Origin of the sequence: Bradyrhizobium neotropicale (genome assembly GCF_001641695.1) — a bacterium.
GTDB lineage: Bacteria > Pseudomonadota > Alphaproteobacteria > Rhizobiales > Xanthobacteraceae > Bradyrhizobium > Bradyrhizobium neotropicale.
The window spans coordinates 115344-172840 of sequence record NZ_LSEF01000090.1; the positions used below are offsets into that span (position 1 = coordinate 115344).

At 64.2% G+C, this 57497-nt stretch carries 47 protein-coding genes and 2 pseudogenes (2 of these 49 cut by a window edge); 23 read left to right on the forward strand and 26 right to left on the reverse strand.

Annotation, left to right across the window (positions count from 1 at the left end; genetic code table 11):
• From AXW67_RS29645 to AXW67_RS29655, 3 genes are all read right to left on the reverse strand, one after another.
• Window positions 1–955, reverse strand: the 5' portion of a protein-coding gene (locus tag AXW67_RS29645) for an efflux RND transporter permease subunit (protein ID WP_027550436.1). Its footprint begins 2162 nt before the window's first position; 955 of the gene's 3117 nt are visible here — the first part of the coding sequence; it begins with the start codon at window positions 953–955; its stop codon lies off the left edge, out of view.
• Window positions 956–985: 30 nt separating this feature from the next.
• Window positions 986–2230 carry an efflux RND transporter periplasmic adaptor subunit gene (locus tag AXW67_RS29650; protein ID WP_027550435.1) on the reverse strand — a complete coding sequence of 415 codons (1245 nt, stop codon included), beginning with the start codon at window positions 2228–2230 and terminating at the stop codon, window positions 986–988.
• Window positions 2231–2373: 143 nt separating this feature from the next.
• Window positions 2374–3786 carry a CoA transferase gene (locus AXW67_RS29655; protein ID WP_063680740.1) on the reverse strand — a complete coding sequence of 471 codons (1413 nt, stop codon included), beginning with the start codon at window positions 3784–3786 and terminating at the stop codon, window positions 2374–2376.
• A 56-nt stretch (window positions 3787–3842) separates the two neighbouring features.
• On the opposite strand from AXW67_RS29655, the gene AXW67_RS29660 reads away from it, so the two are divergent.
• Both AXW67_RS29660 and AXW67_RS29665 read left to right on the forward strand, forming a co-directional pair.
• Entirely contained in the window at window positions 3843–4130 is a 288-nt protein-coding gene (locus AXW67_RS29660) for a hypothetical protein (protein ID WP_027550433.1), read from the forward strand.
• A 279-nt stretch (window positions 4131–4409) separates the two neighbouring features.
• Window positions 4410–5180 (forward strand): SDR family NAD(P)-dependent oxidoreductase, encoded by a 771-nt coding sequence (locus AXW67_RS29665; protein ID WP_063680741.1) that lies wholly within the window; start codon window positions 4410–4412, stop codon window positions 5178–5180.
• A gap of 258 nt (window positions 5181–5438) precedes the next feature.
• Here AXW67_RS29665 and AXW67_RS29670 read toward each other — a convergent pair whose 3' ends face one another.
• Genes AXW67_RS29670 through AXW67_RS29680 form a run of 3 tightly spaced genes read right to left on the reverse strand, consistent with a single transcriptional unit; the run spans window position 5439 to window position 11264 of the window.
• Window positions 5439–8963, reverse strand: a complete 3525-nt coding sequence (locus AXW67_RS29670; protein WP_063680742.1) for an error-prone DNA polymerase — start codon at window positions 8961–8963, stop codon at window positions 5439–5441.
• The gene (locus AXW67_RS29675) at window positions 8960–10540 is read right to left on the reverse strand and encodes a Y-family DNA polymerase (protein ID WP_063680743.1); all 1581 of its coding nucleotides are present in this window, start codon (window positions 10538–10540) and stop codon (window positions 8960–8962) included. The genes AXW67_RS29670 and AXW67_RS29675 overlap by 4 nt, the downstream gene beginning before the upstream one ends.
• Window positions 10440–11264, reverse strand: a complete 825-nt coding sequence (locus tag AXW67_RS29680) for an ImuA family protein (RefSeq protein WP_051310488.1) — start codon at window positions 11262–11264, stop codon at window positions 10440–10442. Before AXW67_RS29680 ends, AXW67_RS29675 begins: the two co-directional genes overlap by 101 nt.
• A 237-nt stretch (window positions 11265–11501) precedes the next feature.
• On the opposite strand from AXW67_RS29680, the gene AXW67_RS29685 reads away from it, so the two are divergent.
• Window positions 11502–12899: a UdgX family uracil-DNA binding protein gene (locus AXW67_RS29685; RefSeq protein WP_063680744.1), complete on the forward strand. Its 1398-nt coding sequence runs from the start codon at window positions 11502–11504 to the stop codon at window positions 12897–12899.
• Between the two features lie 121 nt (window positions 12900–13020).
• Complete coding sequence (locus AXW67_RS29690) at window positions 13021–14643, forward strand: inorganic phosphate transporter (RefSeq protein WP_063680745.1); 1623 nt, start codon at window positions 13021–13023, stop codon at window positions 14641–14643.
• Window positions 14644–14717: 74 nt separating this feature from the next.
• Here AXW67_RS29690 and AXW67_RS29695 read toward each other — a convergent pair whose 3' ends face one another.
• Window positions 14718–15890, reverse strand: a complete 1173-nt coding sequence (locus tag AXW67_RS29695; RefSeq protein WP_063680746.1) for a M20 aminoacylase family protein — start codon at window positions 15888–15890, stop codon at window positions 14718–14720.
• Window positions 15891–16074: 184 nt separating this feature from the next.
• Between AXW67_RS29695 and AXW67_RS29700 the strand changes: the two genes are divergently transcribed.
• Together AXW67_RS29700 and AXW67_RS29705 are read left to right on the forward strand one after the other, a co-directional pair.
• Window positions 16075–17694: a GMC family oxidoreductase gene (locus AXW67_RS29700; protein WP_063680747.1), complete on the forward strand. Its 1620-nt coding sequence runs from the start codon at window positions 16075–16077 to the stop codon at window positions 17692–17694.
• Window positions 17695–17738: 44 nt separating this feature from the next.
• Complete coding sequence (locus tag AXW67_RS29705) at window positions 17739–18632, forward strand: alpha/beta fold hydrolase (RefSeq protein ID WP_201723737.1); 894 nt, start codon at window positions 17739–17741, stop codon at window positions 18630–18632.
• 2 nt (window positions 18633–18634) lie between these two features.
• Here the strand turns inward: AXW67_RS29705 and AXW67_RS29710 are convergent, their stop codons facing one another.
• Complete coding sequence (locus AXW67_RS29710; RefSeq protein ID WP_063680749.1) at window positions 18635–19111, reverse strand: L-2-amino-thiazoline-4-carboxylic acid hydrolase; 477 nt, start codon at window positions 19109–19111, stop codon at window positions 18635–18637.
• Window positions 19112–19243: 132 nt separating this feature from the next.
• On the opposite strand from AXW67_RS29710, the gene AXW67_RS44800 reads away from it, so the two are divergent.
• From AXW67_RS44800 to AXW67_RS29735, 5 genes are all read left to right on the forward strand, one after another.
• Window positions 19244–19831 (forward strand): LysR family transcriptional regulator, encoded by a 588-nt coding sequence (locus AXW67_RS44800; RefSeq protein WP_063680750.1) that lies wholly within the window; start codon window positions 19244–19246, stop codon window positions 19829–19831.
• Window positions 19832–19940: 109 nt separating this feature from the next.
• Window positions 19941–20879 (forward strand): metallophosphoesterase family protein, encoded by a 939-nt coding sequence (locus AXW67_RS29720; RefSeq protein ID WP_063680751.1) that lies wholly within the window; start codon window positions 19941–19943, stop codon window positions 20877–20879.
• 13 nt (window positions 20880–20892) lie between these two features.
• Window positions 20893–21216 carry a cupredoxin domain-containing protein gene (locus AXW67_RS29725; RefSeq protein WP_063680752.1) on the forward strand — a complete coding sequence of 108 codons (324 nt, stop codon included), beginning with the start codon at window positions 20893–20895 and terminating at the stop codon, window positions 21214–21216.
• A 127-nt stretch (window positions 21217–21343) separates the two neighbouring features.
• Window positions 21344–21892: a sigma-70 family RNA polymerase sigma factor gene (locus tag AXW67_RS29730; RefSeq protein ID WP_027550421.1), complete on the forward strand. Its 549-nt coding sequence runs from the start codon at window positions 21344–21346 to the stop codon at window positions 21890–21892.
• A complete protein-coding gene (locus AXW67_RS29735) occupies window positions 21889–22656 on the forward strand; it encodes an anti-sigma factor family protein (protein ID WP_063680753.1) in 768 nt (255 codons plus the stop codon). The genes AXW67_RS29730 and AXW67_RS29735 overlap by 4 nt, the downstream gene beginning before the upstream one ends.
• A 24-nt stretch (window positions 22657–22680) precedes the next feature.
• Here AXW67_RS29735 and AXW67_RS29740 read toward each other — a convergent pair whose 3' ends face one another.
• Both AXW67_RS29740 and hpnO read right to left on the reverse strand, forming a co-directional pair.
• Window positions 22681–23085: a GFA family protein gene (locus tag AXW67_RS29740; protein WP_063680754.1), complete on the reverse strand. Its 405-nt coding sequence runs from the start codon at window positions 23083–23085 to the stop codon at window positions 22681–22683.
• Between the two features lie 115 nt (window positions 23086–23200).
• Window positions 23201–24592: an aminobacteriohopanetriol synthase HpnO gene (hpnO, locus tag AXW67_RS29745; RefSeq protein ID WP_063680755.1), complete on the reverse strand. Its 1392-nt coding sequence runs from the start codon at window positions 24590–24592 to the stop codon at window positions 23201–23203.
• 141 nt (window positions 24593–24733) lie between these two features.
• Here hpnO and AXW67_RS29750 point away from each other — a divergent pair, with 141 nt between their 5' ends.
• Window positions 24734–25360 (forward strand): DUF2147 domain-containing protein, encoded by a 627-nt coding sequence (locus AXW67_RS29750; protein ID WP_027550417.1) that lies wholly within the window; start codon window positions 24734–24736, stop codon window positions 25358–25360.
• Here the strand turns inward: AXW67_RS29750 and hpnN are convergent.
• Entirely contained in the window at window positions 25328–27916 is a 2589-nt protein-coding gene (gene hpnN / locus AXW67_RS29755) for a hopanoid transporter HpnN (protein WP_063680756.1), read from the reverse strand. The two genes, AXW67_RS29750 and hpnN, sit on opposite strands and share 33 nt — an antisense overlap.
• A gap of 464 nt (window positions 27917–28380) precedes the next feature.
• On the opposite strand from hpnN, the gene ispH reads away from it, so the two are divergent.
• Window positions 28381–29307, forward strand: a complete 927-nt coding sequence (ispH, locus tag AXW67_RS29760) for a 4-hydroxy-3-methylbut-2-enyl diphosphate reductase (RefSeq protein WP_063680757.1) — start codon at window positions 28381–28383, stop codon at window positions 29305–29307.
• Window positions 29308–29342: 35 nt separating this feature from the next.
• Window positions 29343–30503 carry an adenosyl-hopene transferase HpnH gene (hpnH, locus tag AXW67_RS29765; protein WP_027550414.1) on the forward strand — a complete coding sequence of 387 codons (1161 nt, stop codon included), beginning with the start codon at window positions 29343–29345 and terminating at the stop codon, window positions 30501–30503.
• A gap of 93 nt (window positions 30504–30596) precedes the next feature.
• Here the strand turns inward: hpnH and AXW67_RS29770 are convergent, their stop codons facing one another.
• From AXW67_RS29770 to AXW67_RS29795, 6 genes are all read right to left on the reverse strand, one after another.
• Window positions 30597–31409: a phosphorylase gene (locus tag AXW67_RS29770; RefSeq protein WP_145927960.1), complete on the reverse strand. Its 813-nt coding sequence runs from the start codon at window positions 31407–31409 to the stop codon at window positions 30597–30599.
• On the reverse strand, window positions 31343–33295 hold the full coding sequence (gene shc, locus AXW67_RS29775; RefSeq protein ID WP_063680759.1) for a squalene--hopene cyclase: 1953 nt from the start codon (window positions 33293–33295) through the stop codon (window positions 31343–31345). The genes AXW67_RS29770 and shc overlap by 67 nt, the downstream gene beginning before the upstream one ends.
• A gap of 53 nt (window positions 33296–33348) precedes the next feature.
• Entirely contained in the window at window positions 33349–34605 is a 1257-nt protein-coding gene (hpnE, locus tag AXW67_RS29780; protein WP_027550411.1) for a hydroxysqualene dehydroxylase HpnE, read from the reverse strand.
• A complete protein-coding gene (gene hpnD / locus AXW67_RS29785) occupies window positions 34605–35444 on the reverse strand; it encodes a presqualene diphosphate synthase HpnD (protein ID WP_063680760.1) in 840 nt (279 codons plus the stop codon). The genes hpnE and hpnD overlap by 1 nt, the downstream gene beginning before the upstream one ends.
• Window positions 35434–36318, reverse strand: a complete 885-nt coding sequence (gene hpnC / locus AXW67_RS29790) for a squalene synthase HpnC (RefSeq protein WP_027550409.1) — start codon at window positions 36316–36318, stop codon at window positions 35434–35436. The genes hpnD and hpnC overlap by 11 nt, the downstream gene beginning before the upstream one ends.
• A gap of 191 nt (window positions 36319–36509) precedes the next feature.
• A complete protein-coding gene (locus AXW67_RS29795) occupies window positions 36510–36746 on the reverse strand; it encodes a hypothetical protein (protein WP_027550408.1) in 237 nt (78 codons plus the stop codon).
• Between the two features lie 456 nt (window positions 36747–37202).
• Here AXW67_RS29795 and AXW67_RS29800 point away from each other — a divergent pair, with 456 nt between their 5' ends.
• Both AXW67_RS29800 and AXW67_RS29805 read left to right on the forward strand, forming a co-directional pair.
• Window positions 37203–37700, forward strand: coding sequence for a hypothetical protein (locus tag AXW67_RS29800; protein WP_027550407.1), 498 nt, complete (start codon window positions 37203–37205; stop codon window positions 37698–37700).
• Window positions 37701–37880: 180 nt separating this feature from the next.
• Window positions 37881–38267: a hypothetical protein gene (locus AXW67_RS29805; protein WP_245315774.1), complete on the forward strand. Its 387-nt coding sequence runs from the start codon at window positions 37881–37883 to the stop codon at window positions 38265–38267.
• Window positions 38268–38285: 18 nt separating this feature from the next.
• Here the strand turns inward: AXW67_RS29805 and AXW67_RS29810 are convergent, their stop codons facing one another.
• The 5 genes from AXW67_RS29810 to AXW67_RS29830 form a co-directional block, all read right to left on the reverse strand.
• Window positions 38286–39077 carry a class I SAM-dependent methyltransferase gene (locus AXW67_RS29810; protein WP_063680762.1) on the reverse strand — a complete coding sequence of 264 codons (792 nt, stop codon included), beginning with the start codon at window positions 39075–39077 and terminating at the stop codon, window positions 38286–38288.
• 75 nt (window positions 39078–39152) lie between these two features.
• On the reverse strand, window positions 39153–41519 hold the full coding sequence (locus AXW67_RS29815) for an efflux RND transporter permease subunit (RefSeq protein WP_063680763.1): 2367 nt from the start codon (window positions 41517–41519) through the stop codon (window positions 39153–39155).
• 169 nt (window positions 41520–41688) lie between these two features.
• Complete coding sequence (gene eutC, locus AXW67_RS29820) at window positions 41689–42507, reverse strand: ethanolamine ammonia-lyase subunit EutC (protein WP_063680968.1); 819 nt, start codon at window positions 42505–42507, stop codon at window positions 41689–41691.
• Between the two features lie 5 nt (window positions 42508–42512).
• On the reverse strand, window positions 42513–44099 hold the full coding sequence (locus AXW67_RS29825; protein ID WP_063680764.1) for a B12-binding domain-containing radical SAM protein: 1587 nt from the start codon (window positions 44097–44099) through the stop codon (window positions 42513–42515).
• Window positions 44100–44273: 174 nt separating this feature from the next.
• Window positions 44274–45656, reverse strand: coding sequence for an ethanolamine ammonia-lyase subunit EutB (locus tag AXW67_RS29830; protein ID WP_063680765.1), 1383 nt, complete (start codon window positions 45654–45656; stop codon window positions 44274–44276).
• Between the two features lie 308 nt (window positions 45657–45964).
• Between AXW67_RS29830 and AXW67_RS29835 the strand changes: the two genes are divergently transcribed.
• Window positions 45965–47704 carry a methyl-accepting chemotaxis protein gene (locus AXW67_RS29835; RefSeq protein ID WP_063680766.1) on the forward strand — a complete coding sequence of 580 codons (1740 nt, stop codon included), beginning with the start codon at window positions 45965–45967 and terminating at the stop codon, window positions 47702–47704.
• 441 nt (window positions 47705–48145) lie between these two features.
• Here AXW67_RS29835 and AXW67_RS29840 read toward each other — a convergent pair whose 3' ends face one another.
• A complete protein-coding gene (locus AXW67_RS29840; RefSeq protein ID WP_063680767.1) occupies window positions 48146–49039 on the reverse strand; it encodes a LysR family transcriptional regulator in 894 nt (297 codons plus the stop codon).
• 134 nt (window positions 49040–49173) lie between these two features.
• On the opposite strand from AXW67_RS29840, the gene AXW67_RS29845 reads away from it, so the two are divergent.
• The 4 genes and pseudogenes from AXW67_RS29845 (at window position 49174) to AXW67_RS29855 (ending at window position 52116) form a co-directional block, all read left to right on the forward strand.
• Entirely contained in the window at window positions 49174–50337 is a 1164-nt protein-coding gene (locus AXW67_RS29845) for a mandelate racemase/muconate lactonizing enzyme family protein (RefSeq protein ID WP_063680768.1), read from the forward strand.
• Window positions 50338–50566: 229 nt separating this feature from the next.
• Window positions 50567–50724: pseudogene (locus AXW67_RS41045) on the forward strand (helix-turn-helix domain-containing protein); the annotation flags it as partial.
• 201 nt (window positions 50725–50925) lie between these two features.
• A pseudogene (locus AXW67_RS41050) lies at window positions 50926–51108 on the forward strand (NAD(P)/FAD-dependent oxidoreductase); the annotation flags it as partial.
• Window positions 51109–51198: 90 nt separating this feature from the next.
• A complete protein-coding gene (locus AXW67_RS29855; RefSeq protein WP_063680969.1) occupies window positions 51199–52116 on the forward strand; it encodes an MBL fold metallo-hydrolase in 918 nt (305 codons plus the stop codon).
• A gap of 142 nt (window positions 52117–52258) precedes the next feature.
• On the opposite strand, the gene AXW67_RS29860 is transcribed toward AXW67_RS29855, so the two are convergent.
• Entirely contained in the window at window positions 52259–52750 is a 492-nt protein-coding gene (locus tag AXW67_RS29860) for a septal ring lytic transglycosylase RlpA family protein (RefSeq protein ID WP_145927961.1), read from the reverse strand.
• Between the two features lie 244 nt (window positions 52751–52994).
• On the reverse strand, window positions 52995–53861 hold the full coding sequence (locus AXW67_RS29865) for a bestrophin-like domain (protein ID WP_161491309.1): 867 nt from the start codon (window positions 53859–53861) through the stop codon (window positions 52995–52997).
• A gap of 78 nt (window positions 53862–53939) precedes the next feature.
• Here AXW67_RS29865 and AXW67_RS29870 point away from each other — a divergent pair, with 78 nt between their 5' ends.
• Both AXW67_RS29870 and AXW67_RS29875 read left to right on the forward strand, forming a co-directional pair.
• Entirely contained in the window at window positions 53940–54353 is a 414-nt protein-coding gene (locus AXW67_RS29870; RefSeq protein ID WP_063680771.1) for a hypothetical protein, read from the forward strand.
• Between the two features lie 149 nt (window positions 54354–54502).
• The gene (locus AXW67_RS29875; RefSeq protein WP_063680772.1) at window positions 54503–56191 is read left to right on the forward strand and encodes a SulP family inorganic anion transporter; all 1689 of its coding nucleotides are present in this window, start codon (window positions 54503–54505) and stop codon (window positions 56189–56191) included.
• A gap of 328 nt (window positions 56192–56519) precedes the next feature.
• On the opposite strand, the gene AXW67_RS29880 is transcribed toward AXW67_RS29875, so the two are convergent.
• Window positions 56520–57497: the 3' portion of an adenylate/guanylate cyclase domain-containing protein gene (locus AXW67_RS29880; RefSeq protein ID WP_063680773.1), read on the reverse strand. Its footprint extends 2382 nt past the window's final position; only the last 978 of its 3360 coding nucleotides appear in the window; the start codon falls outside the window, past its right edge; its stop codon occupies window positions 56520–56522.

The following is a 57497-nucleotide window of genomic DNA, read 5'->3' on the forward strand; positions in this document are numbered from 1 at the left end:
CGATGCGCACGCCGGGCGGCAGGATGGACGAATTGTTGATCTGGTTGACGAGCTGCTCCACGCGCTTGATGGTCGGCGTGCTCTGCTCGCCGCGGCGCATCAGGACGATGCCCTGCACGATGTCGTCGGCATCGTCGAGGCCGGCGATGCCGAGCCTGGGCTTTTCGCCGACCGTCACGGTCGCAACGTCCTTGACCAGCACCGGATTGCCCGAGGTCTGCGCGATCATGGTGTTGGCGAGATCGTCGATCGAGCGGATCAGGCCGACGCCGCGCACCACCGCCGACTGCGAGCCGATGTTGACGGTGTTGCCGCCGACATTGACGTTGGAGTTGCTGACCGCCTGGAGCACCTGCGGCAGCGTCAGCCCGTTGGCCATCAGCTTGTTGAAGTCGACCTGCATTTCGTAGGTCTTGGTCTTGCCGCCCCACCCGGTGACGTCGATCACGCCGGGCACGGCGCGGAAGCGGCGCTGCAGGATCCAGTCCTGGATGGTCTTGAGGTCGAGCACGCTGTAGTTCGGCGGGCCGACGAGGCGATAGCGGAAGATTTCGCCGATCGGGCTCAAGGGCGAGATTTGCGGCTGCACGTTGCCGGGCAAGGGCGCGAGTTGCGCCAGCCGGTTCAGGACCTGCTGCAACGCCTCGTCATAAGTGTAGGCGAAGGAAAATTGCAGTTTGACGTCGGAGAGGCCGTAGAGCGAGATGGTGCGGATGGTCGTGAGGTTCTTCAGCCCCGCGACCTGGGTCTCGATCGGGATCGTGATGTAGCGCTCGATCTCTTCGGCCGACAGCCCCGGACTCTGCGTCACGATGTCGACCATCGGCGGGGTCGGATCGGGATAGGCCTCGATGTTGAGCTGGTTGAACGCGATCAGGCCCCCGATCAGCACGGCGACGAACATGCCGACCATCAGGTAACGCCGATTGACGGCAAGGGCGACGAGGCGATCCATTCAGGTCTTCGTTATGCTTGGGGTCGTCGATCAGCTACCGGACGCCGCGCGGTCGATGAACAGGCTGCCCTTGGTGATGATCTGCTCGCCGGGCTTCAGGTTGCTGGTGACCTCGACGAGGTCGCCATTGACGAGGCCGATCTTGATCTGGCGCAGCTCGACCGACTTGTCCTCGCGGGCGACCCAGATGCGCACCTGGTCACCCTCGTAGATCAGCGCCTGCTTCGGCACTGCGGGCGCGGCGCGGTCGCCAGCCGAGTAGATCGTGACATTGGCGAACATCTCCGGCTTGAGCATGCCGTCCTTGTTGTCGATGGTGGCGCGCACCAGCAGCCGGCGGGTGTTGGGGTCGATCGCGGCGGCGACGTAGTTGATCTTGGCGGTCAGCGGACGGCCCGGCAGCGCCATCACGTTGACGGTGATGTCCTGCCCGATGCACACCGATGCCGCGTCGCTCTCGCGCACGAAGGCAGTGAGCCAGACGGTGGAGAGATCGCCGATCACGAAGACCGGATCGCTGGCGCCGGAATTGACGTACTGGCCGGGACCGATCTTGCGTTGCACGACCGTACCGGCGATCGGCGAATAGATCGTGATCTCCGGATTGATGCTGCCCTTGTCCTGGAACGCCTTGATGGCCTCGTCGGTGAAGCCGAGGATGCGCAGCTTGTTGCGCGCGGCTTCCAGCGCCGTCACCGAGGAACGCATGTCGTTCTGCGCCTGGACCTGAGTCGCTTCCGCCTGCTGATAGTCCTTCAGCGGGATGGCGTGGCCCTCATAAAGATCCTTGGCGCGCTTGAACTGGATGTCGGAAAGCTCGAGCGAGGACTTCGCCTTGTTCTGCGAGGTCATCGCCGCGATGAAATCGTTCTGGGCCTGCACGGTATCGGCGGCCTCGATCGTGAACAGCGGTTGACCTTGCTTGACGCTCTCGCCCGGCTTCACCAGCAGCTTGGTCACCCGGCCCGCATAGGGCGAGAACACGGGGGTCGAGCGGTCTTCATCGACCGCGACCTTGCCTTCGGTGACATATTCGGCCCGGAAGGATTTGGCCTTGACCGGCTCGATCGTCAGCGTCGCCCATTCGGACGGCGTCGGCGTGAAATTCTGCGCATTCCTGCGCGACTGGCTGGAGATTTCGGAGTGGCTCTTCTCCTTGCCCCCCACAGCGACGAAGCCATAGGCGCCGGCCCCGGCAAGTAGCAGTAAAACTACGGATGTGATCATCCGTTGCTTTGTAAGCACCTGCAATCGCTTGGTATTTTCAACTACCATGGGGCCCGGTCATGTCTGCGATGATATCGGCAACTGACCGCGTCATCGGTTGCGCTAATAGTGCCGAATTGGGATTTCAGACAACCTAAAAACGCAGGTCGCCCTTCGGTTTACTGTTAAAATTTTGCGATGTCAGCTTCGTGTCAGCTACCGGCCGGCCACTGTGCCCGATGGCTGCCGAGCGGCATCGCCGGGCGGCTCCATTGCGCCGGCGTGTTCGACAGCAGCGCCGAATGCCTCACCGCTTTCAACGTGCCGAAGCCAGATGGCATGGCATCGATGAACGCCAGATGTACGGCGTCCCCCGTAATATCCGGGGCCTTCAGCCCGTCCTCGAGCCGGCCGAGATTCCACAGCCAGCGCCCGGTCTGCGCCAGCGACACGCGCACGTGCCAGCTCCCGCCTTCGCGCGCCTGGCGGGCCTTGGCCATCATCGCGCCGAACGCCATCAGATAGCCGGTGGCATGGTCGAGCATCTGCGCCGGCAATTCCTTCGGCCCTTCGAGGCCAGCGGCCTGTCCCTCGGCATGGTTGAAGCCGGTCGTGGTCTGCACCAGCGAATCGAAGCCGCGCCGCTCGGCCCAGGGGCCGGCATGGCCATAGGCCGACAGCGTCACGTAGACGATGCCAGGATTGATCTCTGCTGCATCCTGCGGCGAAAAGCCGAGAGCGGCGAGCGCGCGCGGACGATAGCCTTGCGAGAATATGTCGGCCTCTTTCAAGAGCTCGCGCAATTGCGCCCGCCCCGCTTCGCTCTTCAGCTCGACGAACGTAGTGAGCTTGCCGCGGCCGGTGTCGATGGTGAGCCATGGAATTGCCGGCAGCTCGGGCCCCGACACCAGCAGCACATCCGCGCCGTGCGCAGCGAGGGTGCGGCCTGCGACGGGACCTGCGATGACGCGGGAGAGATCGAGCACACGAAGGCCGGCGAGCGGACGATCGCCCTTGGATGATCCCTTGGGCCAAGGCCTCGGCGGGGCCTCGCCGATCTTCTCGATCGAGACCAGCGGCAGTTCGGCGAGCGCACGCGCCTGCGGCAGTGCCGACCACTCCTCGTAGGAGCGCATCAGGGCGACGACGCCGCCGGCGGCATAGGCCGCGGTCTCGAAATCGGCGCCCTTCCATTGCATCAGCGCGGCCTGCACCTTCTCGCGCTCCGGCTCGCAGGCCAGCACCGTGCAGACGGCGTCGCGATGATGCGGGAAGTTGGTGTGGCAGCGGACGAAGCGGTTGTCGCCGGTCTTGTAGACGCCGGCGATGGCGTCCCAGGCTGGTGGCGGCGGCTGGTCATCGACGCGCAAATAGCGTTCGGAACGGCATTCGACGACGGCATGGCGCATGTCGACGGAGACGTCCTGCGCCTCGCCGCTGCGCAGCCGCCAGATCTCGGCGGCTGCGAGGCCCGCGGCCGCAACGCTGGCCTGGCCTGCGGCGGCGACACGAAACGAGGACGGGATTTGCGGCTCCTCGCCGGTGAGCCGCACTCGCGCGAGTGCGGCCATTTCGCCGCCAGCGGAGGTCCAGATGTCGCGGAGAATGCCGGCAGGGCTTTGCATGGCTGCTTCTCTCCCTTAGTTTTCACGACCATCCCACGATCGCAGAAAGGACTGCAATGGCCGCCATCGATCCCCTCACCGCGGGCGCCGTGTTCGTTGCGACGGCAGCGACCGACGCGGTCTACGTGATGTTCACATCCGCCATCGTCGCGCGCAAGCGCGTGCCCGCCGCGACCTGGAGCGCGATCTGGTACCTGCTCTCGTCCTACGCCGTGATCAGCTACACCGAAAACGCCCTCTATGTCGCTTTCGCGGCGGCCGGCTCCTGGGTCGGCGCCTACGCCTCGCTGACCTTCCTGCACCGCCCGCCCGGCGGCCCGCCGGTGGGCGCCGCGCCGGAGTAAGTGGTGGTCGATTTGAGAACTCGTAGGGTGGGCAAAGCGAAGCGTGCCCGCCGCTTTCGTGCTCATTGAAGAATGGTGGGCACGGCGCTGACGCGCTTTTGCCCACCCTACAACTGCTTCAACTTCGTCATTGCGAGCGCAGCGAAGCAATCCAGAGTCCTTCCGCGGCGGCAGTCTGGATTGCTTCGTCGCCTCGCTCCTCGCAATGACGGCGTGGAGGCTTCTGCGCATCTCCTGAAACGGCTACACTCCCTGCGACTAACAAAAAGGAGCCCAACAATGGATCTCGGTCTCAAAGGAAAAACTGCCATCGTGCTGGGCGGCACGCGCGGCATCGGGCGGGCGATTGCGACAACGCTGGCCGGTGAAGGCGCTGATGTCGCGGTGTGCGCGCGCAACGCCGATCAGGTTGCGGCAACCGTCGCCGAGTTGAAGGCGAGCGGGATTCGCACGACCGGCGGCCCGGTCGACGTCACCGACGGCGCGGCCCTGAAAGCCTGGATCGAGGGCGTCGCAAAGGAGCTCGGCGGCATCGACATGCTGTTCTCCAATGCCGGTGCAATGGCGCAAGGCGCGGATGCCGCATCGTGGGAGCAGAATTTCCGGCTCGACGTGCTCGGCGCTGTGCATGCATTCGACGCCGCGCGGCCGTTCCTCGAGGCAAGCGGCGAGAAAAGCGGCGATGCCGCCTTCGTCATCATCTCCTCGGTCTCGGCGGCGCAGGCCGACCAGGCAAGCTCCTACGGCCCGGTCAAGGCGGCGCTGATCCACATGGCCAAGGGGCTGGCGCGGCAATACGCAAAGAAGAGGGTCCGCGTCAACGTGGTGTCGCCGGGCACCGTCTATTTCAAGGGCGGCGTCTGGAACACGGTCGAGCAGAACATGCCGAAGCGCTACGAGGATGCGCTCGCCCGCAATCCGACCGGACGCATGGCCACGCCGCAGGAAATCGCCAGCGCAGCGGTGTTTCTCGCAAGCCCGGTGTCGTCGTTCACCACGGGGTCCAATCTCGTCGTCGACGGCGGGATCTCGAACCGGGTGAATTTTTAGAGGCGGGCATCATCGCGCCGCTCGCTCCGACGTCATGGCCGGGCTTGACCCGGCCATCCACGCACTGCTGCGCACGCTGAAAGCCGTGGATGCCCGGGACAAGCCCGGGCATGACGACTGAGGATGTGGCGCACAATCGTTGCAGCGAACTCGTCATTGCGAGCGCAGCGAAGCAATCCAGATTGTCGCCGCGGAAAGATTCTGGATTGCTTCGCTGCGCTCGCAATGACGGTGTGGCGATATTCTGCGTGACGTCCCTCAATGAAAATCCCGCGACGGCGGCAGGATGCGGACATCGCGCGGGTGGCGGATTTTCTGTGCGGGCGTATCGACGTGGTCGCGGCGGTCGTCGTTGAGGGGCTCGATCAGGGCGGCGCCGGCCGGCACCGGACGCTTGCGGCTCAAGGCATCATTGGTGAGCCCGATCAGATCGTGCGAGCGGTCGATCATGCGCTGCGCGATGAGATGCGTCACCTTTTCGGGGCTGCTCTGGATATAACCCTCGACCAGGATGAGGCGCGCGCCCATCACTTCCTTGCGGTAACGCTCCATGATCTTGGGCCACACCACGACATTGGCGATGCCGGTTTCGTCCTCCAGCGTCATGAACACGACGCCGCTGGCGCTGCCCGGCCGCTGCCGCACCAGCACCACACCGGCACAGCGGACCCGGCGCCGCTCGTTCTCATGACTGACGTCCTTGCAGGCGACGACGCGCTCCCGCATGAACATCTCGCGCAAGAATTCCATCGGATGGCCCTTCAGCGACAGGCGGATGGTCTGGTAGTCCGCGACCACCTGCTCGGCGCGCGGCATCACCGGCAAAGGTCTTGCGCCCTCATCCGGCTGCTCGCGCGCGACGGCGGCCTCGAACAGCGGCAGCGGCACGTCGTCAGGCAGGCGCCGCACCTGCCACAGCGCCTCGCGGCGGTCGAGCCCGAGCGAGCGGAACGCATCGGCATCGGCGAGCAGGATCAGCGCGCGCTTGGGCAGCCCCGTGTCGCGGGCGAAGTCTTCCAGTGAGGTGAAGGGGCGGCGTTTGCGAGCGGCGACGATGCGGTCGGCCCAGTCCTGGGGGGTCTCCGCATTGTTCTGAGCTGTCTCCACCCTGTCATTCCACATTGCGCAAGTGCGCAATGGGGGCGCGCGAAGCGCGAACCCGGAATCCATCGAGCCGCATACGCCTGGCGGAATGGATTCCGGGCTCGCGCCTTTCGGCGCGCCCCCATTGCGCACTTGCGCAATGTGGAATGACAGCTGAGAGCGTTTCAGCCTCTCCTCATCCTCGTCCAGCCAGTGAAACCCATCGATCTGGCGGAAGCCCAACCGCACGGCGCAATATTTGCCGTCGGTGTTCTCCAGCGTGTTCTGCGCGAAGCTGTAGGAGACGTCGATGTCGCGTACCTCGACGCCGTTCTTGCGGGCATCACTGACGATCTGTGCCGGGGCATAAAAGCCCATCGGCTGCGAGTTCAGCAAGCCGCAACAGAACGCGTCGGGGTGATAATGCTTCAGCCATGAGGAAATGTAGACGAGCTGCGCGAAGCTCGCGGCATGGCTCTCCGGAAAGCCGTAGCTACCAAAACCCTTGATCTGGTCAAAACAGCTCCTGGCGAAGTCGGGATCGTAGCCGCGCGCGACCATGTTGCCGATCAGCTTGTCCTCGTATTTGCCGATGGTGCCGACATTGCGGAACGTCGCCATCGAGCGGCGCAGGCCGTTGGCTTCCTCGGATGTAAAATGTGCGGCCTCGATCGCGATGCGCATCGCCTGCTCCTGAAACAGCGGGACGCCAAGCGTCTTGTGCAGCACCTTGTAGAGCTCGTCCTTGTCGCCATGCTCCGGTGACGGCGATGGATAGCTTACTTTTTCCTGACCGTTCCGCCGCCGAAGATAAGGATGCACCATATCGCCCTGGATCGGACCGGGCCGCACGATCGCGACCTCGATGACGAGATCGTAGAACGTCCGCGGCTTCAGGCGCGGCAGCATGTTCATCTGCGCGCGGCTCTCGACCTGGAACACACCGAGCGATTCCCCGAGGCACAGCATGTCGTAGACCTTGGGATCGTCCTGCTTGACGGTTGCCAGCTCCAAACGCTCGCCCTTGTGCTCGTCGATCAGGTCGAAGCATTTGCGGATGCAGGTCAGCATGCCCAGCGCCAGCACGTCGACCTTCATCATGTTGAGCGCGTCGACGTCGTCCTTGTCCCATTCGATGAAGGTGCGGTCGTCCATCGCGGCATTGCCGATCGGCACATAGGTGTCGAGCCGGTCCTGCGTGAGCACATAACCGCCAACATGCTGGGAGAGATGGCGCGGGAATTCGATCAGCTCGGTCGCAAGCTCGACCGCGAGGCTGATCATGGGATTGTGGGGATCGAGCCCGGCCTGCTTGACCTGCATGTCGTTGAGGCCCTTGCCCCAGCTTCCCCAGACGGTGTCGGCGAGCGCGGCGGTGACATCCTCGGTCAGGCCCAGCGCCTTGCCGACGTCGCGAATGGCGCTGCGCGGGCGGTAATGGATGATCGTCGCGATGATCGCGGCACGGTGGCGGCCGTAGCGACGGTAGACATATTGCATCACCTCCTCGCGCCGCGAATGCTCGAAATCGACGTCGATGTCCGGCGGCTCCAGCCGCTCCTTGGAGATGAAGCGCTCGAACAACAGATCGACCTTGGTCGGGTCGACCGAGGTGATGCCGAGCACGTAGCACACAGCCGAGTTTGCCGCCGAGCCGCGGCCCTGGCACAGAATGTTCTGGCTGCGCGCATAGTGCACGATGTCGTGCACGGTGAGGAAATAATGTGCGTATTTCAGCTCGGCGATCAGCGCGAGCTCTTTCTTCAGGGTAGCCCGCAGCTTGTCGTCGATGTTGCCGCCGAAATATTTCTGCACGCCCGCCCAGGTCAGGTCTTCCAGATGCCCTTGCGCCGTCTTGCTCGGCGGCACCGGCTCGTCCGGATACTGGTATTTGAGCTGGTCGAGCGAGAAATCGATCTTGTCCGCAAAGCGCATGGTCTCCACGATCGCGTCGGGGAAATCGCGGAACAGCCGCGACATTTCTCTGGGAGTCTTCAGAAACCGCTCGGCATTGGCTTCGAGCTTCCTGCCGACCGCCTCGATCGTGGTCTTTTCCCGGATGCAGGTCAGCACGTCCTGCAAGGGGCGGCGCGCGGGATGGTGATAGAGCACCTCGTTGGTCGCAAGCAGCGGCACCTTTGCCGTCGTTGCGAGATCGTCGAGCCGCGCGAGGCGACGCCGGTCGTCGCCGCGATAAAGCAGGCTCGCCGCCAGCCATACGCCCTCGGCGAGGCTCGCCTTGAGCTTGGCAAGGACATCCAGCGCCTTCGCCGGCTCGAAACGATGCGGCAGCGTCAGGACCAGAAGCTGGCCTTCCGAGAATTCAAGGAGATCGTCGAAGGCGAGATGGCACTCGCCCTTCTCGATCCGCGTGATGTCGTTGCCGCGCTTGCCCCTGGTGAGGAGCTGGCACAGCCGGCCATAGGCGGCGCGGTCGCGCGGATAGACCAGGATGTCGGGCGTGCCGTCGATGAAGACGATGCGCGCCCCGATCAGCAGCTTCGGCTTGTGCATCACCTCGGCATTGTCGAGCTCCTTGTAGGCGCGCACCACGCCGGCGAGCGTGTTGTGATCGGCAATGCCGATCGCGGGAATCCCCAGAATGCTTGCCTGATGCACATAGGCGCGCGGATCCGAGCCGCCGCGTAGGAAGGAGAAATTGGTGGTGATGCCGATCTCGGCATAGGCGGGCGTGTTCATGCGAAGAGACCGTGCACATACCAGTTGGCGGGAACAGGCTTGCCCTCCTCGTCCATGAGCTCGCTGTCGTAGAGGCCGTCGCGAAAGATCCAGAAGCGCAGGCCTTCGGCATCCTCGACGCGAAAATAATCCCGCGTGAGCTGCTTGCCGTCCTGCCGCCACCATTCCATGGCGATGCGCTCGGGCCCCTCCACCCGCACCACCGCATGCAGCGCGCGCCGCCAGGTGAATTGATGCGGCGCGCCGTCGGGCACGGTCGCGAACGGCACCTTGATCGGCTCCGGCCTGTCGAACAGCCGCAAGGGGCGCAGCGGCGGTTCGCTCTCGATGCGCGCCGGCCATTCGGCCTGCATGGCCGTGGCGAGATGGTGCTGCGCGGGTGCGGCCAGCACCGCGCGCTCCGGAATATGGGTGTCCTGCGGCAGGTGCACGACGACGCGCTTTCCCCCGATGCGCGCGGCGATGCGGTCGATCAGCGCGGCGAGTTCGTCATTGTCGTGGACATGGGCGTCGAGATCGCGCTGCTCCTGCACCACGATCTCGGTGCGGCTCGCCGACAGCCGCACCATGTCGAAGCCGAAGCCGGGGTCGAGGGGATCGGCGAGCGCATCGAGCCGCTCACGGAACAGCCGGTCGATGACGGCGCTTCGCGTCACCGGCCGCCCGGTCTCGACCATGATCGTGCGCACCACGCCATCGGTGCGGAAGAAGGCGGCTTCCAGCCGCCGCGCGCCCTTGCCCTGCTTCTCCATGGAGGTAACAAGCGTATCGGCGAGCCGCGACAGCGTCATCGCGATCATGGTGTCGGTCGCGATCGGCTCGGCAAAGCGCTTCTCCACGATGTAGTCGGGCAGCGGTTTGCGCGGATTGATCGGCGCATCGCCCTGCCCCAGCGCATGCGCGAGCAGCGTGGAGAACCGCGCGCCGAACCGCGCGGTGATCTCATGCGGCTCGCGCGAGGCGACATCGCCGATGGTTTTGAGCCCCGCACGGCGCAGGCCGGTGGTAATGGCATCAACCGCGCCGAGCGCGGACACCGGCAGCCGGCTGACCGCTTCCGCCTCCCCGCCATCGGCGACGATGGTGCCAGGTACCTGCCGCGTCAGCGTGCGCGCGCAGACCGAGGTGGCGGCGATCGCCGCGCTGACAGCAAAGCCTTGGCGCGCGAGCGCACGAACGAGCGTCTGCAACAGCGCGGCCTCGCCGCCGAACAGATGTGCGCAGCCGGTGATGTCCAGGAACAGCCCGTGCGGCGGATCGAGCGCCACCAGCGGCGTGAAGCGGTCGCACCAGTCGGCGATGTCGCTGAGCGTCTTTGTATCGGCCGCGATGTCCGCGTCGAACACCTTCAGATCCGGGCACATCGCCCGCGCATTCGCCAAGGGCAGGCCGATGTGCAGGCCGAGGCGCTCGGCGGCCTCGTCGAGCGCATGGATCACCAGCGCGTTGTTGTCCTTGGTGACGACGATGCTGGGATCACCCAGCCCGCCGTCGAAGAACCGCTTGATCCGGTCGATGGGCAGGCGCGGCAGCCACAGGCTGAGAATACGCCGACGGTTCACTGAACAGGCACTCATCACATTTCCATTCCATGATCCACCGGCCACACGGGCCATGACGATTGCGCAAGAGCTCGGCATCGAAGCGTGGTGCGCCCCAGGCATTCCACACCGAGCCCGGCGGCGAATGTGCCGCGCGCAACATCCATCGTGTCTCCGCAGTCGAGGGCAGCGGCTGCGCAGCCATCCGCAACAGGAGCCCGGTCACGCCCGAGGCCTGCGCGGCGAGCGTCAGCTTGCGGCTCGCCACGAGATCGAACTGCTTTGTCTCGCCCCAAAGCTCGAGCACGACGGCGCCGAGCGCATCGCAGGCGAGCGCGTCGGCCGACGTGCGCAGCGCGGTCTCGACATCGGCAGCGCGCACCATCACCACGCGGCGCGGGTCGAGGCCGAGCTCGGCCAGTCCGCTCATCGACAGCGCGCCCGTTTCAACTTCCGAAAAATCCTGCCGCACCCACAGCAGTGGCCGGCGCGCCGACACGCGTCCTGCGAGACCCATGACGAAGCCCGTCGCGGCGGTACCCTGCCGCCCCTCGCAAAACACCTCGTGGATCGCTGCGCGCGCGAGCCCGCCCTGCAAGGCCCGATCTGCTTCCGGGTGGCCGAGTGCCACGCAATCGCGATGATGCGCGGCCTCCGCCGTCTCGATGCGCTCGATCTGGCCGCGCAAGGTCGCAAGCGCGCTTGTACGTGCGGTGGCGCATGATCCGCCAAAATGAGAGCGGTTTGGCGACAAGATCATGCGCCCTCCCTAAAAAGAGGAGCGCGATCGGACGCAAAACCGGCGACCACTTTTGCTGATCGCGCTCCGCATGCTCGCCGCTCCTTCAGAGGTGATTGCCGTGGCTCTCAAAAAGAAAACCAGCGGCCGGCTCATTTGTTCATGATATGTTCTAATATAAAGCTAACGGCGCCCCTGGAGTCAATCGAATTGGTGCGTCCACGGATTCATGAGCAGAATCAATAGGATTCAGGTGCCATGTACCTCATCACTCTCGACAGCGAGACCGATTTCGACGGCTGGCGCAAAACCGCACGCGCGCTCGCACTGCATCACGTCGCGCCGGCGGACGTGACGTGGAGCGTGCAAGGCCCCATGAAGAGCGAGATGCCGCCCGGCCTGTGCGAGGCGCCAGGCCTTCCACCGATCGAGGCCGACAGCACCTTCAGCGTGCCCGCCGATTTCATCGAGCTCGCACGCGTCGCGATCCTGCATCGCGACGCTGAGCGCTTTGCGCTGCTCTATCGCCTGCTGTCGCGGCTGCGGAGCGATCACGATCTGCTCGGGACCAGAACCGATCCCGACGTCGCGCTGGCGACGGCAATGGCCGGCAGCGTGCATCGCGACGTGCAGCGGATGCGCGACGTCGTCCGCTTCCGCGAGATCGGACGCGAGCACAAGGCGCATTACGCCGCCTGGTTCATACCGGAGCATCACATCGTCGAATTTGCTGCCCCCTTCTTCGCGCGCCGCTATGCCGACATGCCATGGTCGATCCTCACGCCCGACATTTGCGCCCATTGGGACGGCCACGCGATCTCGTTCACGCCGGGGATCAGCCAGGCGGAGATGCCTGCCCCAAACCGGTTGGAGGATACCTGGCGCCGTCACTTCCGGCCGGACCAACCGATCGCACCGGAAGCGCCGAACAAGCGCCGGAGGAACCTGTCGGAAGCCTCGATACTTGAACCTCTGCTCTCTGATGCCGAACGCTGGACCGGCGGACGGATCAAACCGTCTCCGGAGCCGCCCATGAAGCGCAAATCCGCCGCCGACGATCTCGAAACGCTTCGCGAGGAAGCCGCCCACTGCCGTGCCTGCCCTCTCTACAGGGATGCGACGCAGACCGTGTTCGGCGAGGGTCCGAAGTCCGCCAATATCATGCTGGTCGGTGAGCAGCCCGGCGACAAGGAAGACCTCGCCGGCCATCCCTTCGTCGGCCCGGCCGGCCAGATGCTCGACCGCGCGCTGGACGAGGCCGGCGTCGACCGCAGGAAGGTCTACGTCACCAATGCGGTGAAGCACTTCAAATTTGTGCCGCGCGGAAAAATCCGCCTGCACCAGAAGCCGAACACACCGGAGATCCGGGCGTGCCGGCAGTGGTACGAGCGGGAACTGGCGGCAATCCAGCCCGATCTCGTCGTGGCCATGGGCGCCACCGCCGCCCAAAGCGTGTTCGGCAAGATCACGCCGGTCGGCAAGAACCGCGGCCGGCTGATCGACCTTGCCGACGGCCGCAAGGCCCTGGTGACGGTGCACCCGTCCTATCTGCTACGGCTGCCGGATCCCGAAGCCAAAGTGCTGGAATATCAACGTTTTGTCGAAGACCTGAAGATCGCTGCCGGCTTGCAGAAAAAAGCCGCCCGCGCCGCCTGACGGCTACCTGCACGCAATCGGCGGTGGAGAAGCCCCCGTCATTTCAATCGTTCGTCAACCATTTCAACTGGCTGTCACATGCCGCGAGCAAAATCGGGGCCTTGGGACAGGAGAATTTCCAATGAGTGACGTTGCTTTGCCCGGCTCCATCGAGCCAGCCTTGCGTAGGGGGCCCGACCTCGACCGCGGATTTCATCCGCTCACTGGCGTGATCTACATGGGGGTCATCGGCGCTGCGCTGCTCTTCGTCGCCTACAGCATCTGGACCGACGTCGATGCCACCGGCACGCAGGTCAAGAGCATTGCGCCCTTCCTGATGCTCTTCGTCGCGCTTCTGATCGCGCTCGGCTTCGAGTTCGTGAACGGCTTCCACGACACCGCCAATGCGGTCGCAACCGTCATCTACACCCGCTCGCTCCCCGCCCACGTCGCCGTGGTGTGGTCCGGCATGTTCAACCTGTTCGGCGTGCTGCTGTCCTCGGGAGCGGTCGCTTTCGGCATCGTCTCGCTGCTGCCGGTCGAGCTGATCCTCCAGGTCGGCTCCAGTGCCGGTTTCGCCATGGTGTTCGCGCTGCTGATCGCCGCGATCATCTGGAACGTCGGCACCTGGTATTTCGGCCTGCCGGCCTCGAGCTCGCACACGCTGATCGGCTCGATCATGGGCGTGGGCATCATGAACGCGGTCCTGCATGGCCGCAGCGGCACCTCGGGCGTCGACTGGACCCAGGCAACCAACATCGGCAAGGCATTGCTGCTGTCGCCGCTGTTCGGCTTCGCGCTCGCCGCCGGCCTGCTCCTGATCCTGCGCACCGTGCTGCTGCGCGCCACGCCCGCCTTGTTCGGCGAGCCGAAGGGCGACCAGCCGCCGCCGTGGTGGATCCGCGGCATCCTGATCCTCACCTGCACGCTGGTGAGCTTCTTCCACGGCTCCAATGACGGCCAGAAGGGCATGGGCTTGATCATGCTGATCCTGATCGGCACCGTGCCGACCGCCTACGCGCTCAACCGCGCGCTGCCGGAGGCCCAGATCGAGCAGTTCATCAAGAACTCGGACGCCGCGAGCAGGATCATCGAGGGCAAGGCCGCCGGCTATAACGTGATCGGCAACCCGCGCCCTGCCGTCACCAACTATGTCGCACAGCACGAGGTCACCGGCGGAACGTTCCCGTCGCTCGCCGTGCTCGTGCGCGATATCGCCAAGCAGGTCACCACCTACGGCTCGCTTGCCAAGGTGCCGGCGGAAGTCGTCGGCAACACCCGCAACGACATGTACCTCGTCTCGGAAGCGCTCCGCTTTTTGATGAAGGACAAGGAAGCCGAGCTCAGCGCCGACGATGTCGCCGTGCTCACCTCCTACAAGGGCTCGCTCGACAGCGCCACGAAGTTCATCCCCGGCTGGGTGAAGATCGCGGTCGCCATCGCGCTCGGCCTCGGCACCATGGTCGGGTGGAAGCGCATCGTCGTCACCGTCGGCGAGAAGATCGGCAAGACGCACCTCACCTACGCGCAAGGTGCCTGCGCCGAGATCACGGCGGCCGCCACCATCGCCGCCGCCGACGTCTACGGCCTGCCGGTCTCGACCACACACGTGCTGTCGTCAGGTATCGCCGGCACCATGGCCGCCAACGGCTCGGGCCTGCAATGGGCCACGATCCGCAACATTGCCATGGCCTGGGTGCTGACCCTGCCGGCCGCGATGATCATCTCGGGCGTGCTCTACTACGTCTTCTCGCGCGTGTTCTGAGCAATCACAGAGCTCAAAGAAAAGGGCCCGTGCGATGCGCGGGCCCTTTTCCATTTCCGCTTCGGTATTGAGGCTCACGCCGCCGCGAGCGACTCCTCGACCAGCTTGATCCAGTACGACGTGCCGTAGACGATCGCCTCGTCGTTGAAATTGTAGGCGGGGTGATGCAGGCCGGCACTGTCGCCGTTGCCGCAGAAGATGAAGGCGCCGGGACGCGCTTCCAGCATATAGGCAAAATCCTCGCCGCCCATCAGCGGCGGCATCTCGAGCACGTTGGCTTCACCCGCGACCTGCTTTGCGATGCGCGTCGCCACCTCGGTCTGCGCCGCATGATTGTTCACCACGGGATAATTGCGCTTGTAGTGCAGATCGATCTTCGCACCCGTGATCTGCGCCACGCCCGCCACCACCTCGCGCACGCGTTTCTCGACGAGCTTGGGCACCTCCGGCGTGAGCGTGCGGATGGTGCCCCGCAGCTCCGCGGTCTGCGGAATGACGTTGCGGGCGTTACCGGCGTGGAACTCGCAGATCGAGATCACGGCAGATTCCAGCGGATCGACGCTGCGCGCGACGATCGACTGCAACGCCGTGATCAGCTGGGCGCCGACCAGAACGGAATCGACGCATTTGTGCGGGCGCGCGGCATGGCCGCCGAGGCCCTCGATCTTGATGTCGACCTCGTCGGTCGCCGCCATGATCGGGCCCGGCCGGATCGCGAACGAGCCGATCGGGATGCCCGGGCCATTGTGCATGCCGTAGACCTGCTCGATGCCGAACCGCTCCATCAGCCCGTCCTTGACCATGGCCGCGCCGCCGGCACCGCCCTCCTCGGCCGGCTGGAAGATCACCACCGCGTCGCCGGCGAAATTGCGGGTCTCGGCGAGGTAGCGCGCAGCGCCGAGCAGCATCGCAGTGTGGCCATCATGGCCACAGGCATGCATCTTGCCGGGGGTCTTGGAGGCGTAGGGCAGATTGGTCTGTTCCTCGACCGGCAGCGCGTCCATGTCGGCGCGCAGGCCGATCGCCTTGAGGCCTTCACCGGCCGGCTTCTTGCCCTTGATCACCCCCACCACGCCGGTCTGGCCGAGACCGGTCACGACCTCATCGCAGCCGAACTCGCGCAGCCGGTCCGCGACGAATGCGGCAGTGCGGTGGACGTCGTACAGCAGCTCGGGGTGCTGGTGGATGTCCCGCCGCCAGGCCTGGATGTCCGGCTGGAGGTCAGCGACACGGTTCACGATGGGCATGGAGGATCTCAAGCTCTCAAATTGGGAATTGGGAATACAGGAGTGTCTACCATGCAAGCGGCGGTCCGCCTAACTCCTTGGGACCGGGGGTTGCCCTGCCCTATCGTCATGGCCGGGCTTGTCCCGGTCCTCCTCATCCGACTATTAGGACGTCAAGCCAAGTGACCATCCGGGTGGAAGCAGAATGCCAAGACGGCTCGAAGGTGAGTTTGACTACATCGTCGTCGGGGCCGGCACGGCCGGCTGTATCATCGCCAACCGGCTCTCGGCCGATCCGAACAACCGCGTGCTGATCCTGGAAGCCGGCGGTGACGACAACTGGATCTGGTTCCACATTCCGGTCGGCTATCTCTTCGCGATCGGCAATCCGCGCTCGGACTGGATGTTCAAGACCGAAGCCGAGCCGGGCCTCAACGGCCGTTCGCTGGCCTATCCCCGCGGCAAGGTCATCGGCGGATCTTCGGCCATCAACGCCATGATCTCGATGCGCGGCCAGGCTGCCGACTACGACCATTGGCGCCAGCTCGGCATGACCGGCTGGGGCTATGATGACGTGCTGCCGCTGTTCAAGCGGCTGGAGGACCACTTTCTCGGCGCGAGCGAGCATCACGGAGCGGGCGGCGGCTGGCGCATCGAGGCGCCGCGGCTGTCATGGGCTGTTCTGGATGCCGTGGGCGACGCCGCCGAAGAGATGGGGATCAAGCGCATCCCGGATTTCAACACCGGCGACAACGAAGGCTCGAGCTATTTCCACGTCAACCAGAAGCGCGGCCGGCGCTGGTCGTCGGCGCGCGGCTTCCTCAAGCCGGCGCTGAACCGCCCCAATTTGCGGCTCGAGAAGCATGTACTCGTCGACCGCCTGATCATCGAACAGGGCCGCGCGGTCGGCGTGCGCTTCATCCAGAATGGCGAGGCCATCGAGGCGCGTGCGAAGCGGGACGTGGTCCTCTCGGCAGGCGCGATCGGCTCGGTCCAGGTGCTGCATCGCTCCGGCATCGGGCCCGCCGACTGGCTCTCGCCGCTCGGCATCGACATCGTGATGGACAAGCCCGGTGTCGGCCGCAACTTGCAGGACCACCTCCAGCAGCGCGCAATCTACAAGGTCGAGGGCGTGCGTACCCTGAACGAGACCTATTACAATTTGTTCCGCCGCGGGCTGATGGGGCTCGACTACGCCTTCCGCCGCCGCGGGCCGCTGACCATGGCGCCGTCGCAGCTCGGCATCTTCACGCGCTCCGATGCGACGCGCGCGCGCGCCAACATCCAGTTCCATGTGCAGCCGCTGTCGCTCGACAAGTTCGGCGACCCCCTGCACCGCTTCCCAGCAATCACGGTCAGCGCCTGCAATCTGCAGCCGACCTCGCGCGGCACCGTGCGGCTGCGCGCCGCGACACCGGACGAGAAGCCGATCATTGCGCCGAATTACCTGTCGACCGACGACGACCGCCAGGTTGCCGCCGACGCGATCCGCGCCACGCGCCGCCTGATGCGGCAGAAGGCGCTCGCCAGATATCACCCGAGCGAGTATCTGCCCGGGCCCTCTGTCGGCGATGACGACGCCTCGCTCGCGAAGGCCGCCGGCGACATCGGCACCACCATCTTCCATCCCGTCGGCACCGCGAAGATGGGTGCGGCGAGCGATCCGATGGCCGTGGTCGACGAGCGCCTGCGCTTCTACGGCCTCAGCGGCTTGCGCGTCGTCGACGCCTCGATCATGCCTACGATCACGTCAGGCAATACCAACACGCCGACCGCGATGATCGCCGAGAAAGGCGCCACGATGATTTTGCAAGACGCGAAGTGAATGCGTAATCCGAGCTACGACGCATCACCGCTCACCTCATGCCCATGATCAATCAGCATCGTCATTCGATCGGACCCGCCGGCGCGGAGATTGCGCTTGTGCGATGGAGCGAGGGAGAGCAGCGCAAGCCGCCCGCGCTTCTGCTCCACGGCACCGGTTTCGTCGCCGACGTCTGGGACGAGGTCGCACGCGAGCTGGCGTCAAGCTACACCGTCTATGCACTCGACCGCCGCGGCCATGGCGCGAGCCACAAGCCCGGCGCCTATCATTTCCTCGATTTCGCCGACGACGTCTGCCGCGTGATCGAGGCGCTCGATCTGCACGGCATCTACGGGATCGGCCACAGCGCCGGCGCGACGGATCTGCTGCTCGCGGCGAAACTTCGGCGTGGCCGCTTCATGCGCCTGTTCGTGATGGAGCCGACCGTGATGGATCCGCGCAAGGTGCGCGATGCATCGGCCGGATTGAGCGAATGGGCCACCGCCAGCGTGCAAGGCGTGTTGCGGCGCCAGGCCGAGTTCGACAGTCTTGAGGCCGTCTTCAAGCGCTACCGCGCCGCACCGGCCTTCGCGGATTGGACCGAGGCTTCGCTCTGGGCCTATGTGAGGCACGGCTTCGCGCCGCTGGAGAATGGCCGAGTGCGGCTGTGCTGCACGCCCGAGATCGAGCAGGCGATCCTCCGGCCGATCTTCGAGGCGATGGACCAGATCTACACCGGCGATGTCCGCGGCAACCCGTTCGCGGGGCTCGCTGAGATCGATTGCCCCGTGCGGGTGACGACCGCCGAGAAGTCGGGCGAGATCTACAAGGAGATGGCCTCACGCGCCGTGTCGCTCGTTCCGCGCGTCAGCACGCACGCCTTCGCCGGTATCGGCCACTGTGTTGCGCAGGAAGCGCCTGGCCTTGTGGCAGAGGCCGTGCGGGAATTTTCGGCCTAGCTCTACGGCCGCTTGCGAAACCTGAAATCGCAGCAGGCTCCGCCCTCCATGATCGTCTGGCTTCGGGACAGTTCGAGCTCGTTGTTGAAACCGGCCACCATGGCGTGGTCACGATTGCAGTGAACGCGAACGCCGAGATCAGCGAGACCCAGCTCCTGGTAGAACGCAGCGTATTGACAGCGCGTGACGTTGAAATCGAGATGATCGTCGGACTCTCCGACCACCTCGACATCCATGCCGCCGCCGCCCGCCCAGAGTTCTTGTGCCACGGTTCGCAGCGATGCGGTGGTCTTTCCGTAGGTCGCCGCCCATCTTGCGCCCTCCTCGGCCGCGAGCCTGCGTATCGTTTCGTCAACGACCTCGCGCATCGCGCTTTGACCGAACCGGTCGCGCAACACCTGGATGAATGGGATCAGCACGCGCCCTTCGATCTTCCGGCGCTGCAGGTGACTGATGGCAACTTCGTTCGTATCAACCATTGTTGGGCACCTCATGGGGTCGACCGATTGTTTCGCGCCGCCGCCAACGGAACAAACCAGATCTTCTGACGTGTTGACTTAGATTTTCTAAGCCATGAAGATTGGCACTCCCCAGAGCAAAGGGCGTTCTCGATGAGCTATCGGCTTCCTCCCCTGAACAGTCTGCGCGCGTTCGAAGCATCGGCGCGTCACCTGAGCTTCAAGCGGGCATCCGACGAGCTCTGCGTCACACCAGGAGCCGTCAGCCAGCAGGTCAAGAGCCTTGAAGCGAGCCTCGGCGTGCAGCTGTTTCGACGCCTCCCTCGCGGTCTGCTGCTCACCGCCAAGGGCGAAAGCTATCTGCCGCTGATCAGCAACGCCTTTCGAGCAATCTCCGACGCGACGGAGCACGTCGCGCCCACCCTCAAAGGAAGACTCCTGCGCGTGGGTATCTCACGCCCCCTGTCGGGGCGACGCCATCCCGCGATCGAGCGCTTGCGACGAGGCGGGGATTGGCCCCGTACCAAGCTCACCACCACAGATGACTTGAGCAAGCTGATCGACGGAAAGCTCGACGTCTTGCTGCGAACATCCCCGCAATCGCCGCCGGGCCTGCATGCCGACCGGATCGCATTGCCGGTCCCGTCCGGCGCCGCTCTGCCTGCCACGCTCGTGACGCTGCCGGGACTGGCCGGATGCCGTGAGGTCCGGGCACTCCTCAGGCTTCTTACGCGCGCCTGAAGCCCAGAGCCGTCCGCCGCTCACGAAATCGTCATCGCGTCCGGGAATAAGGCCACCCCTCCCCCAATCATCTCCCCGAAGCCCAATTCCGGGCGAGAGGAGACGTGCGATGAGCGGACACGATCACGGGGAAGACGGCGTCAGCCGCCGCAAGGTCCTTGAATGCATGACGTGGGCCGGTACCGGGGTGCTCTGGACCATCACCGGCGGCGTACCGCGCTCGCTCGGCATCATCGATTCCGCAGAGGCCGCGACGGCGCCCGGCATGACCTTCCTGCAGATCAGCGACAGCCATGTCGGCTTCGACAAGCCGGCCAATCCCAACGCACTCGGCACGCTGGAGGAAGCCGTCAACAAGATCAACGCAATGCAGGAAAAGCCCTCCTTCATGATTCACACCGGCGACATCACCCATCTGTCCAAGGCCGCCGAGTTCGACAATGCCGAGCGCATCATCTCGCAGACCAAGCTGGATGTGCACTACGTGCCCGGCGAGCATGACTTCCTCGACGAGGAGGTGAAGTTCTATCGCGACCGTTATGGTCGCGGCACCAAGGGCCAGGGCTGGTACTCCTTCGACGCCGGCGGCGTGCACTTCATCGGCCTCGTCAACGTCGTCGACCTTAAGGCCGGCGGGCTCGGCAATCTCGGCGCCGAGCAGCTCGCCTGGCTCGCTGACGATCTCCGCGGCAAATCGAAATCGACGCCCGTCGTTCTGTTCGCGCACATCCCGCTCTGGACCGTCTATCCGGAATGGGGCTGGGGTACCGAAGACGGCGGCCGCGCCCTGGAGCTCGTGAAAGGCTTCGGCTCCGTCACCGTGCTCAACGGCCACATCCACCAGGTGATGCAGAAGGTCGAGGGCAACGTCACCTTCCACACCGCGCGCTCGACCGCCTTCCCACAACCGGCGCCGGGGGCCGCCTCCTCGCCCGGACCGATGAAGGTCGAGGACGCAAGGCTCCGCTCCATGCTCGGCGTTGCCAGCATCAACTTCAAGCAAGGCGACCAGCGCCTCGCGATCATCGACACCCCGCTGCAGGGCTGAACGGAAGCCGACAATGAAGACGCTCAATCGCCGCGACTTCGGTGTCGCCGTGGCTGCGGCCATCCTGCTGCCTGCCACAAACGCCCGCGCCGACGACATGGAGGTGCATATCGACAACTTCGTCTTTCAGCCGGCCGAGCTCAAGATCAAGGTCGGGTCGACCGTGACCTGGACCAACCGGGACGATATCCCCCACACCGTGGTGTCGGCGGGCAAGTTCAGGTCCAAGACCCTGGACACCGACGACAAGTTCTCGTTCACCTTCACCAATGCGGGCGACTACAAATATTTTTGTTCGCTGCACCCGCACATGACGGGGATGATCAAGGTTGAGTAACATCTCGAACCAAGGCATCAACGTCTTGCCCGGCCGGTGGTCCCACGCCGGCCGGGCTCATACCTCTTCGATCGGGTCCAAGGACGAAACGAAGCAACACGCGAAGCAAGAGGCAAAGCGAGAGGCGATGCCCGGCACCGACGATTTGCAGAAGGCACAGCGCTTCCGCGAGGCGGCGCTGCCCTATCTCGACGACGTCTACACGCTCGCGCGCTATCTGCTGCGCGACGCCTCCGACGCCGAGGATGCGGTGCAGGAGTGCTATCTGCGCGCGCTGAAGCATTTTGACAGCTATCGCGGGCCGGCGATGAAGCCATGGCTGTTCGCGATCCTGCGCAACGTCTGCAACGCCGAATATGCAAGGCGCGCGCATTCGCATGCCGCGATCGAGGATACACCCGGCGCCGCCGAGCAGACGCCGATGTGGCAAGAGACCGAGGCGAGCCCGGAGACGGAAGTGCTGCGCAGCCGCGACGCCGGCGCGATCCGCAAGCTGATCGACGCGCTCGCCGAACCGTTCAAGGAAACCTTCGTGCTGCGGGAGATCAACAACCTGTCCTATCGTGAAATCGCCGAGGCCGTCGGCGCACCCGTCGGTACCGTGATGTCCCGCCTCGCGCGGGCCCGCGCCATGCTGCGCGCGGCCTGGATGGCGGAAGAGGAGCATTCGAGATGACCTGCGACGAAGCAAAGATCCTGCTTCACGCGCTGCTCGACAACGAGCTCGACGCCGGCCATGCGCGCGAGGTCGAGGCGCATATCGCGGGCTGCCCGGCCTGCGCCGCCGAACTTGCGGCACAGCGCGACATGAAGCGTGTGCTCTCCGACGCGAACCTGCGCTACACCGCCCCGGACCGCCTGCGCGCGCGCATCGAGGCGTCGTTGCCGCAGCCGCAGCGCCAGTCCCTGAGCCGCCGCTCCGTGCTGCGCGGCTTCGCGATGGGCTCGGCGGTCTCCGCGCTTGCCGCCAGTGGTGTCGTTGCCGTGGTGCTGCGCCAGGACGACCAGCAGCGCGTCCTCTCGGAGGTCGTCTCCGCGCATCTGCGCTCGCTCCAGGCCGGCCACCTCACCGACGTGATCTCGACCGACCAGCACACGGTCAAGCCGTGGTTCAACGGCAAGCTCGATGTCGCCCCGCCCGTGATCGATCTCACCGCACAGGGCTTCACGCTCGTCGGCGGCCGGCTCGACTATATCGATGCCCGCGCGATCGGCGCGGTGGTCTACCGGCGCCGCCAGCACGTCATCAACCTGTTCGTGTCGCAGACCTCGAACACCGAGTATCGCGCGCCGAAGACCGAGACCATGCAGGGCTTCAACTGCCGCCGCTGGGGCAATCGCGGCCTGAACTTCTGGGCCGTCAGCGACATCGGCGCCGACGAGCTCGCCGAATTCGTCGACAAGTTCGAGACAGCAATGAAGGCGAATGTGGAGGGGTAGTTGTGCGGCGCCTGCGCAACGCCGTCATTCGAGCGGAGGAAATCGTTCGAAGATCGGCAGTTCGTGGGCCCGCTCCATCCAGCGAATCCGCTCGGCGACCTGGATGTGCATCATGGCAGGAACGGCATCGGGGTCATCATAGGTGCCGCTCTGGACGTCGATGATGCCGGGCATCAGGTTTTCGTTGATGTAGAAGAGTCCCGTGCCGCAATCGGCGCAGAAGTGGCGCCGTCCGTGCTCGGACGATTGATAGATCTTCGGTTGGCCGCACACCACTCTGACCGCTTCGAGCGGATACATCGCCCAACCGACCATCGGTGCGCCGGAATGGCGACGGCAATCCGCGCAATGGCAGAGCGCGTGCACCATCATGTCGCCGTTCACCTCATAGCGGATCGCGCCGCAATGACAGCCGCCAGTAACAGGCATCGCCCACTCCTCTCCCGGTCACGTCAATGCAGGGAAAGTAAGTGGCGCTTCGAAGGTTCCGCAGGCAGACTGCTTCAGCAGGTCGCACGTCGCGGCACCAGGCCGCGGCGCTCGCCTACGCCGACCGCCGCACCGCGTTGTCCACCAGGGTCTTGCCGAGCGACCAGATCGCGCCGGGGACCTTGTGGCTGCCAGCGATGACGTCGTCGAAGGCGCGCTCGATCCAGTTGCAGTCTTCTTCGGTGATGGTGAGCGGCGGCAGCAGCTTGATGGTGTGGCTGCCGTGACCTGCGACCTGGGTCAGGATCTTGTGATCCTTGAACAGCGGCACGGTGATGAGCTGGCAGAACAGGCCCTTGTTGGCGGCCTCCAGCACGTTCCAGGAGGCGCGCAGACGCAGCGATTTAGGCGGACCGAACTCGACGCCGATCATCAGGCCCTTGCCGCGCACCTCTTTCATCAGCTCGTAGCCGGGCACCATGCGCGTCAGCGCGAGGCGAAGCTCGGCGCCGCGCTTGGCGGCGGCCTCGATCAGCTTCTCCGATTCCATCACGTCCAGCGTGGCGATGCCCGCGGCCATGGCGAGATCGTTCTTGGAGAAGGTCGAGCCGTGCACGACCGCACGGTCCATCTGGTTGAAGATCTTGTCGAAGATGTTCTTGCGCGTCAGCACGGCGCCGACCGGCACGTGGCCGCCGGAGAGCGACTTCGACAACAGCACCATGTCGGGCTCGACGTTCCAGTGCTCGACCGCGAGGAAGCGGCCGGTGCGGCCCATGCCGGTCTGGATCTCGTCGGCGACCAACAGCGTGCCGTATTTCTTGCAGAGCGCGGCGGCACCCGGAAGGAACTCGTCCGAGGGCATGTTGACGCCCTTGCCCTGGATCGGCTCGACGATGAAGGCCGCGACTTCGCGAGACGACAGCGCCTTTTCCAGTGCGGCGAGATCATTGAACGGAACCGAGGTGCAGCCCGGCAGCAGCGGCTCGAAGCCGCTGCGGAAGTTCGGATCGCCGGTCAGCGACAGCGCACCATAGGTCAGGCCGTGATAGCCGTGGGCGCAATAGACGATGCCCGGGCGGCCGGTGGCGCCGCGCGCGAACTTGATCGCCGCCTCGACGCATTCCGCACCGGAATTGGCGAAAAACGCCTTGTCGAGATAGGGAACGTATTTCAAAAGCCGCTCGGCGAGGACGCCGGCGAGCGTTGAGACGTCGAATTGGACGAGATTGGGCAGGTCGGCATCGAGCACGCTCTTGAGCGCCTCCCGCATCACCGGGTGATTGCGGCCGATTGCGAACACGCCGAATCCGGACAGAAGGTCGAGATAGCGAGCGCCGTCCCGATCGTAGAGATACTGTCCCTGCCCCTTCTGGAAGCCGACATCGTAGCCAATGGTCTTGAGAACCCGAACGAACTGCTCGTTCAGGTACCTATTATGCAGGGTGCTACGCTGGGCCTGACGGTCCGCGAAAAGCTGGGACATGTCTGGATTTGGAGTGTGCATCCGCTACATACTTCGATTGAGGGCCGCTTCGTCAACAGAAAACGGGTCGCAACTGAATACGATCTGTGCGGCCTTTTGCCCTTTTTCGGACCATCTTCGCAAGCACAGCTTTAGACCATGTTGCACTGCCGAGGGAATATCATGCGTTTGGCCATTTACACCGGAATATTACTGGCTGGTGGTTACACCTACCTGACTCCTGCGCTCGCCGCCGATCCGACCGGCGACTGGCGGGTCGCCGACGGCGTCGCCAACATCCGTGTCGCGCAATGCAATGGCAGCATGTGGGGCGCGGTGTCCTGGGAAAAGCAGCCCGGTGGCCACGACGAGAATAACCCGGATGTCTCAAAAAAGAACAGGCCCACGTTGGGCATGCCGACCCTGATCGACATGAAGAAGAAGTCCGGCGCCGACCAGTGGGAAGGTCAGGTCTATAACGCCAAGGACGGTCAGCTCTACAGCGCGACCATCACTCCGGTCGGCTCCGATCAGCTTGAGATCAAGGGCTGCGTGCTGGGCTTCCTGTGCGGCGGAGAGACCTGGACGCGAGTCGGCCCGCCGATTCCCGCCAGCCCCGCCAACGCTATGGCCAAGGGCGCGCCGAAAACCACCGGCGCGGCGCCCAAAGCCGCGGGAACGGCGGGTGCCGCAGCGCCTGCGCCCGGCGCAGCAAAGAGCGCCGGCGCGGCCAAGCCCGGTCAGAAGGGTGCCGCCGACCCCGTCGGCGACATCTGCCTACTCCCTGAGATTGCGGGGTTTACCCATTAGGGCCGGCTGAAACAGCAGCACTGCGGCCAGCGTCGTCACCAGCGAGAGCGCCAGCAGCTTGCCCATGCTGGACGTGCCGGGATGGCTCGACAGCCACAGGCTGCCGAACGCGGTCGCAGTCGTCAGCGCGCTGAAGAAGATCGCGCGAGTCAGGCTGGTCTGCAGCAGATTCGTTCTGCCGGAGCGCCAGGCCACGACATAGTAGATCTTGAAGGCCACACCGACGCCGAGCAGCAACGGGAACGCGACGATATTGGCGAAGTTGAGCGGCAGGCCGATCAACACGCAGATCTCGAGCGTCACGGCGCCGGCAACCAGCAGCGGCACCAGCGTCATCAACACGTCGACGAACCGGCGCAGCGTGATCCACAGCAACAGGCTGATCACCAGCAGCGCGTAGATGCCGGCGTGGATGAACGCCCTCACCACAGTATCGCCGGATTTCAGGATCGAGACCGGTCCGCCGATCGCGGTCGGCTCGGCCGCGAGCACGGCCGCCGCGAAGCGGCGCAGCGTGTCGTTGTCGTTGGGATCGCCCTTGGGCAGCGCCTCGACGCGGATGATGCCGTCCTTGCTCTTCCAGGCATTGACGAGATCGGGAGGCAACGACTTCAGGGTCACGGGTTCGGCCTGCATCGCGTTCCTGAGCTGGTCGAACACGATCTTCATCGGCGTGACGAAGACGTCCTGCGCCTTGTTGCGGGTGGCTTCATCCGCATTGGCGAGCTTCTGGAGCGCGTCCGCGAGCCGTCGTGAGGCGGCTGCGCCCGGGCCCTTGGCGTCGCCGGCGGTCCTGCGCAGATTGTCGACCGAGGATTTCAACGACTCGACGTTCTCCTGGTCCGACGGCGCCGCGTCGATCTGATCCGGGTTGAGCGCGGGGTTCAGCACCTTGGCGCCCTGTGCGATCAGCTTCAGCTTCGGCTGCTGGTCCTGCGGCACGAAGCTGTCGAGCGACATCACCCGCAGCACCTCCGGCACCTTCTCCAGCCTGGCCTCGACCTGCCTCGCCTGCTCCTCGGACGTGGTCATCACGTTGATGGCATTGGCTCCGGTGTTCGGATCCTTGCGCAGGTCGAGGAAGGTCGCGATCGATTCGGCGTTCGGATTGCGCAAGTTCATCGGATTGAAGTCGAACCGCATGAAATAGAGCAGCGGCAGGCCGCCAAGCGCGAGCAGCATCGTGCCGCCCACGATCACCACGCGGTGCTTCTCCAGGAAATGATCGAGCGGCGCCAGGAAGGCATAGCCGACCGGCTCCATCTCGCCGGGCGGGTTCAGAAGCTTCAAGAGCGCCGGCAGGATCGTGATGCTGGAAACAAACGCCACCAGCATGCCGACACCGGCGATCTGGCCGAGCTCGGAGATGCCCTTGTAGTCGGTCGGCATGAAGCAGAGGAAGCCGGCGGCGGTCGCCATCGCCGCAAGCGACAGCGGCACCGCCGAACGCTTCGCGGCCAGCACCAGCGCGTTCGAGAGATCGTTGACCTTGTAGCGCTCCGAGCGGTAGCGGACGCTGTACTGGATGCCGAAATCGACGCCCAGGCCGACGAACAGCACCGCGAACGCAATCGATAGCAGGTTGAGCGAGCCGACCATCATCAGGCCGGCGGCGGTCGTGACCGCAAGGCCGACGAAGAGATTGACGAACACTGCGAAGATGATCTTCGCGGAATGCAACGCGAGCCACAGGATCAGCAACACCACGACCACGGTGCCGATGCCGTTCACGACGGCACCTTCCTGGACAGTGGCGTATTCCTCGTTGGCGATCGGGACCGGGCCGGTCAGCCGCACCCGCGCCTGATACTTGGTCGGAAAATCGAGGTCTGCCGCCGCCTTCCGGATGGCGTCGGTGGCGTCCTTGCCGGGCTCGAGCGCGTTGTAGTCGAGGATCGGCTTGAACTCGATGAAGGCACGCTTATCCGAATCCGACAGCGGCTCGTCGCTGACGAGCTCACGCCAGGAGAAGCTGGCGTTGCCCTTGTTGAGCACGGTCTCGACGGTCTGCGCGATCAGGTTGAACGGCCGCTCGGTGCTGTCGAGCTTCACCTGCCCCCGCTTCACGCCGGCAAGCCCGGTCTCGAGCGCGCCGGTCAGGCCGCGGATCGACGGGTCGCCCGCCATGATCTCGATCAGGGGAGCCGCGGACTCGAACTGGCCGGTGGCCTTGGCAACCTCTTCGGTCGGCAGGAACAGGAGGCCGTTTCTCTCGAAGAACTCACCGGTGCCGAGCTGCTGCATCGACTGGAAGTTGGTCTTGTCGTCCTTCAGCTTGGCATAGAGCGCGTCCGCCGCAGCGGTCACCATCTCCGGCGTCTTCGCCTCGACGACCGCGAGAATCGTCGCGTCGCGATCGAAGGCGCGGTCGAACTGCTGATCACGCTGCCGCCAATCGAGCTTTTGCGAGATCAGCGAATTGATGTCGGTGTTGATGGCGAAATGACGGACAGCGTAATAGCTCGCCGCGACCGCCAAGAGGAGCCCGAGGACGACAACGAGGGAGGCAAACCGGGTACAGGCCCTGACGACGGCAACGACTACGCTCTGCAGCACATCTTTTCTTTCTGGTGTAACAGCTTGCCGGAAACGCCCGCTGTTTATCGGAGTTCCCGGGCGAAACCTATTGCTGTTTTGAGTGGTTCTCGTCGCGAGAAGGTTCGAAGTAAACGACGGGAGACCATGGCAAAATCATGCGGGACGGCGGTTTAGCCAGCGAGTTGAGGCGGGAAAGTGACGAAGGGGGCGGGCACAAATGCCGCTACCCCTTGGCCCTTCCCTGAGTTTACTATAATACCGGCAAACTCATCCGAGGTGGAACTGCGGCGCATTCCGCCTTTCCTCGTGGCCGATTTTTTGACACAAAGTGCTGCGCCTCCATGCGCTTGCGGAACCCGGACGGGTGGGCAGTTACCGCGCGTGCGAAACCAGTGGTGCGGATATTGCAGCTCCTTGGTCAGGATCGGGGTGCCGCCGGGGACAATTGAGCGGATTGGTGCAATTTGCGTGATGGACGTCCGATGGAAGTTTTTCTAGCGCAACCACGCGGCTTTTGCGCAGGCGTGGTGCGTGCAATCGAGATCGTGGAACGGGCCCTGCAGAAATACGGCCCGCCCGTCTACGTGCGCCATGAGATCGTGCACAATAAGTACGTCGTCGAAAGCCTGAAGAACAAGGGCGCGATCTTCGTCGAGGAACTGTCCGAGGTTCCACCCAAGGCGGTGACCGTCTTCAGCGCCCATGGCGTGGCCCGCAGCGTCGAGGAAGAGGCCGCCGCACGCGATCTTCCAGTGCTCAATGCCACCTGCCCCCTGGTCACGAAAGTTCACAATCAGGGGAAGCGCTACATCGCCAAGGGCCGCACCTTGATCCTGATTGGCCATGCCAGCCATCCCGAGGTCGAGGGCACCATGGGCCAGGTGCCAGGCCCGGTGCTGCTCGTACAAAGCGTTGAAGAGGTTAACGCCCTGACGCTGCCGGCGGATACGCCAGTGGCCTACATCACCCAGACGACGCTGTCGGTCGACGACACCAAGGACATCATCGCGGCCCTCCAGGCCCGATTTACAGATATTCAAGGCCCGGATATCCGGGATATCTGCTATGCGACACAGAACCGCCAATCTGCGGTAAGGGACTTGAGCAAGCTGGTCGACGTGATTTTGGTGGTGGGCGCTGCCAATAGCTCGAACTCGAACCGGCTCCGCGAAATCGGCACTGAGGCCGGCGTCGCGAGTTATCTGATCGCCGATGGCCGCGAGCTCAATCCGGAATGGTTGAAAGGTGCGAGGAGCGTGGGCATCACGGCCGGTGCTTCGGCGCCCGAGGTGCTCGTGGATGACGTGATCGAAGCGCTGCGGCGGATCGGACCGATGACGGTCTCCGTGCTGCCCGGCCGCGAGGAAAACATCGAATTTCGGCTTCCGGCCGAACTGGCTGCAAGCTGACCTACCCGAATTCCAAGCCCAGAAAGAAACCCGTAATGGCTATACCCTTCTTCAAGGAAATGCGTATCGGCGGCTATTTGCTCAAGCAGAAACTGCTTGGCCGCAAGCGCTATCCGCTCGTGTTGATGCTGGAGCCGCTGTTTCGCTGCAACCTCGCCTGCGTCGGCTGCGGCAAGATCGACTATCCCGACGCGATCCTGAACCGCCGCATGACGGCGCAGGAGTGCTGGGACGCGGCCGACGAGTGCGGCGCGCCGATGGTCGCCATTCCCGGCGGCGAACCGCTGATCCACAAGGAGATCGGCGAGATCGTGCGCGGCCTCGTCGCGCGCAAGAAGTTCGTCTCGCTCTGCACCAATGCGCTGCTGCTCGAGAAGAAGCTCGACCTGTTCGAGCCCTCCCCCTACCTGTTCTTCTCGGTGCATCTCGACGGCTTGCGCGACCACCACGACAAGGCGGTGTCGCAGAAGGGCGTGTTCGACCGCGCCGTGTCCGCGATCAAGGCGGCCAAGGCACGCGGCTTCACCGTCAACGTCAACGCCACGATTTTCGACGGTCATCCGGCCGAGGAGATCGCGAAATTCCTCGACCTCACCGTCGAGCTCGGCGTCGGCGTGTCGATGTCTCCGGGCTACGCCTATGAGCGCGCGCCGGACCAGGAGCACTTCCTCAACCGCACCAAGACCAAGAAGCTGTTCCGCGACGTCTTCGCGATGGGCAAGGGCAAGAAGTGGAACTTCATGCATTCCGGCCTGTTCCTCGACTTCCTCGCCGGCAACCAGGAATACGAGTGCACGCCGTGGGGCATGCCCGCGCGCAACATCTTCGGCTGGCAGAAGCCCTGCTACCTACTCGGCGAAGGCTATGCGAAGACCTTCAAGGAGCTGATGGAGACCACCGACTGGGATTCCTACGGCACCGGCAAGTACGAGAAGTGCGCCGACTGCATGGCGCATTGTGGCTACGAGCCGACCGCGGCGACCGCTGCGCTCAACAACCCGCTGAAGGCGATGTGGGTGTCGCTGCGCGGCATCAAGACCGCAGGTCCCATGGCGCCGGAAATCGACATGTCCAAGCAGCGTCCGGCCCAGTACATCTTCTCCGAGCAGGTCCAGAAGAAGCTCTCGGAGATCCGCCGCGACGAGGCGCTCGCCGCCGAGCAGAAGGCCGCCCAGAAGGCATCGACCGCCGCTTAAGCGGTCGTGCGCCAGAAACAAGAAAGGCCCGGTCGCGATCGCGACCGGGCCTTTTCGTTTGCTCAGATTTTTCGTTTGCTCAGATGAAACCGCTCAGACAGTCTCGGGAACCAGGCCTTCGCCCTCGAGCCCCTCGCTGCCGACCAGGAAGTCCCGGCAGCCGCGCAAGGAGCGCAGCGCGCGGTTGAAATCGAGGCCGGTCGAGACCAGCGCATGCAGGGTTCCCGGGTTGCGAACGATCCCACGCAGCACGGCAGCCACGTCGATCTGGCCGTTCGGCTTGATCGCGGCGCGGGCGATCGCCGGCAGCGCGCGATGGGCGGGATCGCTGATGACCCGGACCGCGGCAAAGGGAAGCCCGGCCTCGGCAGCGTAGGCGGCAGCGATGTGGCTCTCCATGTCCACCGCCGCAGCCCCGGTCTCCAGGTGCAGCGCTTCCTTGCAGGACTTGCCCGTGACCACTTCCTCGGCGCCGGCGAGGCTGCCGCGCACCACGCGGCGGCGTCCGGAGGTCAGGCGGTCGATCAGGTCGTCGCTGAGTGACAGCCCCGCACCCCAGCGGGCATCGCCAGAAAGCACCTCGGTCGCCACCACCACGTCGCCGGAGCGCAGCGACGGGTCTAGCCCGCCGGCCACGCCGAAGGAGATCACGCCGCGAATCGATTCGGGATCGACCACCGTCAGAAGCGCCCGCAATTGAGTCGGGCTGCTGGACGAGCAGATGACAGCCATTCCAGGCCCGGCCGCGATGCGGGCCTCCTGGACCAGTCCAGTCACAATCAGTATCGGCCGCGGGTCTATGGCATTACCCACGGTAATCTCGTCCCCCGTCCCCAAAGTCACATCCCGACCCCTACCACCCTGCTGTTGGTGTTCCGCAAGTTCCGATACCGCGCCAGCGCCCACAGCGGAAAGAACTTCGGGTAACCATGATACCGTAGATAGAACACGCGGGGGAAGCCTGTGGCGGTATACCGCTGCTCGTCCCACAGTCCTTTTTCGTTCTGTGTTGCAATCAGGTACTCCACCCCGCGGGCAACGGCCGGATGATCGACCTCACCGGCCGCCATCAGGGCAAGCAAGGCCCATGCCGTCTGCGAGGCGGTCGACGGAGCGGGTTCCCAGCCCTTGTAATCGAGCCGGTAGCTGACCGCGTCTTCACCCCAGCCGCCGTCATCGTTCTGGATCGACGCCAGCCAGTCGGCCGCTTTGCGAATCATCGGGTCGTTGTGGCTGACGCCGGCCATGTTCAGGGCGCACAGCACCGACCAGGTTCCATAAATGAAATTCATGCCCCAGCGGCCGTACCAGGACCCCTCGGGGTGCTGGGTGCGGCGGAGATAGGCAACGCCGCCGGCCACGTGCTTGCTGGTCTTCTCGGTCTCCCCGAGCTGGGCGAGCATCGAGATGCAGCGGGCGGTGACGTCCTCGGTCGGCGGGTCGAGCAGCGCACCGTGGTCGGAGAACGGGATGTTGTTCAGATAGTACTCGAGGTTGTCCACGTCGAAGGCAGCCCAGCCGCCATCGTCGCTCTGCATCCCCTCGATCCACTCCCGGCCACGGTCGATCGCGGCATCATAACCGGCCGTGCCGTGCTCGCGGCGCATGCGGTCCATCGACATCACCACGACGGCGGTATCGTCGAGATCGGGATAATGGGCGTTGTTGTACTGGAAGGCCCAGCCGCCCGGTCGCGTCTCGGGCCGCTTCACGGCCCAGTCGCCCTTCACGTCCAGGACCTGCTTGGGGATCAGCCAGTCGAGGCCCTGCTTGGCCGCAGGCACGGCTTGCGGGCCACCGGCTTCGAGCAGCGCGTGAGCAGCCAGCGTGGTGTCCCACACCGGCGAGACGCAGGGCTGGCAATAGGCCTCGTCGTCCTTGAAGACCAGCAACTTCTCGAGGCCGCGGCGCGTGATGGCGCGCGGCGGGAAGTTCTCGTCCTTGCCGAGCGCGTCGTACATCATCACGATGTTGGCCATGGGCGGATAGATCGCGCCCATGCCGTCCTCGCCGTTGAGCCGCTCCTCGGTAAAGGCGAGCGCCGCATCGATCGCGCGCTTGCGCAGGCTCTTCGGAAACATCGGCTCGACCACGCGCAGGATGTGATCGAGGGCGCGGAACAGCACGAACCAGGCCATGCTCTGGTGCGGCGCCTTTGCGGTCATGCCGATCGAGCGCGGGTCCTGGAGGAACAGCTCGTCGATGCCGACGCCCTTCGGATTCCTTGCACGCGGCTTCAGCGCGGCGAGCACCATCAGCGGCACCATGGTCGTGCGCGCCCAGTAGGAGATCTTGTTGAGGTGGAACGGCGACCAGAACGGCAGCAGCACGATCTCGACCGGCAGCACCGGCACCGCGCGCCACGTCACGACGCCGAACATCGCGAGCGTGAAGCGGGTGAAGACGTTGCTGTTGATGGCGCCGCCGCGCGAGAGGATCGCCTCGCGCGCACGCACCATGTGCGGCGCGTCGATGGGGTCGCCGATCATCTTGAGCGCGAAATAGGCCTTCACGCTGGCGCTCATGTCGAACTCGCCGTCATGCACCAGCGGCCAGCCGCCATGGGCTCCCTGCACGCGGCGCAGATAATTGCCGATCTTGGCTTCGAGCACGGTGTCGACCGGCTCGGCGAGGTGATGCCGCAGCAGGATGTACTCGGCCGGAATCGTGCAGTCGGCCTCGAGCTCGAACACCCAGTGGCCGTCGGATTGCTGGAAGCCGAGGACGCCTTGCGTTGCAGACGCAATGCTCGATTCCAGGACTTCGCGGTTGGTCGCGTTCACGGAATCCATCTCGCTCGATTTCTCCGATAGTTGCTGGGATAATTTTGACGGGGCGAATGCCGTCAGGACCGCTGTGCGGCCAGGACCAGATCGGCGGCGCGATCACCGGACCGGACCGATCCCTCGATGGTTGCAGGCAATCCCGTAGCAGTCCAATCGCCCGCAAGAAACAGGTTTTTCAGTGCGGTGACCGGCCCCGGACGCAGGGCGTTCTGCGCCGGCGTTGCCGCAAATGTGGCGCGGCGCTCACGCACGATCTGCCAGGGCGGCAATTCGCCGGACACGCCGCCCGCCTTGCAGACGTCGTTCCAGATCGCCTGCGCCAGTTCCTCGCGCGGCATGTCGACCAACCGGTCGCCATTGCTGATGGTGACCGAGAGTCGATTGGGAAAGGCGAACAGCCACTCCACGACACCGCCGATCACGCCCAGGATGGGTGCTGCGCCCGGCGGCGGCTCGAAACGGAAATGCGCATTCACGATGGCGCGGAATTCGGTCGGGGTCTTGAGGCCCGGCAGCAGGCTTGCGGCAGCGCGCGGCGGCACCGCCATCACGATGGCATCGCCGTCGGCGACCTTGATCACGTCCTCGCCGCCGAAATTCAGCGCAATGACCTTGCCGTCCTTGGTCTCGAACGAGCGCAGCTCATGGCCGAGCTGAACGGAGTGGCCACGCTCGGTCAGGAATTTCACGGCGGGCTCGATCAGCACCGCGCTCAGACCATCACGCGCGATCAGCGGACGACAAGCCTGCCCGCCGGCGAGCAGCGTCTCGCGGACGATCGCACCGGCAAGGCCGGCCGAACCTTCGGGCGGATCCACGTTGAGCGCTGCGAGCAGCAGCGGCTGCACCAGGCGCTGATAGAGGATGCCCTCGCAAGGAATGGACTTGCCAACCAGCGTCTCCTCCGACGCCCAGATCAGCGGCGCCAGCTTCAGATAGTCCGTGAGCCCGGTGTCGGGGACGCGCCGGCTCTCGTCGAACACCCAGGTCGGCAGCCTGCCGTCGCCGAGATCGAGCTGCCAGCGCTGGCCGGTCGCGAGATCGACGAAGGGAAACTGCGCGCGCTCCGGCCCTACCAGTCCCGCCTCCGAGCCGATCGAGCGCGCATAGGCCTGTGCATGGCCATTGCCCGACAGCATCAGATGGTTGCCGTTGTCGATCGTGAGGTTGGTGGCGCCGTCGAAATAGGAACGGCAGCGGCCGCCGGCCTGGTGCGTCGCCTCGTGCACGGCGACCTTGAAGCCGGCATTGGCGAGCCGCACGGCGGCGGAGAGGCCGGAAATTCCAGCGCCGATGATGTGAGCTGTGTTTTGCATCAGATGAAAGCGTAGCGGAGCAGGATCAAGATGCGTGCGACCTTCGACACACGCACCGGCTGGCGCGGCGCGTTGAAGCCGCGCGCGATCAGGAGGTCCAGAATGGAATGATAATATTTCGACATGATCCGCGGCGCGCGCACCGCGCGGCGCCTGTTGCGGTTCATGATCTCGTCCGACTTCTCGAAATGCACTTTCGCCCGCTGCGCCAGCGGCAGGCAGACCTTCGGCAGCGCGCGCTCGGCGATCACGCGGTTCGGATCGTTGGAGGTGATGCCGGCATGCAGCAGGCCTTCGCGCGGCAGATAGAGCCGTCCGAGCCCTGCGTCCTCGTCGATGTCGCGCAGGATGTTGGTGAGCTGGAGCGCACGGCCGAGATGATAGGCGAGCTGGATGCCGTCCTCTTCCGGCAGGCCGAACACCCGCACCGACAGCCGGCCGACGGCGCTCGCGACGCGATCGCAATAGAGATCGAGCGTCGCCATGTCGGGCGCACGGATGTCCTGCGGCACGTCCATTTCCATGCCGTCGACGATGGCGAGGAAATCCTCGCGCTTCAGCCCGAACGTCTTCACCGACGCGACGTAGTCCTTCAGCCGCGCCGGCGGATGGCCCTGATAGAGCGCATCGATGTCGTTGCGCCACTCTTGGAGCGCGGCAAGCCGCTCCTCGCGCGGCCCGTCGGAATCGGCGATGTCGTCGACCTGACGGCAAAAGCTGTAGATCTGGAACATGGCCTCGCGCTGGTCATGCGGCAGGATGCGCATCGCGGCATAGAAGGAGCTGCCGGATGCGGTCGAGCCATAACTGGCGCCGGGCGAGGTCGCCTCAAGCGTCATGCGCAGTCCCCGGTCTGGAAATGGCCTTGCGCCCGATCGCGCGGCGGCCGGCTTCACCGATCATGCCGGCAAGGCTGAAGGTGAGCAGTTCGAACTTGTTCAGATGCACGCGCTCGCGCAAGGGATCGCGCACCTTGAGCAGACGCACGATACGGTCGGCGTAGGCCTGGATCACCGCGATGTCGACGCCGAGGCGGAAATCCCTGACCTCCGCGCTCAGCGACTTGCTCTCGTCGAGAAGCCCTTCGTTGCGCGCGGCGAGTGCCTGGAGACATTGCAGCATCGCCGGCGGCGATTGGGCGAGCCCGAGCTGCTCGACGGAGGCGCCGCTTGCGGCCAGAGCGTCGCGCGGCAGATAGACGCGATTGAGCTCGCGAAAATCCTTGCCGCAATCCTGCAGATGGTTGTTGATCTGGAGACCGGCGCAGAGCGCATCTGATGCGGCCCAGGTCGAGGTGCTCTCACCATGCACGTCGAGCATGAAGCGGCCGACCGGCATCGCCGAATAGCGGCAATAATGGATGACCTCGTCCCAGGTCTCGTAGCGCAGCTTGGTCACGTCCATGCGGAAGGCGATGAGCACGTCGAGGGCATGGCGCGGCGCCATGTCGCGCTCGGCGAGCGCACGCCGCAGGATGACGGCTTCGGCCTGGGTGTCGCCCTTGCCCAGCAGCTCGCCCTCGAGCAGGTCGAGATAAGCGAGCTTCTCGTCGGCAGGCAGCGTCGCGTGGTCGGCGATGTCGTCGGCGGTGCGGACAAAGTTGTAGAAGGCCAGGATCAGCGCGCGATGACGCGGATGAATGATCCAGGACGCGACGGGAAAATTCTCGTCGCGGTCACCCTTGCCGGATCGCAATTCGCTCGCAGAGGTCATCGAGGGCTGATTAACAATCGTTGGGACAGGAAGGTTTTTTCGCCCGCACGGGCTCACGGCGGCGATGCCGCCGCGGCCCCCATATAGGGGAATACGGCCGCAAAACCAATCCTGTCTCTCGATGGCTGCCCTTCCGGATCCGGCCCATAAAGGCGGCCCAGGATCCGCCTTTTGTGGGCCAGCGGCCGAGCTTACTGGTTGTGGTTCTTCAGAACCTGGTCGCAGGCCTGCGAGATCTTGGCCCGGTTCTCCTTCAGACAGGCCAGGATGGTGAAATCGCCCTGGTCGATGACCGGGCGGCAGAACTTCTGCACATCGCGCGTGCAGGCCTTCTGCTCGGCGTCCGTGCCACGCCCTTGTTGCTGGGCGAACGCCGCCGTCGAAAGGGATGCCGACAGCAGGGTGAGAGCGACGAGGAGCTTACGCATTGTATTCCTTCATTCTGACGGCAGAATCGCACCGATGCCGGACCGCACAGGCGGGCGACCGGAACGGATTGTTCTGATGGCAAGTTGCCGCGGAAGCGCGGCATCCGGGAAAGCACAAGCGCTGGCAAATGCGGCCAAATTGGCGCCACGCCCACCAAATCACGCCTTCCTGTTGCCTTCCTTGGCAGATGTAAGGGATTGATACTACGTCATAATTCGCGCACGCCGCGTTTTGGCGTCAACCTGTTGCAGACATGCATCTGTTCGTCCCGGGTTCCACGCCAGAAACATGCTGAAACACGTGGAATTATGAACGGACGGAGGCACGACCGCTTCGCGATCCCGACATCTCAGCCGGCTAGGGTTTGAACCTGATACAGGCTTGGAACACTAAACTTTCGATGCGGCGAGACGTTCTTTCCTAGGCGAACGTCATTCCAAAACGGGATATTCAACATGAAATTCTTTGGGCGATCTGGACAGGCAATCAAGGCGGCCGGCATTGGGGCTGCGCTGCTCTTCTCGGTCTCGGCAAGCCATGCTCAGTCGTCCGGACCGTTCGCCGGTTTCGACGGCGCGTGGTCGGGCACCGGCACGGTGTCCCTCTCCGACGGCTCCACCGAGCGCATCCGCTGCAAGGCGGACTACAAGGTCGCGGGCAGCGGCCTCAACCTGAAGCAGAGCCTCCACTGCGCCAGCGACAGCTACAAGTTCGACCTCACCAGCGACGTGACGAGCCAGGGCGACCGCATCTCCGGCAACTGGAGCGAGGCCAGCCGCAACATCTTCGGCAACCTCCAGGGCACCGCTGGCGGCGGCCAGATCGACGTGTTCGTCGAGGCCAACGGCTTTGCCGCCAATCTCTCGCTGCGCACCAACGGCAGCAAGCAGACCGTGCAGATCAGTTCGAAGGGCGAGATCCGCGGCGTCAACATCACGATGGTGAAGAGCTAACGGCTCCTTCCCGATCGGAAAAGATCATAGCCCCCGGTTCTCGCAAGCCGGGGGCTTTTTGCTGACATGGACCAGCTTCGCAGAAGCCTGCTCTTGGGGATTGGGCTCTTGGGGATTGGGCTCTTGGCGACCCATCGCGCCTCGGCAAATGATCGACCGTCGGACCCACGGGGAGCGGACATGCAGGCATCATCCATCAAGCCGCGTCACGTGCTTTGCTTTCTCGGCAGGGACGAAGGCCTGCTGCATCCGCCGAAGGCTGCCGCCAAGACGATCGCGGATTTCGGCTTCGAGATCGACCGCACTCATTCGCAAGGCAAACCCGATCCGCACATGGAACGGTCGTTTGGCGTCTGCTGGGATCGCGTCATCCCCAACGCCTGGTCTCCCGCCGACGAAGCGGCAGTGATCAATCACCGCTCGGTGCTCTACGTGCTGAGCCCGCCGATGGCCGAACGCGGCATCGGGACGCTTAGCGCACGCAAGCTCGAAGTTTCGCGGAAGTCGGACTACGCGGAGGACGATTTCAAGTTCAACCCGTACGGCGCGATCCGGATCGAGGCGTGAGCGCGCTACGCCGCTGGATCAATCCCTGCGGGCGACGCATTCGCAGCGGCATCTGAAATAGACTGCGTCCGGATCACGTCCCCAGGCGTCCCAGCCGGCAAGCGCCGCCTGAATGTCATCGTCCGTGGCAAGTCCCTTGCCCACAAGCTGCGGCCCGAGACCGAGCAGGCTGCGCCTCGCATCGGCAACCGCCTCCTTCCGGCTCACCGCGTCCGCGCTGTGGTTGACGTAGCTCGCGCCGGCCCAGACCGGGGTGAAGGCGTGGGCGCGAAGGATGGAGCTTTGCCGCCGGCCGAAGTGAAGCGCCGCCGGATCCTCATGCTCGTACCAGCGCTGCCAGAGATCGAGCGCAAGCCTCACGCCGTCGAGTTCGGGGTGGAGAATGTTGCCACCGACATCGGCGTCACGCGTTCCAAGCACCCCGCCCGGCTTCAGCACCCGTCGCGCTTCCGCCAATGTCCGCGTCAGCTTCGGAGGGCTCTGATGATAGAGGACCGCGTGGACGAACACCGCGTCGAAGGATGCGTCATCAAACGTAAGCGCGGTCATGTCGGCTTCGATGAAGGTCAGGTTCGTCAGGCCTGAACACGCCGCAAGCCGGTTGGCGGCCGCAATCGCGTTCGGCTCGATATCGATGCCCACCGCCTTGCCGACAATCCCCGCGAGGTCCGCCGTGATGGTCCCGGGCCCGCAGCCGGCATCGAGCAGGACCATGTCCGCCGTCAGGAACGGCACGAAAAAGGCGGCTGAATCGCCACCTCGCTTCTGCTGAAACGCCACGACAGAGCTGTCGTACCGCGTCGTCTGCATGGCGTATCCCCCGGGGTGGATTTCGGCGCAGTCGTTCAGACTGCGCCGATTCCATGTCCGATGGATGAAGCCCGCTCAGATCGCGCGCTTGTCCGGTCCCTGCAGCTTCTCATGCAGGTTGATCAGCCACATCGCCGTCGGCCGCAGGATGAAGAGGTCGGCCACGAGGGCCATGACCATCGAGAAGGCGCTGAGCCAGCCGAACAGCCGCAGCGATGGCAGGTCGGAGAATACAGTCACGACGAGGCCGCAAGCCAGCACCACCGTGGTCAGGATCAGCGCAGGACCAACCAGGACGGTGGCGCGCTCGACCGCGAGCGCGGACGAGACCCCGGGCTTGCTCTCCAGCCTGAGGCGGTTGAGGAAGTGGATGGTCGCGCTGAGGCCGAGGCCGAACGAGACGGTGAGCGCCACGACGCTGGCGAATTGCAGGCCCTCGCCCATCGCCCACAGCACCGTGCCTGACATCACCACCGGGAAGATGCCCGGCAGGATGCAGGCGAGCATCACGACCCAGGAGCGGAAGGCCAGGCCAATGAAGATCGCGACCAGCGCGAATTCGACGGTGAGACCGCGGTTCAGCTTCTCGATCATGCTGGCCGAGTTGCGCGCGGCAATGGCGGCAAGACCCGTCACCGCCACCTCGTAGCCGGGATGCTTCTTGCGGACGGCGTCGAGCTCGGAATCGAGCTTGTCGACGATCGGCAGGAGCTGGCTGGAATCCTTGTCCGGCACGCGGCCGGCGACCACGACGGCGTCCTGCTCGGCATCAATGAAGCGCCGCACCAGATGCTCGGGGATGAGATTCACATATTCCTTCAGCGTTGCGACGTCGGCGCTGCCGGCCTTCTCCGCGAGCCAGCGGCGCAGGGTTTCGAGCGACCAGACGTTACCGACCCCAGCGGCCTTCTCCACGGTCGCGTGCACGTCCGCGATGGTCTGCAGCGTCTCCGGCGAATAGAGCGATTCACCTTTGGGGAATTGGATCAGCACGTTGACGGGGTTGGCGCCGGTCAGCTTGGCGTCGAGCCGGTCGCTGGCGGCAACCGCCTGACGCTTGTCCGGCACCTGGTCGGCGAGGCGGTAGCGCGGCTCGAGATTGGCGTAGATGACGCCGAGGCTGCCGACGAACAGCACCGCGATCAGGCTGAACAGGCCGGGCCGGCCCACCATGCGCACCGCGATCCAGTAGCAGAAATTGCGCAGCGCCTGCACGCCGGCATCGGCGCTCTGGAATTTGACGGCAAACATCTTCTCGTTGCGCACGAGCAGCACGCCGAACACCGGCACCAGCGACAGCACCGCAACCAGCGCGATGATGGTCGCGGCAAGGCCCGCCTCGCCGAACTTGCGGATCAGGTCGGAGTTGGAGAACTGGAGCGCGATGAAGGAAATGCCGGCGGTGCCGTGCGTCAGCACGCAGGCCGGGCCCACCACCAGCACCGCGTTCTTGAACGCGGTGAACTTGTCCTGTCCTGCGATCAGCCGGTCGCGCGCCGCGAAGGTGAGCTGCATCGAGTCCGAGAAGCTGATGACCATGATGAGCGGCGTCATCACGTTCAGGAACATGTTGAGATTGAAGTTGGCCCAGCCGAGCGCGCCGAGCGCCAGCAGGATCGCGATCATCGGCGGGAACGCCGCCGCCACCATGAACGAGATTTTCCGGAAGAAGATGATGGCGATGATGCAGCCGGCGAGAATGCCGAGGATGTTGTAGGTGAGCCCGTCGCGCTCGACCGCATTGCGGATCTCGAGCTGCATCACCGGCACGCCGGAGAGTTGGAAGTTGAGGCCGGTCTCGCCGAGATCCTCCTTCATCAGCGCGCGGATGTCGCCGACGGTCTTGCCGAGCTTGCTGGAGGCGACCACATCCGGATCGAGCGAGAGCACGATCAGCGCGAGCGTGCCGTCCTCCGACAGCAGCTTGCCGCGGATGATCTCGTTGGCTTTGACGGTCTCGATGAACTTGTTATAGGCCTCGCCCTCGGGCAGCTCGCCCGGGAACAGTGCCGCCGGCAGCTTGCCCGGCGCAGGCGCCTGGCGCGCGGAGAACAACGAGACCAGCCCGCGCGTGCCTTCGACCAGCTGCAGGTCGGTGACGAAGTCGCGGAGCTTCTCGAGGTTGTTCCGCGCCAGTAGGTTCTTGCCCTCAACCACGACGAGAACATCGAATTCCTCGGCCGGGAACTTCTTCGTCACCTCTTCGTACTGGCGGAATTCGCGGCTGTTGGAGCGGAAGAGCTGCGACAGCGAATCGTCGATCTTGATTCGCTGGATGCCGAACACGGCGCCGACGATCAGCGCGACCAGGATGAGGCAGGAGACGATCGGCGCCCGGACGGCGATCAGCCCGATACGTTCCAGCCCGAAGGCGATGGAGGACGCGGGTCCCTGCTCGACCTTGTCGACATGAACCTCACTCTCGCTGTGCTTTTCGAGCATGCCTTGTCCAGTTCCTGAATCGGCTCGGGTTATGAGCTTATTGCGCCCCGCGAACGGCCTGAAAACGCCATACTGATGGGAGGCCTTTGAAAATGCGCGGAAAATCGCGGCACGGGGTTTAGCAGGTCCAACCATGGTCTCGCAAGCAGCCGCAAGTCGGCCAAACCGATCAAGATGAGGACATTTTGGCCCCCGATTCCGTTCCTCCGGGCGAGGCTGTGCCAATTCGACGCGGCGCCCGGTCGGCGCTCTCGTCCTTCAGCGCAACCCCGGTGCCCCCCCTTGCCAGGCCCTCCCGGACGAGCCAGGCGATCTTGTGGGCCGCCTCGTCGTAGCTCAACCCGGCCTGGTGGATGTTCGAGACGCAGTTGCGCTCGGCATCGGTGCGCCCCGGCTTCGGCGCGAAGGTCAGATAGGCGCCGAGACTGTCAGGCGCCGACAGGCCCGGCCGCTCGCCGATCAGCATCACGACCATGCGCGCGCCCAGGATGGCGCCGATCTCGTCGCCAAGCGCCACCCGTGCGCCGGAGGCGACAACGACGTGGCAGATCGCGACAGCATCCTCGGCCGCGAGCCGCAGCAACAGGCTCTTCAGCAGGGCAAGCGCATGCGCGTGCACCGCGGTCGGCGACAGACCGTCGCCAATGACGATCGCAAGCCGGCCCGGCTCCGTGGCGGTGCGCGCCAACACCTCGGCGGACGCAGCATCGAGCTGCCGCCCCAAATCCGGCCGCCGCAGATACTCCCCGCGATCGACCGCCCGGCTCATCACCTCGGCGGGCGCGAGGCCGAGCTCGCGGAGTTTGGCGACCAGCCGCGCCGCATCGAAAGCGGCATGCACCGCATCGCGGGCGCGCGCATGATCCAGCGTGAAATCGAGCAGCGGCCTGGTCGGCAGGCTTGCGCCGCTGCGCCCGAGCGCGACGCGCGCAGGCGTAGCGGCGCGCAGATCGCACGTGGCGCGGGCCGGAACGACCGGATCGGGCATGTCGCTCACTCGGCGGGAACGGCAGCCTCGCGCAGCCGCAGCGAGTAGTTCGAGGCGTTCTGCTTGCCGCTGGAGGCGGCACGCGCAAAGGTGATGAGATGATGCGCGACCAATGTGCAGGCGATCAGGCCTTCGAGATCGCCGCGCTTGATGCGCCCGAGCGCAAACTTCCAGAACACGCGCCTGTAGCTGCCCAGCACCCCGACCTTCCAGAAGATGTTCCTGAGCATGACAAGACCGCGCCTGATGTTGGGCCAGGCCTTCATCTCGTCCGGCACGGGCACCTTCAGGCGGTTCGAATAGGTGTGATCGCACTGATACTGGAAGCGCGCATAGACCTTGGCGGGCTCGTAGGCGACCTCCATGCAGTGCTTCCAGGAAGCGACGACGTCGTCATAGGGCAGCAGGAAGTTGACGTTGGAATCGCGGCCCTCGTCCTCGATTAGGCGCCCTTCCCGCTGCAGCCGGTCCCATAGCGGCGTCTTCGGCAGCGCCTGAAGCAGGTTGATGGTGAGCAGCGGGATCTGGGATTCGTCGACGAAGGCGAGCAGCGCATCGGATGTATTGGGCTTGTCGGTGTCCAGCCCCATGATGATGCCGGACACGACCTCCATGCCGTAGGAGTTGATGGTGCGCACGCCCTCCAGGATCGGGACCATCATGTTGTGGTCCTTGTGCATCGCCTTCAGCGCGTCGGGATCGGGCGTCTCGATGCCGCAGAAAATGGTGATGAAATAGGCCTCCCGCATCTTCTCCAGGATCTCGGGCCGCTTGGCGATGTTGAGCGTCGCCTCACAGGCGAGCCGCATCACATAGCCTGTCTTCTTCTGCCATTCGATCAGGTGCGGCAGGAGGTCCATTGCCGCCTTGCGGTTGCCGATGAAATTGTCGTCGACGAAATAGACCGTGTCGGTCATGCCGCATTCGCGCAGGCGGTCGAGCTCGGCGATGATCTGCTCCGGCGACTTGAGACGTGGGTTGCGGCCGTAAAGGCCCGGAATGTCGCAGAATTCGCACTGATAGGGACAGCCGCTGGAATACTGGATGCTGCCGAGGAAGTATTTCTTCACGTCAGCGAGCTCGTAGGCCGGAATCGGAAATTCCGTCATTGGCACGCGATCCCCGGTCGTCAGCACCACCTGCTGCGGGGGACGGGAGGTGTCGCGAGACAGGATTTCGATCAGCTCGTTGGTGGCGTCGCCAAGCTCGCCGACATGGAGATAATCGAAGGACGGATAGTAGTCGGGGCAAGCGCTGACCGAGGGACCGCCGAGCGCAACCGGCAGATCGAACTCATGGGCGCGGCGGCAGATGTCGTTCATCTGCTGGCGCTGGATGTGCATGCCGCTGACAAAGACGGCTTCGGCCCACTCGAACTCCTCCTTGGTCGTGCGGCGGAGGTTCTCGTCGACGAATTTGACCTGCCATTCCTTGGGCAGATAGGCGGAGATCAGCAGCAGTCCCTGGGGCGGCATGAATGCCTTCACCCCGTCCGTCAGCGGATAGGAATGCTCGAACGTACCGAACGATGATGTGTAGCGCGGGAAGACGCAGAGGATATGCCGGATCGTTCCGTTGCTCTTAGCGCGCATCGAACTTCCCCCAACAACCACGTTCTACAAATGGTGCAGAATGAACGGTCAGACACATACCGTAACGCTGCGACCGAAATTCCTCAATATTGTGGCACCAGTCTAATTCGTAAGACGCGCCAATGGTTTCGTTGGTTCATTGCCGATCGGTGGCATTTCTGTGCCGGCGAACGCTCACGCGATCAGCCGGGAAGCAAAATCGGGCAGCAGGGCTGCGTCCGCGGCAAGCCGGAAATCGGCCCCTGCAATGCCCGACTGCACCAGCCAGTCGTCGAACTCCGGCGCGCGGCGCAGGCCGAAGACGTCACGGACATAGAGCGCGTCGTGAAAGGAGGTCGACTGGTAGTTCAGCATGACGTCGTCGGCGCCAGGCACCCCCATGATAAAGGTGACGCCGGCGGCAGCGAGCAGCGTCAGGAGATTATCCATGTCGTCCTGGTCCGCCTCGGCATGGTTGGTGTAGCAGATGTCGACCCCGAGCGGCAGGCCGAGGAGCTTGCCGCAGAAGTGGTCCTCGAGCCCTGCCCGGATGATCTCCTTGCCGTCATAGAGATATTCCGGGCCGATGAAGCCGACCACGCTGTTGACCAGGAGCGGCGCAAAGGCGCGGGCGACGGCATAGGCGCGCGCCTCGCAGGTCTGCTGGTCGACGCCATGATGGGCGTTGGCCGACAGCGCCGAGCCCTGCCCGGTCTCGAAATACATCACATTCTGCCCGACCGTGCCGCGCCGAAGCGACAGCCCGGCCTGCTGCCCCTCCTTCAGCAAGGCGAGATCGATACCGAAGCTGCGGTTGGCGGCCTCGGTGCCCGCGACCGACTGGAAGACGAGGTCGACCGGCACCCCCTGCCCGATCAGCGACAGCGTCGTGGTGACGTGGGTCAGCACGCAGCCCTGGGTCGGGATCTTGAGCCGGGCGATGATCTCGTCGAGCAATCGTAACAGCTGCGCGATGATGGCGGGGTCGTCGCTCGCCGGGTTGATCCCGATGCAGGCATCGCCGGCGCCGAGCAGGATGCCGTCGAGGATCGAGGCGGTAATGCCCCTGGCGTCGTCGAAGGGATGGTTGGGCTGGAGCCGCGTGCTCATCCGTCCCTTGAGGCCGATGGTGTTGCGGAAGGCGGTGGTCACCTCGCACTTCCGCGCCGCCAGGATCAGGTCCTGGTTGCGCATCAGTTTCGACACCGCGGCCGCCATTTCCGGAGTGATGCCGCGCGACAGTCGCTTGAGGACCTCGGGCGTCGCGGCATCCGACAGCAGCCAGTCGCGGAAGGCCCCGACCGTGAGCGAGGCCACAGGCGCAAAGGCTGTCGTGTCATGGCTGTCAAAGACGAGGCGAGTGACCTCGTCGGACTCATAGGGGATGACGGCCTCCTGGAGGAATTGCCCGAGCGGAACGTCGGCGAGCGCCATCCGCGCCGCGATCATTTGCTCGGCGCTGTCGGCCGCGATCCCGGCCAGCCGGTCCCCGGAGCGCGGCGGCGTGGCCTTGGCCAGGAGGTCGCGCAGGTCGGGGAAGGTATAGGTCGTGGCGTCGATGGTGTGGCGGTAGACCAAATGCCCCTCCGGGGTTTGTCGGCCTATGGCCGACTCCAAATCGATCGTTTGAAGGCGGTCCCGGCGTCAGGACATACGCGCTCGGCGCCCGCCAGCCACGCCGATGCTTGCCGCAGGCCTCCCGATCCTCGCACGGACTCGCCGGTGAGGCCAAGGCGATGAAATAGCTCGATTTTCCTTCGACCAAAGGCGAATGCAAGGGACCGTCGCGTTAACGCTGCATCCATCTTCATTCTGCATAGTTTTGCATCAATTTGACACGCCCCCCGCTCACCGGCCATCGACGGCCTCTTCGGGCCCCTGACACCATGACAACCGACCGATCTGGGAATGCCGCCGGCTTGGCAGGCCGTTTCACGCTTGCGACCAAGCTCTATGCGATTTTCGCGCTGTTTGCCCTGCTCACGGCGGGAATCGCGATGCTGTCCGATTACAACAGCCGCCGCAGCGCCGAACTGACCGCCGCGATCGAGACGGCGAACGCGGCCGCGCTGAACGTCGAGCGCGTCAACTCGCTGGTCTATGCCGTGGTGATGGAATCCCGCGGCGTCTACATGTCGACCGACCCGGCCGTGGTGAAGAAATACGGCGAAGGCCTGCTCAAGTTCAATGCGCAGATCCTGGACGTGGTCAAGCGGTGGGAGACCATCGTCAAGGCCGACGATGCCGATCAGTTCGCCACCTTCAAGAAGCGCATCGAGCAGTTCGTCGAATTCCGCAAGGAGCTGGTCCGCCGCGCCAACGAGATCAGCCCGGCCGCGGGCCGCGAGTGGGGCGATAACGACGCCAACCGCTCCGTGCGGTCGGCCCTGAACAAGGATCTCGAAGCGCTCTCCAAGGTCTATGCCGAGCGTGCGAAGCAGATCTCGCTGGAGACCGAGACCAACCGCAGGCTGTCCTTGGTGCTGACCTGCCTCGGCGGTCTCGCGCTGGCGCTGGTCGTCATCGGCATCATCATCATCGCCCGCTCGATCGCGCGTCCGCTTTCGGCGATCACCGCAACCATCAAGCAGGTCGCCGACGGCGCACAAAACGTTACGGTGCCGCACACGGAGCGGGCAGACGAGATCGGCGCGCTGGCCCGTGCGATCCAGGTGTTCCAGGAGGCCATGGGCCGCAACCGCAATCTCGCTTCGCAGGTCTCGCAGGAATCCGCCTCGCGCGAAGAGCGTGCGCGCCATATCGAAACATCGGTCGAGGCGTTTCGCGACGCGATCGGCGCGGTCATGCGCGGCCTCACCGACAACGCCTCCGTCATGCGCGAGACCGCGCAGACGATCACGCGCGTCACCGCAAACGCGAGCAGCCGCGCCGGCACGGCAGCGAACGCCACCGAGCAGGCCTCCCACAACGTCACTGCGGTGGCGGGAGCGGCCGAGGAGCTGTCGGCGTCCGTCGAGGAGATCGGCCGCCAGGTGCGGCAGTCCGCCGGCGCCGTCGAGCAGACCGGCCAGCGCACCGAGAAATCGATCGCCGAGATCGAGAGCCTTGCGGCGGCCACGCAGCGCATCGACGGCGTGCTCAACCTGATCCAGGCGATCGCCGAGCAGACCAATTTGCTCGCGCTCAATGCCACGATCGAAGCCGCCCGCGCCGGTGACGCGGGCCGCGGCTTTGCCGTCGTCGCGCATGAGGTGAAGGCGCTCGCAGGGCAAACCGCGAAGGCGACCGCCGAGATCAGCGAGAACGTCAGCATGATCCAGGCCTCGACACGCAACGCGGTGGAGGCCGTGCGCGAGATCGGCGGCGCGGTGCGCGAGATCAACGAGGTCACCTCGGCAATCGCCGGCGCCATCGGCCAGCAGGACTCCGCCACGCGCGAGATCTCCTCCAACGCGCAATCGGCGGCGCAGGGCAACGAGACCCTCGTCGCCAACATCACCTCGCTGCGCGACGCCATCGGCGAGACCGACACCGCGGCAGCCTCCGTGCTGACGCAGGCGAGCAGCCTGACCGCAACCGCGGAGACACTGTCGCGCGAGGTGGAGAAGTTCTTCCAGAACTTGCGCTCAGGGGCGGCAGACAGCCGCGTTGCCAAGGCGGGATAGCAGCGCGTCCACCGCCGCCAAGTTGGCGGTGGGCTCGCCCTCACAAAAATTTCGAAAACAACCCCATGCAAAGTAGGATTGTCTGCCGGGCGCCACGCCCTCGGCGACCTCGCGACGTTTGACACGTCGGGCAAAACACCAGCACAATGCCATCATGGCGGCGGTACACTTCCCCGAACCCAGCCCTCCCGCCCTGAACTCCTCCCTAGACCAGCAGGGCTATCGCATCTGCCCTTGTGGCGCGAACGCTCTCGGGCCTTCAGGGTTCGAGACGCGCCGTAAGGTGGCGCTCCTCACCATGAGGGTCTAGGATTTCGCCGCGAAATAAGACCTCATCCTGAGGAGCCCGCCGACAGCGGGCGTCTCGAAGGATGGGCCGCAAGGAGGCTGCCTGCCAAACTCTCTTTCATCTGCGATGCCCTACCCTCCAGGGGTGTGCCGTTAGCCCGCCAAGGCATGCCACAGCTCATCGGCCGTCTGATTTCGACAGTCGGGTGACCGGAACAGTCTGATCTCTATGGGTATGTCCAATTGCTCAGATCCGGCGCGGACGAGACGCCCCTGCTCGACATCGTCCTTTGCGAGCGTTTGCGGGAGCCAGGCGACACCATGACCCTCGCGGGCCATGGTCATCAACGTCGCGGCGAGGTGCGACGTGAAGCCGGTCTCCAGGTTTGCCAGCGCATTGTCGCCTGTCTGATGGGCTGAGAGGATGCGGCCGATGCCGGAGGCATGACTGTATGAGAGCAGTCGTACTGGACGAGCAGGAGAGGCGGGCAAAGGCCATGCCGGTCGACCATCGGACGTAGCCGCGCACAGAGGCACTAGCCGATCGTCGCCGATCCGGATGCTCTGGAAGCGGTCGGACTCGAAGCGGGTCGGCGCCTCCCGATGATAGTGGCACAGCAGGAAGTGGACCTCCCCGCTCACCATGATCTGCTCGCAAGCTTCCATGCTTTCCGAGATCAGGCTGAGAGCTCCGAGCCTCTCAAAGCGGAGGTTCCGAATCCATTGAGGGAAGAACGTAAATGAAAGCGCGTGTGTTGCTGCCATGGACAGCGCGACCGTGTTTCGCTCGCCAACGGACCGGGTGTCGCGCCGCGCCCGCTCCAGGCTGCGGATCATCTCTTCGGCCAGGGGCTGAAAGTGGATTCCGGCAGGCGTCAAGCTTGCCCCCTGGGCGCCACGCACGAAGAGCGGTGTTCCGATCCAGTCCTCCAACGCGCGAATCCGCCGGCTGAAAGCCGGTTGCGTCACGTTCCGCGCGTCCGCCGCCCGCGAGAAGCTCTTCAGTTCCGCGAGCGCCGAGAAGTCCTTGAGCCAGTCGAGATCCATGTCGATGCCGTTCGCGCATCAGCCGAACCGATCATGGCATTGGCCAATAAGCCCTGTCCAGCAGTACCCATCCGCGCAGCTCCCCAACGAGCAGCCCTCTGAGCCCTCGGTCAGAGCGTAGACAGGAGAACACCATGCGTATCGTCGACGTCCGCGAAATCACCAAGCCGATCTCATCGCCGATACGGAATGCCTACATCGACTTCTCGAAGATGACCGCCAGCCTCGTCGCGGTGGTGACCGACGTCGAACGTGATGGCCGGCGCGTCGTTGGCTACGGCTTCAACTCGAACGGCCGATACGGCCAGGGCGGGCTCATCCGCGAGCGCTTCCGCAATCGCATCCTCGAAGCGGATCCCAAGAGCATCCTGAACGACGCCGGCGACAACCTCGATCCGCACAAGCTCTGGGCGGTGATGATGAGCAACGAGAAGCCCGGCGGCCACGGTGAGCGCTCGGTCGCGGTCGGAACGCTCGACATGGCGATCTGGGACGCCACGGCGAAGATCGCCGGCAAGCCGTTGTTCAGGTTGCTCGCCGAGCAGAAGGGACGCGAAGCCAATCCCCGTGTCTTCGTCTACGCCGCCGGAGGCTACTACTACCCGGGCAAGGACAACACGGCGCTGCGGGCCGAAATGCGCGGCTATCTCAATCGCGGCTACAACGTCGTCAAGATGAAGATCGGCGGCGCGACGATCGACGAGGACCAGCGCCGCATCGAAGCTGTGTTGACCGAGATCGGGTCGGAGGCGCAGCTGGCCGTCGACGTCAACGGTCGCTTCGATCTCGAGACCGGCATCGCCTATGCCAAGATGCTCCGCCAGTACCCGCTGTTCTGGTATGAGGAAGTCGGCGATCCGCTCGACTATGCGCTTCAGGCGGCGCTCTCGGAGTTCTATCCCGGCCCGATGGCGACCGGCGAAAACCTGTTCTCGCACCAGGATGCGCGCAACCTTCTGCGCTACGGCGGGATGCGGCCGGACCGCGACTGGCTCCAGTTCGACTGTGCACTGTCGTATGGTCTGGTCGAATACCTGCGCACCCTCGACGTGCTTCATCAATTCGGCTGGTCGCCGTCGCGCTGCATCCCGCACGGCGGCCACCAGATGTCCCTGAACATCGCCGCCGGACTCGGGCTCGGCGGCAACGAGAGCTATCCGGATCTCTTCCAACCCTACGGTGGGTTTCCGGATGGCGTGAAGGTGGAGAACGGGCACATCGTCATGCCCGAGCTTCCGGGAATCGGCTTCGAAGGCAAGTCGGATCTGATCAAGGTCATGCGCGAACTGGCTGAATGAGCTCCCGGACATGCGACATGCGGCCTTAGAGGCCGCATGTGCATTGTCCAGCCGACCATCGGTCGGTCTGGTTCGCCAAGCAGACGTTGAAAGCCGAACCGAACTTCCTGCCCTCGCCCCCTCCACGGACTAGGCGTGTACTCATAGATCCGATCAGGCAGCAGCGCGCGTCGTTGATCGCTGACCGGCCTCCCGCCGATGTGGAAATGGCCCGCTGCCGCATGCCTGACTGCGCCAACATCGGCTCGAGCAGGCCATGAACATGCTGCGGGAAACCGACGAGTCGGTCGTCTCGATAGCCGCGGCGCTTGGCTATTCCCCGCAGACCCCCTTCGCTGCAGCATTCAAGAGCTGACGGGCGAAACGCCGAGCGATTGGCGGAGGCGCCGCGTTAGCAGCAATTTCTCTACAGGGACGGCAATCGCTCTGGGGCAGTCGAATATCTGGTTCGCTAAACATCGCAAGTCCACCCCATTCGGACGGAGACAAACGATGGACTGGAAGCATCTTGCAATTGCACCGCGCCGGAAAGCCGTCGCAACGGCGCTTTGCCGGCATGTACGCCGCCCTCTTCTCCGCCCGCCTGCGCGCACCTGTCTCGATCTCGGCGAGGCCGGCGCGCTGTTCACGCGCGAGCGCAAGGCGGAGATGGTCGGCGACGTCGCCAAGACCACGAAGCAGGAAATCAACACCGTCTGGATCTATCCGCCCAAAGCCGAGCGCGCCGCTGCGCTCACCTCGGCCGATCCGGAACGCGTGACCAGCCGCTAGAGCCGCGAGGCGATGACGGCCGCGCTTGCCTGGCTGCGCGACCCGCTCAACCACGACCAGCCAGAAGCCAGATTGAAACAGGAGACAGACATGGACCTGCACAACACCTCAGACCCCGTTGCATCGAAACCCGAAGAGCTCGTTCCGTCGCGCTACGCAGTGCAGGTCGGCGAGATTGACGTGCTGGTGGTCAGCGACGGCGTGCTGCCGCTGCCAACCACCATGTTGGCGCACAACGCCGCCCCGGCCGACCGGGCGACCTGGCTGCACGACATGTTCCTGCCATCGGACGCTTTCGACTGGGCGCTGAATGCCGTCATGGTCCGTAGCGGCGGCAAGACCGTCCTCATCGACGCTGGACTGGGGTCCGACCCGAACCTGAACTTGCCGCGGGCCGGCCAGTTGATCAAGCGACTGGAGGCCGCCGGAATCGATCTTGCGTCCGTGACCGACCTCGTGCTGACCCACATGCACATGGACCACATTGGCGGGCTGCTCGTCGACGGGGTGAAGGAGCGGCTGCGCAAAGACCTGCGGATCCACGTGGCGGCCGCAGAGGTCAAATTCTGGGAGTCGCCTGATTTCACTCGCACCAACATGCCGCAGGGTTTCCCGGATGCACTCCGGTCGGCCGCCAAGCGGTTCGTGAAGGAATACGGCAGTCAGCTGCGGCAGTTCGATGAGAAGCACGAGGTTGCGCCGGGCGTCGTCGTCCGTCGCACCGGCGGTCACACCCCCGGCCACAGCGTGGTTCGCGTAGCATCCGGCGGCGACGCGCTGACATTCGCCGGCGACGCCGTGTTTGCTGTCGGCTTCGACCAACCCGACTGGCACAACGGTTTCGAACACGACCCCGAGGAGGCGGCGCGCGTTCGTATCCGTCTTTTGCGAGAGCTTGCTCAGACCGGCGAGATGCTGGTGGCCACTCACCTGCCGTTCCCGTCCGTGGGCCGGGTGGCAGTTGAGGGTGACGCCTTTCGTTGGGTGCCGGTCTTCTGGGACTACTGACCGCTTGTTGAGCTAGGGTCGAACTAGGGCGCGTACTCATAGCGTTGATGAGTTCACGCCCTGGTTTCCGCGCTGCCGATTGCGGTCCCGACCGAATTTACTGTCCAGGTCGGCCGTGCTGCACCTCTTTCGCCTACGATGTTCAACCAACCGGTCCGGGGATCCAAGAGTCGCCGGAAAGCGGCATAACTCTTACATCAGAAATCACCCCGAGTTGCAGGCTTGGATCGAAATGGCGCATCGTCCGCTCGTTGAGGTCAATGATGCGGCCAGGTCTTAGCGGCCCCACGTCATTGATCTTGACGATGACCTTTTTGCCTACGGCCTCGACGAGGGCAAACTTCGGCTTCGCGCCAAATTGGACCCCACCAAATTTCTGACGCAAACTCGTCTTGATGGCAGCCGCCCAGACGGAGGGATCATATCGCTCGCCGGAGGCGGTACTCGGGCCGCCCTCCTCCTTGCCCGGCTTGAACGGATTGTACATGGAAGCTTTGCCAACGATAGCATCCCCAGAGGCGGCATTGACGACAGCGCTTGAGTCAATTCCACCTGCTTCACTTCGAGCAACGGTAACAGAAACGGCAAGCGCAACCACAGCGCCGCAAATTGCGGCGCTCGAGCGGAACACCATTATATCTCCTTTGATTTTCGATCGTCCGGTTCCCGATGCCGCAAAAACATGGTCAAGCGAACGCGGAAGCGTTCAGGAACTTGCGCCAACCTTTTGCGGATTCGAGCCAACCCCTTGGCTACGGAACCGTTGCGGGAACCAGAGCGGTCCCTGCGCAGTGTTTTAGTTATCGCCGTCTAAGACAGAGATTGCGTCAGCAGCATGACCGCGAAGAACCACGCGTGAATGTCTCGACCACCGGGTCTCACGAGCTCAGCGGTAAGAGTGCACTCCGCAATATCGAGCTCGAAATCCCCATGAGTCCCGTGAAGGGATCATCCAGCTCCAAGATCAGAAAGATCGCACTGGCAAACGACAGCGCGCATACAAACAGCGAGATCATGACGACCACGTTCGTCCGCACAAAAAGGGTGGCGCTCACGAAGATCGCGCTTAGCCAAAACACCACAATGACCAGAAAAGGCGTCGGAATCGAACTGCCGACCTGCGTGAATAACCGCAATCGCATCTGCGCACCTTCCGTGAAAGCCGCAATAGCGCGAGACTGCAGGGAACGTTGCATATCGTTGTTCGGCGACAGCCGTTCGAGCTCACTATAGAATGCCCACGCCTCTACGCTGGGCTCGAAGCGCGTGGGTTTCCCGGTTGAGTTCGCTTGCTCGTGCCAGATGCGATCAGCCATCGGTGGTATGCTCTGCCGCAGGAGTTTTCGGAGCGAGGTTGCTTCCGGCCCGTATTGCGTAACCAGATCGTCCAGCAGGATGATCGTTGCGGTCAACTGCCTGACCTGGTTTTCCTTCTGGTCGAACGTCGTTTTTGCGGACGCGATCAACAGACCAAGTACGAGTGCGGTCAGCGTACCAATCAGGCCCGCGGTCAACTTTACGACGTCCCTGGAGTCCGAGTGCAAGTGATGTTCCGACAACAATTTCCGAACGGCCATCCCAGCCAGGGCGCCGCCAAACATCAGTGCGAACACAAGCAACGAAATCAATAGATTCATCATATCTGCGAATGCCCCACCATCCCGGTGACCAAGCTGAGATCGCGCGCACGATCGCCACACAATACGAGCGCCGCGCCAGTCCTTCACGAAGAGCGGTCGATCCATCCTAGCCCCGATTATGCGGACTTGTCTAAATGCGGGCGCACATGAGACCATTCTCCGGCCGCAGGGAGAACCGCGACCATGGAAATCAAACTGCCAGTCGTTGCGCTGCTCGCGATGATCGTGCCGGGACAGGCGCGCGCCGCAGTGCTCACCGACGCCGAGGCGACGTTCCTCGACCAACTCGTCACCGCCGCCGCGGTGCTCGAACAACGATGCGCCGGCTACGAGGTCAATGGTGCCGGCGGCGTTCAACTCGGCGCCAGACTTCTCGGCAGCACTGATGCCGCGATGGCGATGATCGACGCCTATGCCGCCGCCATAAAGGCCCACGATGGCAAGGCTTACGATCCAGGTAAATTCCGCCCCGAAGTGCTCGAGGCGGCGAGCGAAACGTCCAAGCGACTTCAGGCGCACTTGATCAAGAACCCGAAAGAGGCCTGCGCCGATTATGGCGATACCAGCGTGGCGCGCGGTCTGCTGAGACGGTACTGAACAGTCTTCGCATCTTGGCCCGCCATGTCGTGCTTCGTCCCTCGGATCAGCTCGCCCTGGCAAGTCGGCGAAGGGCCACTGGCGGATGTTTGCCCGCGCAGCTAGACTTGCGTGGCTTGCGCCCGGCGCATCTCTACCCGTGATCCGGCATGATTGACCTTCTGACGCGTATTGCACCCGGATTGACAAAGCTCTTGTCCTACAGTTTTGCCGAAGACTTTCGGCATGATCTGTTGGCAGGGGTCTCTGTTGCCGCAGTGGCGTTGCCGGTCGCGATCGCCTACGCGCAGCTGGCGGGCTTCAATCCCGTCGTGGGGCTTTATTCGAGCATTCTGCCGCTGGTCGCGTACGCCATCTTCGGCACCTCACGGCAGATGATCGTCAATCCCGATGCCGCGGTGTGCGCCATGGTCGCTGCTGCGGTGGCTCCGCTGGCGGGTCGAAATGCCGAATTATACTGGTCGCTGTCGGTTGCAGTTACGTTTCTGGCCGGCATGTTCTGCATTGCAGCGAGTTTTTTCCGGCTCGGAGCGCTGGCGGAATTTCTCTCCAAGCCGATCCTTGTCGGACTTTTGAACGGCGTCGCAATTTCGATCTGCCTCGGGCAAGCCGGCAAGCTTCTCGGCTTTTCCATCGAATCCAAAAGGATCGTTCCGCAACTGCTCGAGATCTTCGCCAAGCTTCCCCAGACGCAGGTTCCGACGCTGATCGTGGGAGCGGCAAGCCTGGCAATATTGTTTGGGCTGGCGCGCTGGGTGCCGCGACTTCCGACTGCTCCGATCATATTGATCGCCGCCGGCGCTGCGGTCGCCCTGTTCGGGCTCGACCGGTATGGCGTAGCGATTCTGGGGCCGGTTCCTGGGGGTGCGCCGCCGTTGCGATGGCCCAGATTTCCAGAAGACGACATACCATCCCTCCTTGGCAGCGCGGCGGGGCTCGCTCTCGTGCTGTTTTCGAGCGGCATGCTGACGGCGCGCAGCTTTGCGTCGAAGGGTGGGTACGAGATCGACGCTGATCGTGAATTGGCAGCCTTTGGTGCTGCGAATCTCGCCTCCGCCTTGTCTCAAGGATTCGCCGTAACCGGCGCCGACTCGCGCACGGCGGTAGCCGTTGCAGCCGGCGGCCGCACCCAGGTGACCGGCCTGGTCGCTGCGGTCACGATCACCGCAGTGTTGCTGTTTTTGACCGGCCCCTTGCGATACGTGCCGATTGCTGCCTTGGGCGCGCTGCTTGTTTTCGCTTCAATTTCGCTCTTCGACATACGAACGCTACGCGAAATCTGGAGCATCGATCGAACCGAGGTCGGCCTCGCCGTGATCACTACGCTGGGAGTGGTCGCGCTGGGCGCCATCAACGGAATTCTCATCGCGGTGGGGCTGGCTCTGGTCCGCTTCGTCAAGCTGACCGCACGGCCGAGGGACGAAGTCCTGGGAACAGTCGAAGGGCTTCCCGGTCTGCATTCGATCGAACGACATCCGAACGCCAGAACGTTTCCGGGTCTCGTGCTCTACCGCTTCGATGGCCCGCTGACCTTCTTCAATTCCGATTACTTCAAGATGAGGGCGCTTGCGGTAGCCGAGGCCGCAGGCCCGGACCTTCGATGGTTTGTGATTGATGCAATTCCAGTCAGCCAGATCGACACGACCGGCCTGTATGCGCTTCGCGATTTGCGGGAAAGGCTGGAAGCGCGCGGAGCGTCCCTGATACTCGCCGGGCGCAAGGCCGAATTTCTCGAGTGGTTTCGTGAAGCCGGTCTCTACCGGCCGGAACATGAAACATGGATCCTCCCGACACTACGCCAGGCCCTGAAGACTTATCTGCGGGCGGCGCAACGGTAGGCAGACCCAGTCATTGATCTGGATCAATCGGACGTGTGCCAAGCTCACTTTGGTGCTGGATGCCCCCCGCTGGCCGCCGCTTCGGCTGGAGCGAACGGGCAGCAATACCAGCAGCTGCCCGCGCTTCGTTGGCTCTCTTCATCGAACACGACCGGCGCGTGCCGGGCCACGTTTCATAAACGAGAATCCGGCGGAGAACGACAAGGATGGGTGGCGAGAGGCACAAGATACCTATCAAAACTATCGCAAGCGATTGGATGCTTGACGCCAAGGTAAGTGGCTTTGCGACTTGCCAAGCGAGGCCACCATGTCTGTCGTTCAAGCAGAATTACCGCAGCCGGTCGAGCAACGCCTTTGCTTGCTTTAGATCCCGCGTTTCGAAGCCCTCGGTGAACCAGCCGTAGATGGGTGCCAGCAGGTCGAGCGCTTCCTCGCGCCTGCCCTGATCAAACCACAAGGCGGCAAGGTCCATCGCAACTCGAAGTTCGAGAGCCTTGGCTTGTTGGCTCCTCGCAGTCGTCAATGCGTGATCGAACAGTGATTGCGCCTCGGTGCTGGCTTCCGGTTCCGCGCGGACGAGCAACACTCGGGCTTTCAGTCGATACAGTTCGGCCTCGAATATCCGTTCGCTATTGCGGCTGGTTGTGGCGAGGCCCTGCTCAATCAGCTCCAGCGTCGCCTCGCCTTGATGGCTCGACAACAGGGCCGGACTCAGGAGCACGTACAGCGCCGTGATGCCGAGCTGATAGCCCGCGCTGCGATATTCGTTCATTGCAGTCTGGATTTCCGCGAGCGCAGCGGACGAAGGATCAAGGAAGGTGGCGCTTATCCCTCGAACGGCGCGCGCCAATCCTCGCCACTGCCGAAATCCGTGCTCTTCCGACAGGGTGAGGCAACGCTCGGCATAGCGGCGTGCAATCAGGAATTCGCCTCGAAGAGCGTAGAGAATGGACGCATAATAGCATCCATAGGCCTGCGAATGCGGATGACCAATGGCGTCGGCGCGCTGAATGGCGGCATTTAGACGTGCGAGCGCCGTATCGGTGCGGCCCAGCAGCCAGAGTGTCCATGACATCAGGGCAAGGTCGGCCACGCCCGCATCCTGGCCGGCGGCACGCGCCGCCAATCTGTCCTGCTCACTGCTCGCCTCGAACGCTTCGTAGGCCCGTTCGATCACTTCGTGGGCGCCTGTGAGATGTCCCATGAAAAGGCGAATCATCCCTTGCCCACGCATCGCATTGAGCAATGTCGGTCGATCGTTCCGTGTCTCCGCGAGATCGAGCAGCGCCGCGATCATTTCCTCGGC

Excerpts from the sequence above, each read along its gene's own strand:
- AXW67_RS29695 (WP_063680746.1), bottom strand. The coding sequence starts at position 15,890 with ATGCCCATCGTGAACCGTGTCGCTGACCTCCAGCCGGACATCCAGGCC.
- AXW67_RS29735 (WP_063680753.1), top strand. The coding sequence starts at position 21,889 with ATGACCTGCGACGAAGCAAAGATCCTGCTTCACGCGCTGCTCGACAAC.
- AXW67_RS29665 (WP_063680741.1), top strand. The coding sequence starts at position 4,410 with ATGGATCTCGGTCTCAAAGGAAAAACTGCCATCGTGCTGGGCGGCACG.
- AXW67_RS29865 (WP_161491309.1), bottom strand. The coding sequence starts at position 53,861 with ATGGATCGACCGCTCTTCGTGAAGGACTGGCGCGGCGCTCGTATTGTG.
- AXW67_RS29725 (WP_063680752.1), top strand. The coding sequence starts at position 20,893 with ATGAAGACGCTCAATCGCCGCGACTTCGGTGTCGCCGTGGCTGCGGCC.
- AXW67_RS29835 (WP_063680766.1), top strand. The coding sequence starts at position 45,965 with ATGACAACCGACCGATCTGGGAATGCCGCCGGCTTGGCAGGCCGTTTC.
- AXW67_RS29705 (WP_201723737.1), top strand. The coding sequence starts at position 17,739 with ATGATCAATCAGCATCGTCATTCGATCGGACCCGCCGGCGCGGAGATT.
- hpnO (WP_063680755.1), bottom strand. The coding sequence starts at position 24,592 with ATGCACACTCCAAATCCAGACATGTCCCAGCTTTTCGCGGACCGTCAG.
- AXW67_RS29700 (WP_063680747.1), top strand. The coding sequence starts at position 16,075 with ATGCCAAGACGGCTCGAAGGTGAGTTTGACTACATCGTCGTCGGGGCC.
- AXW67_RS29655 (WP_063680740.1), bottom strand. The coding sequence starts at position 3,786 with ATGCAAAGCCCTGCCGGCATTCTCCGCGACATCTGGACCTCCGCTGGC.
- AXW67_RS29660 (WP_027550433.1), top strand. The coding sequence starts at position 3,843 with ATGGCCGCCATCGATCCCCTCACCGCGGGCGCCGTGTTCGTTGCGACG.
- AXW67_RS29870 (WP_063680771.1), top strand. The coding sequence starts at position 53,940 with ATGGAAATCAAACTGCCAGTCGTTGCGCTGCTCGCGATGATCGTGCCG.
- AXW67_RS29795 (WP_027550408.1), bottom strand. The coding sequence starts at position 36,746 with ATGCGTAAGCTCCTCGTCGCTCTCACCCTGCTGTCGGCATCCCTTTCG.
- AXW67_RS29875 (WP_063680772.1), top strand. The coding sequence starts at position 54,503 with ATGATTGACCTTCTGACGCGTATTGCACCCGGATTGACAAAGCTCTTG.
- AXW67_RS44800 (WP_063680750.1), top strand. The coding sequence starts at position 19,244 with ATGAGCTATCGGCTTCCTCCCCTGAACAGTCTGCGCGCGTTCGAAGCA.
- AXW67_RS29685 (WP_063680744.1), top strand. The coding sequence starts at position 11,502 with ATGTACCTCATCACTCTCGACAGCGAGACCGATTTCGACGGCTGGCGC.
- AXW67_RS29670 (WP_063680742.1), bottom strand. The coding sequence starts at position 8,963 with ATGAACACGCCCGCCTATGCCGAGATCGGCATCACCACCAATTTCTCC.
- AXW67_RS29810 (WP_063680762.1), bottom strand. The coding sequence starts at position 39,077 with ATGCAGACGACGCGGTACGACAGCTCTGTCGTGGCGTTTCAGCAGAAG.
- AXW67_RS29825 (WP_063680764.1), bottom strand. The coding sequence starts at position 44,099 with ATGCGCGCTAAGAGCAACGGAACGATCCGGCATATCCTCTGCGTCTTC.
- AXW67_RS29730 (WP_027550421.1), top strand. The coding sequence starts at position 21,344 with ATGCCCGGCACCGACGATTTGCAGAAGGCACAGCGCTTCCGCGAGGCG.
- AXW67_RS29815 (WP_063680763.1), bottom strand. The coding sequence starts at position 41,519 with ATGCTCGAAAAGCACAGCGAGAGTGAGGTTCATGTCGACAAGGTCGAG.
- AXW67_RS29805 (WP_245315774.1), top strand. The coding sequence starts at position 37,881 with ATGCAGGCATCATCCATCAAGCCGCGTCACGTGCTTTGCTTTCTCGGC.
- AXW67_RS29855 (WP_063680969.1), top strand. The coding sequence starts at position 51,199 with ATGGACCTGCACAACACCTCAGACCCCGTTGCATCGAAACCCGAAGAG.
- AXW67_RS29800 (WP_027550407.1), top strand. The coding sequence starts at position 37,203 with ATGAAATTCTTTGGGCGATCTGGACAGGCAATCAAGGCGGCCGGCATT.
- AXW67_RS29650 (WP_027550435.1), bottom strand. The coding sequence starts at position 2,230 with ATGGTAGTTGAAAATACCAAGCGATTGCAGGTGCTTACAAAGCAACGG.
- hpnE (WP_027550411.1), bottom strand. The coding sequence starts at position 34,605 with ATGCAAAACACAGCTCACATCATCGGCGCTGGAATTTCCGGCCTCTCC.
- shc (WP_063680759.1), bottom strand. The coding sequence starts at position 33,295 with ATGGATTCCGTGAACGCGACCAACCGCGAAGTCCTGGAATCGAGCATT.
- eutC (WP_063680968.1), bottom strand. The coding sequence starts at position 42,507 with ATGCCCGATCCGGTCGTTCCGGCCCGCGCCACGTGCGATCTGCGCGCC.
- hpnD (WP_063680760.1), bottom strand. The coding sequence starts at position 35,444 with ATGACGCTTGAGGCGACCTCGCCCGGCGCCAGTTATGGCTCGACCGCA.
- AXW67_RS29710 (WP_063680749.1), bottom strand. The coding sequence starts at position 19,111 with ATGGTTGATACGAACGAAGTTGCCATCAGTCACCTGCAGCGCCGGAAG.
- hpnH (WP_027550414.1), top strand. The coding sequence starts at position 29,343 with ATGGCTATACCCTTCTTCAAGGAAATGCGTATCGGCGGCTATTTGCTC.
- AXW67_RS29675 (WP_063680743.1), bottom strand. The coding sequence starts at position 10,540 with ATGAGTGCCTGTTCAGTGAACCGTCGGCGTATTCTCAGCCTGTGGCTG.
- ispH (WP_063680757.1), top strand. The coding sequence starts at position 28,381 with ATGGAAGTTTTTCTAGCGCAACCACGCGGCTTTTGCGCAGGCGTGGTG.
- AXW67_RS29840 (WP_063680767.1), bottom strand. The coding sequence starts at position 49,039 with ATGGATCTCGACTGGCTCAAGGACTTCTCGGCGCTCGCGGAACTGAAG.
- AXW67_RS29845 (WP_063680768.1), top strand. The coding sequence starts at position 49,174 with ATGCGTATCGTCGACGTCCGCGAAATCACCAAGCCGATCTCATCGCCG.
- AXW67_RS29690 (WP_063680745.1), top strand. The coding sequence starts at position 13,021 with ATGAGTGACGTTGCTTTGCCCGGCTCCATCGAGCCAGCCTTGCGTAGG.
- hpnC (WP_027550409.1), bottom strand. The coding sequence starts at position 36,318 with ATGACCTCTGCGAGCGAATTGCGATCCGGCAAGGGTGACCGCGACGAG.
- AXW67_RS29720 (WP_063680751.1), top strand. The coding sequence starts at position 19,941 with ATGAGCGGACACGATCACGGGGAAGACGGCGTCAGCCGCCGCAAGGTC.
- AXW67_RS29750 (WP_027550417.1), top strand. The coding sequence starts at position 24,734 with ATGCGTTTGGCCATTTACACCGGAATATTACTGGCTGGTGGTTACACC.
- AXW67_RS29680 (WP_051310488.1), bottom strand. The coding sequence starts at position 11,264 with ATGATCTTGTCGCCAAACCGCTCTCATTTTGGCGGATCATGCGCCACC.
- AXW67_RS29740 (WP_063680754.1), bottom strand. The coding sequence starts at position 23,085 with ATGCCTGTTACTGGCGGCTGTCATTGCGGCGCGATCCGCTATGAGGTG.
- AXW67_RS29860 (WP_145927961.1), bottom strand. The coding sequence starts at position 52,750 with ATGGTGTTCCGCTCGAGCGCCGCAATTTGCGGCGCTGTGGTTGCGCTT.